Raw genomic sequence first — 47125 nt, 5'->3', positions numbered from 1 at the left:
GCCGGGGCCACCGTCTCCGAGACCCCCGGCAGCCACGCCGTCTACGTCTCCCGCCCGGCCGTCGTGGCCGCCGTCATCGCCCAGGCAGCCCAAGGGACCAACGGCCAGGCCTAGGGTCGCCGCTGCGTCTGCCGGCGCGGTGCTCCGCCGGTCTGCCAGGAGTCCGGTCGGCCGTCGGCGGAGTCCACCGCCCGGGTGTCGGTGGCAGTCTTGAGGCATGGCCTTTCGACCATGGCTGGACTTGCGGCGTCCCTGGCGGCCGGGTCACGCACCCGCGCTGGTCGTGCTCCCGCTCGGGCTGATCGTCACGGTCTGTGTGGTGGATGTGCTGGCCCCGCCGCACATCCACCTCGGTCCGCTGCTGGTGGCGGCGCCCGCGATCACGGTGGCGTTCGCCGGCGCCCGCGTGACGGCGCTGATGGGGGCTCTCGCGGTGGCGGCCCAGGTGCTGATCGGCGTGCTCCGAGGGGTCCTGCCCACCGCCAACATCCAGGCCCAGATCGCCGCCCTGATCGTCGTCTCCATCGTCTGCGTCACCGTCTGCGTGGTGCGGGACCGGCGTGAGCGGCAGTTGCACCGGGTGCGGTCGGTGGCGGAGGCAGCGCAGAGTGTGCTGTTGCGGCCGCTGCCCGCACACACCGGCGCGCTGCGGATCGCCGGCATGTACATCCCGGCCGAGGAGGAAGCCGACCTGGGCGGAGACCTGTACGCGGCCGCACGGACCGCCCACCACAGCACCCGGCTCCTCATCGGCGATGTGCGCGGCAACGGCCTGGCCGCGATCAACAACGCGGCCCTGCTGCTCGGCGCCTTCCGCGCAGCCGCCCATCGGCAGGCCACCCTCCCTCGCCTCGCCGTCCACCTGGACGCCGCGTTCCGCTGGGACACCAGCCAGTGGCGATCACAGGCGGAGCAGGACATCAACGAGGACTTCGCCACCGCCACGCTGCTGGACATCCCCGACCACGATCCGGTGGTCCACCTCATCACCTGCGGTCACCCACCGCCGCTTCTCCTGCAGGGCAGTCACCTCACCCCGCTCATGGCCGAGGCGAGCCACCTCCCGATCGGCTTCGGCGGAGTCTTCGGCATCGCCGCCTACGAGGTCCAGACGTTTCCGTTCGAGGTCGGCGACCTGCTGCTCCTCTACACGGACGGCGTCATCGAAGCACGCGATGCCGACGGAGTCTTCTACCCCTTCACCGAACGCGTGCCCGAGTGGACCAAGGACGACCCCGACGAACTCCTGCGCCGTCTCCAGGACGACCTGCTGGCCTACGTCGACGGCCACCTCGACGACGACGCGGCCGTCGTCGCGATCCGCCGTCTGACCGTCTGACCGTCTGATCCCGCGCGCCGAATTCGTCCTGGCCGGTTCCGGTCCGCTGCCTTGCGCCCCAGGTCCAGGGGCTGCCGGTGCCCTTGTCGCCACCTGGCAGACTGGTCGGATCCCGGCGAAGGAGTACACCGCATGTCGATGGTCGGCAACCTGCGCAAAGTCGCCCGTCTCGCGTGGCGGGGACGGCGCGTGGACCTCAGTCACCCGGCCCGCTCCCCGCTCGGCTCGACCGTCGTCAACTGCGTCATCTACCGCGACGGCGTCCGCCAGGAGGCCGCTCCCACCGTCGAGGAATCAGTGGCCCGGGTGCGCAAGCGCGGGCACGGCTTCGTCTGGCTCGGCCTGCACGAACCCACCGAGACGGAGTTCGCGCGGGTGGCCGAGCTGTTCGGCCTGCACCCGCTCGCCGTCGAGGACGCCGTCCACGCACACCAGCGTCCCAAAGCCGAGCAGTACGGCGAGGTCCTGTTCGCCGTCTTCAAGACCGTCACCTACGTCGAACACGCCGAACTGACCGCGACCAGCGAGGTCGTCGACACCGGCGAGATCATGGTCTTCACCGGCCCCGACTTCGCCGTCACCGTCCGCCACGGCCGCCACGGCTCCCTCGGCCCCCTGCGCGAGGACCTCGAAGCCCGCCCGGATCTGCTGGCCAAGGGCCCCTCCGCCGTTCTGCACGCCATCGCCGACCACGTCGTCGACGACTATGTGACCGTCGCCGACGCCGTGCAGAACGACATCGACCAGGTCGAGACCGACGTCTTTTCCCCGCACAGCCCCCGAAGCGCCGACGCCGGCCGCATCTACCAGCTCAAACGCGAGCTCCTCGAACTCAAGCGGGCCGTGGTCCCGCTCGCCCGCCCCGTCTACCGGCTCGCCACCGAACCCCGTGCCTGTGTCGACAAGGAGATACAGGCGTACTTCCGGGACGTCGCCGACCACCTCGCCCGAGTCACCGAGCAGATCACCGCCTTCGACGCCCTGCTCGACTCCATCCTCCAGGCCCACCTCGCGCAGGTCACCGTCGCCCAGAACGAGGACATGCGCAAGATCACCGCCTGGGCCGCGATCGTCGCCGTACCGACGATGGTGTGCGGCGTGTACGGCATGAACTTCGAGCACATGCCCGAACTGCGCTGGCGCTTCGGCTACCCCCTAGTCCTCGCTGTCATCGCGACCGCCTGCTTCGTCATCCACCGGGGGTTCAAGCGCAACGGGTGGCTCTGATCCGCCCCGGGCCCGACGCGCCAGATGCTCACGGCTCAAGGAGGCTCAGCCGCCCGTACGGGTGAGCGTCATATGCGTGACTCCGCTGGGTGAGGAGGCGGCCTCGAGCTCGTAGTCCTTCTCGATGCCCTCCAGGCCGTCCCAGAGGCGCACTCCTCGGCCGAGCAGGATCGGGGCCACCACGACGTGCATGCGGTCGACGAGCCTGTCGGCAAGGAAGTCGCGGATCACGGTGGGTCCGCCGCCGATGCGCACGTCCAGGTCGCCCGCGGCCTCGCGGGCCGCCGCGAGCGCCTCGGCCGCAGACGCGTCGAGGAAGTGGAAGGTCGTGCCGCCTTCCATCTCGATCGACGGGCGTGGGTGATGGGTGAGGACGAAGGTCGGTGTGTGGAACGGCGGGTCGGACCCCCACCACCCCTTCCACTCCGGGTCCTCGTGCCATCCGGGCGGGCCGAACTTCCCGGCGCCCATGATCTCGGCGCCGATCCCGGGCGTGAACTGCTGCGCGAAGGCGTCGTCGACACCGCCGGTCCCGCCGGGTCGGCCGGTCATCTCGTGCCAGAACCGGGTGGCGAACATCCACTCGTGCAGCCTTTCGCCGGCGTGGCCGAACGGCGCGTCACGGCTCAGGCCCTCACCGGTGCCGAAGCCGTCGAGCGAGACGGAGAAGTTGTGGACTCGGACGAGTGACATGGCGGGCGACTCCTTTCCTTCCGTCCGTCCAGTCTCGTCGGATCAGCCCGCTCATGGCACCCGGAGGCTCGGCGGCCGTCATCGCTGCGCTCTCATCCGCGCCGCCGGAGGTATGCCTCCAACTCGGCGGCTCCGGTCAGCATCGCCCGCCCGCGGGTGGACAGCCGGCCGTGCCAGTCGCGCAGGGCGGCCTCCAGCGGCTCCAGTCCGCCGGCCTCCCGCACCTGGGCGATCAGCGGGGCGATCTGCTCCAACAGCTGGCCGCCGCGCCGGAGTTGGTGGGTCAGCCGGGCGTCCCGTACGTCGGCGTCGTCGTAGACGCGATACCCGGTCTGCGGATCGCGGCGCGGGCGGACCAGCCCGGCGTGCTCCCACTTGCGCAGGGTCGCGGGCCGGATGCCGAGCTGCTCCGCCAGCGGCCCGATGAACGTGCCGCCGGGCACGCCGGGCACGGCTGGATCTGCCTTCGCACCGGGGCCGGACGCCGTGGTGGGCTCCAGGCCGCCGAGGGCGCGCTCCACCGCCTGGAGGGTCCGCCGGTCGTCGAGGAGTTGGGCGTGGCTCTCGTCGATGAGGCGGAACGCCTCCTCGGCCGCGCCTCGGTTCACCGCCCGCATGATCGACGTCGCCGTCCGGTGGCCGTGGCCGGGCAGCAGGGCGAGGAACGCCCGCAGGGCCTGCGCGTGCAGCGGGGTGTAGGTGCGGTAGCCGTGCGGTGTGCGATCGGCGGCCGGAAGGATGCCCGCCTCCTCGTAGTTCCTGATGGCCTGCGTGGACAGACCGTGCGCGCGCGCCAGATCGACCGGCCTGAGCCGCTCACCGGTTTGAAGGTTTCGTCCCATGACCCCGCCGATATCACGAAAAAGCTTCAACCGAAAGTTCAACGATACCGTTGAAGGCATGGCTACCGACCTCAAGGAAACCGCCCGGGCGATCGATGCCGCCGCCGTCATGCGGCTGCTCCCGGCCCGGCCACGGCTGCTGGCCCTGGGCGAGCCCACTCACGGCGAGGACTCCCTGCTCGACCTGCGCAACGGGCTCTTCCGGCAACTCGTCGAGGAGGAGGGCTACCGGACGATCACGATCGAGAGCGACTGCATGATGGGCCTGGTCGTGGACGACTACGTCACCACGGGCACGGGCACCCTCGACGAGGTCATGGAGCGCGGATTCAGCCACGGTTGGGGCACCTCCGCGGCCAACCGCGAACTCGTGCGCTGGATGCGCGCCCACAACGACGGCCGGCCCGCGTCCGAGCGGCTGCGCTTCGCCGGCTTCGACGGCCCGCTGGAGATCACCGGAGCAGCGAGTCCCCGGCAGGCCCTCACCGCACTCCACGGCTGCCTCGCGGCCCAGGTGGAACCGGACCTGCTGCCCTGCACCGCGGACACGCTCGACCGCCTGCTCGGCACCGACGACCGGTGGACCGATCCCGCCGCGATGACGGACCCGGCCCGGTCCGTGGGACAGTCGGCCGACGCCGGCCGACTGCGACTGCTCGCCGACGATCTGGTGGCGCTGCTCGACTCACAGACACCGCACCTGATCACGGCGATCTCGCAGGAGGACTGGCGCCGGGCGCGCCTGTACGGGCGCACCGCCACCGGCCTGCTGCGCTACCACCACTGGACGGCCGACACCTCACCGGCCCGTATGACCCGGCTGGTGGGCCTGCGGGACCAGATGATGGCCGACAACCTCCTCGCCCTCGCCGAACGGGCCCCGACACTCGTCCACGCCCACAACGCCCATCTCCAACGGGACCGGAGCAGCATGCGGATGGGCGGCCTGCCGCTGGAGTGGTGGAGCGCCGGCGCGCTCGTGAACGTCCGTCTGGGCGAGGAGTACGCCTTCCTGGCCACGGCCCTCGGCACCCTCCGGCACCAGGGAGTGGACACCCCGCCGCCGGACACCGTCGAAGGACTCCTCCACGCGCTCCCGCAGGACCGCTGCCTCGTCGACCCCGCCCGGCTGGCCACCGCCCTCGGGGACACCCGGCCCGCGCCCCGCGTGTCCCCGTACTACGGCTACGCCCCGCTCGACGCGGCCCATCTGGCCGGATACGACGGGATCGTGTTCGTCAGGGACGTCCCGAAGACGTGATCACCGCGTTCCGGCGCGCCCGGATACCCCAAGGCTCGCCCGTGTGGCGGGGATCACATCGGCGGGAAAACCTGCGGCTCGGCTCGGGCGTCTAGCCGGTGTGAGATCAGTCAGAGGAGCGCTGCACGAGTGGGACGAGGAACGCCTCGTCCGGCTCGTGGCGAAGGGCGACCGTGCCGCCTTCGAGGAGTTGTACCGGCGTACGGCGCCGTGGATGACGGTGCGGCTGCGCCGCCGGTGCGCGGACGAGCAGATCGTCGCGGAGGTCATGCAGGAGACCTACTTGGCGGTGTGGCGCGCGGCGGGTGCGTTCGCGGGAGCAGCGGTCGGCGGGACGGCCGTCGGCTGGCTGTGGACGATCGCGACGCGCCGCCTGGTCGACGCGTTCCGGCGCAGGGCGCACTACGCGGAACCGCCGCCGGCCGCCGCGGTGCCCGAAGCGGCGCCCGCCGCGGAGGAGGAGGCGCTCGCGGCGACCGTCGGCGGTCATGTCGGGGACGCGCTGCGGTGCCTCGCACCGGAGTTGAGACAGGTACTGCAGGCCATGGTGCTCGACGGGCTGTCCGTCCGGGAGACCGCGGTCCTGCTCGGGCTGCCCGAGGGCACGGTCAAGACCCGTGCCCGCCGGGCCCGGATCGCGATGCGGAGGGCGCTGGCGTGAGCGTGGAACATGCGTCGATGCGGATCATCGAGGGCTACGCGCGCGGCGGCGCGGACCTCGCCGCCGACGAGGTGTGGGCCGTGGAGTCCCATCTGGAGACGTGCCGGGTGTGCCGGGACCGGCTGTCCGCCGCTGTCGGCGCCGAGGCGCCCGCCGTGGCGTCCATGGTCGACACCGTGTGGTCCGGCCTCGAACCCCGGCTGGCGGTCACCGCCACGATGCCGCGCGGACGGCGCTGGTCGGCACGGCTGTCGAGGTGGATGACGCCCACGATGGTGCCCTGGCTGGCCATGGCCGTCGGCGTGACGCTGCTGGCCCTGCTGCTCGACCTGGCCGACGCAGGATCCGGTTCCGGTTCCGGTTCCGGTTCCGGCGAGGTGTCGCTGGTGCTGCTGTTCGCGCCGGTCCTGCCGGTGCTCGGCGTCGCGGCGTCCTGGTCGCGCGGTCTGGACCCGGCGTACGAACTGACGGCCTCGGTGCCCAGGGCCGGGCTCTATCTGGTGCTGCGGCGCACCGCGTCGGTGCTCGGCGTGGTCGTCCCCGCGCTGCTGGTCGGCGGATGGATGACGGGGGTGATGGTGGCTCAGTGGCTGCTGCCCTGTCTGGCCTTCACGGCGACGACGCTGGCACTCGGCGGAGTCGTCGGGGTGACCCGCGCCGCCGTCGCGCTGGCCGCCGTCTGGGCCGCCGTCGTCGTGGCGCCGACCCTGGCCACCAGCCGTACGACCTTCGCCCTGCAGACGGACGGTCTGCCCGCGTGGGGGCTGATCCTCGCACTCGGCATCGGCGTCGTGATCGCCCGCAGAGACGCGTACTCCGTACTGGGAGCCCATCGATGACCAAGAGAAAGGCAGGACACGACATGACGTCCGCCGTGAGCGCGGCCGACATCGCACCGACGGCCTACGCCTGGGAGATCCAGGCCACCGGGCTGAAGGTCAGGGTCGGCAGGAAACGGATGGCCGTCGACGGCCTCGACCTGTCGCTGGGCACCGGAGTCCACGGACTCCTCGGCCCCAACGGCGCGGGCAAGACCACCCTCATCCGGACCCTGGCCACCGTGCTGCGCCCCAGCGAGGGCACCCTGGAGATGCTCGGCGAGTCCGCGGGCGGCATGGGCGAGCACCGTGCGCTGCGCCGCCGGATCGGCTACCTGCCGCAGGAGTTCGGCTACTACAAGCGTTTCACCGTGCGCGAGTTCGTCGAGTACATGGCGTGGCTGAAGGAGGTGCCGAAGGCGGAGATCCCCGGGGCGGTGCAGCGCGCCGTGGAGCGGGTGGGTCTCGCGGACCGCGCCGACGACAGGATGAAGGCTCTCTCCGGCGGCATGGTGCGCCGGGTCGGCATCGCCCAGGCCATCGTCAACGACCCGACGATCCTGCTCCTGGACGAGCCGACGGCCGGTCTGGACCCGGCGCAGCGGCTGCGCTTCCGCGAGCTGCTGCAGGAGTTGGGCACGGACGCCTGCGTGCTCGTCTCGACCCATCTGGTGGAGGACGTCGCCGCCGCCTGCACGGACGTGGTGCTCTTCGCCGAGGGGCGACTGGTCTTCCAGGGCACCCCGGACGACCTGGCGGCGGCGGGCGGCCCCGAGCACCCGGGCGACAGCCCCCTGGAGCGCGGCTACTCGGCGCTGCTGCAGGGCCCCGACCGCGCCGGTCAGGGAAGGGGCGCCTGGTGAACATCCGCGTCCTGCGCATCGAGCTGAAGCGCTCCGTCGCCCCCTGGGCCGGCGCCGTGACCCTGGCGGCGCCGCTGGCGTTCCTGTACCTGCTGAACGGCGCGTGGTGGACGGGCACCACGGCATGGACGGCCCAGTGGACGTCCATGGCCCTGTGGACCCGCTCCCTGCTGTTCTACCTGTGGCCGATCGCCGTCGGACTCGGGGCGTTGCAGGGTCTGCGCGACCACCGCTCGAAGATGTCCGAGCTGCTGACGAGCACGCCGCGGCCCGCCCGGCACCGAGCGGCCGCGCTGGCGGGCACGACGGCGTTCACGCTGGCCTCGGCGTTCGCGCTCCTCGTCCTCGTGGGTGGGGTCCAGGTCTTCGCCAACACCGAGTACACGCACCTCGGTTGGCTGCCGATATCGCTGGTGGGGGCGCTCTCGCTCGTCGCGGGGGCCGTGCTGGGCATGGGGGCCGGGCGAGCTCTGCCGTCCGTGCTCACCCCGCCCGCGCTGGCCATGGGCGCCTTCGTGTTCACGGTCCTCATGCAGTTGTCGTTCGGCCGGACGGAGACGGTCACGGCGGCGGGGATCACGATCACGGAGCCGAACCGCATCTCGCTGCTGTCGCCGGCGGTGCAGGAGGTGCGCGACGTGCTCGTCACGCTCTCCGCCTCCGTCCACGTCGGTCAGACGATCTGGCTGCTCGGCATGGCCGCGACGGGCTTCGCGCTGCTGGTCGCCGCGACCCCGCGCACCCGGGTGATCTCCCTGACGCCCGTCATGGCGGGCGCGGTGATCGCCCTGCTCGTCCTCCCGTCGGACTCGCGCCGGATATATGTCGTCGACGAGGCCGCCGCGGAGCTGGTGTGCGACGGCCCGGTGTGCGTGACGAAGACGCAGCAGGGACGACTCGCCGACCTCGCGGGTCCCGGCAGAGAGGCGCTGCGCGCGCTGCGGGGCGCCCTGGGCGGCGGGGCGCCGGTCTCGGTCCGGGAGAACGCCGCCCTCCCGCCGGAAGGCGCCACCCCGCAGTGGTCCCGCACGACCTTGCTCATCGACTTCGACGACGACATCCTCGCCGCCGCGAAGGGCGAGGAACTGACCTGGGCGCTGATCGCCAAGGGCATGGTGCCAGGGTGCACCCCCACCGGCTGGACCAGCTTCGGGTCGGATCAGTACGCGCAGAGCGTCGCGCTGGGCTGGGTCCTCGGGGACCTCAAGCCGCTTCCCGGCACGTTGTCGGCGCGTTCGCGCGACGAGGTCGACGCCGAGGCCCGCCCGGTGTGGAAGAAGCTCGAGGCGCTGCCGCGGGCCGAACAGCTCTCGCGGATCGCCGCGATGCGCGCCGCCGCGTTCTCCTGCGAGGGCGATCCGTTCGAGGTGCTGTCCGCAGGTGCGTCCCGGTGAGCCGGAGGTGCGGCCAGGTGAGATGGCTGACGCTGTACGCACGCTCGCGTCAGGTACCCGCGTCGCTCGCCGCGGTGGTGATCAGCGCGGTGGCGGTGTGGGCACTCGCCGGGGGCGGGGGAGAGGGGCCCGGTGATCCGCGCCTGTCCGTGCTGGTCCTCGCCACCGGGGCGATGGCGGCCTCGATCGGGCTCAGTGGGCAGGACCTCGCGCTGGACCGCACGGCCGCGATCCGCTGGGCGCCCCGCAGGGCGGCGCATGTGCTGCTCGCGGGCGCGGTCGTCGGCACGGTGCTGCTGACGGTGCAGCGCATGGGCGGGGACGGCGGGAACATGGACACCGCCGCGTTCGTCGTCCGGGACAGCGCGGGCCTGATGGGACTGGTCGCCCTGGGCGCGGCGGTCTCGGGCGGCCAGTACGCATGGACGCTGCCGTACGCCTGGCTCTCGTTCTCGTTCTTCGCGCCGCCCCCGACGAGTGCGCCGACGCAGGTGGCGACCTGGATGCTGCTGCCGGCCGATGCGGCAGCGGGCACCTGGACGGCCCTGTTCCTCACGGTCGCCGGCACCGCGGCCTACGCCGTCGCGGGACCGAGACGGTAAGCGGCGGGACCCCACTGTGCCGACGGCCCGGCCACCACAGGGCACGCGAACGGCAGGTGCTGGACGGGAGGGGTCAGGCGGCGCGGGAGAGCGTCGCCTGACCGGCCGGGGCCGAGGCATGGGCCACGGTCGCTTGCACGGGTCCGGGCACGGGTCGGGGCACGGGACGAGGGGCGGGGACGCGGGCGGTGGTGGCGGCGGCCTGCGAGCGGTTGCGCGCGAAGACGACGAGCCGCAGCACCGCGAACCGTGCGACGCCGGCGAGTGCGGAGGCCGACAGGTAGACCACCTGCTCGAGCACCGCACCGGGCGCCGCCACGAGCTGCTGCAGGGTGAACATCGCCGCGCAGGTCACCGCGTACGCGGCCACGGCGGATCCCGCCGACTGCGTGTGCTGGTGCCAGGTCGCGTGCCCGCCCGCGCCGAAGGTGAAGCGGGCGTGCAGCTCGGTGGCGAGGAGCGTGGAGACCACGCTGATCAGAGCGTTGGCCAGGGCCCAGGGAAGCCAGGCGGCCAGGGCCGCCACGGCGAAGCCGGCGGCGAGCCCCACCCCGCCGCCGCAGACCACGAAGCGGGCGAAGGCGGTGAAGGCGCCGGGCGCCGCCTGCTGCCGACTCTGCGCCGTCTCCATGATCCGACCCCCTTGACCGCTCACCCCGCGAAACGCGCACCCTCTCGGCCCGGGAGGCCTTGGTCCGCTGTTTCCTGTGATGGAAACGCTACGTTGCATTCATAGAGCTGGCAACGAATTTATTGCACACGATCACGGTCATTGCAGGTGAGAGTCGAGAAATCGTTGCAATGTGTCGCGAGTAATGCAACAACTCTGCGTCTGGTCGTTGCGATGAGCTGAGGGTGAACGCTATGGCTGAAGCCTGAGGCGCCGTTCGACCGTCCCGTGCCTGCGGGTCAGGCGTTGTTTCCGCGTGTGCGTTGGTAGTGCAGCCGCGCCTTCATCCTGTTGCCGCATACGGCCATGGAGCACCAGCGGGCGCTGTTGGCTTTGCTGCGGTCGAGGACGTACAGGCGACAGTCGGGATTGGCGCACGGCCGCAGACGGCCGGGCATGGCCTCCTGTACGGCGTCGAAGAGCATGACCATCTCCACCGCCAGTCGCCGCTCCCGCGTAACTTCGATCTCCCACGAGATGCGCTCGGAGGAGATCTGCGGGCGGGCGGCGACCGCGTCGAGGAGCGGCGCGAGCGAGGCGGCGGACTCTTCGCCTCGTGCGACGGCTTGAAGGGCGGCGCGCGCCTGTTCACCACCGGAGTGCTGTTGAGCAGCTCCAGCGGAGCGTTTTCCGTGACCTGATTCCGCGGCTGGCGGACCGGTTCCGGCTCATCGCCCCCGACCTCCCGGGATTCGGCCGGTCCGACATGCCCGCCCGCGCCGACTTCGACTACACGTTCGACAACATCGCCGACGTGATCGACCGGTTCACCGAGGTCCTCGACCTCCGGCGGTTCGCGGTCTACGTCTTCGACTACGGCGCGCCGACCGGCTTCCGTCTGGCGGTCCGGCACCCGGAACGGATCGCGGCGATCGTCTCGCAGAACGGCAACGCCTACGAGGAAGGGCTCAGTGACGGCTGGACGCCCATCCGCGCGTACTGGGAGGACCGCTCGCCGGCCAACCGCGAGGCGCTGCGCACCTTCCTGGACCCGCAGACCACGGTGTGGCAGTACACGCACGGGACACCCGACCCCGAACTGGTGTCCCCCGACGGCTACAGCCTCGACAACTTCTATCTGGCCAGGCCGGGGTCGGACGAGGTGCAGCTCGACCTGTTCGGCGACTACCGGTCGAACGTCGCCCTGTATCCGAGGTTCCAGGAGTACTTCCGGACGTACGCTCCGCCGACGCTGGCGGTGTGGGGACGCAACGACCCGTTCTTCCTCCCGGCCGGCGCGGAGGCGTTCACGCGCGACAACCCCCGCGCCGAGGTCCGATTCCTCGACACCGGCCACTTCGCCCTGGAGACGCACGCCGACGAGATCGCCGCCGCCGTCCGCACCTTCCTGGCGAAGGCCGAATTCACGGCCTCGTGACGAACGTCCGGTCGAGGCCGGTGAGTCGCACCGACTTCGGCGATACGTGACGGCTCTCGCGGGCGTATCGAAAATCGCATACGCCGCCGCAACGGCCCGCCCTCTCCAATGGGGGCCATGAACCACAACGCATCCCTGTCGGGACCGCTCCGCCGCACGCGCGGGATCGTGTTCCTCGGCCTGGCGATCCTCGGCATGGCGAGCGCCGTGTTCGTCGTGCGGGGGCCGCTCATGATGTCCGCTCCGCGGTGCGTGGCCGGGCGGTGGCACGGCTGCCTCGACACGTTCAACGGTGTGGTGCTCATGACGTTGGTCGCACTGCCGTTGGCCGTGCTGACAGCGTGGGCTCTGGCGCACCGTCGGCGGGCCGCCGGTGTCGCATCGGCGTGGCCGATGTCGCTGGCCGAGGTGGGCATGGTCCACGGAACGGTGCCGTTCCTGTGGCTGACCCTGATGCCGGGCGCCGCGCCCGGCGTCGCCCCCGCCCGGGTGAGCCTCGTACCCCTGCGGGACCTGGTCACGATGGGGCCGCTCGGGATCGTCGGCAACCTGCTGGTCTTCGCGTCCCTGGGGTTCTTCGCCCCGATGCGGTTCGCGGCGCTGGCGTCGGCGCCGCGGATCCTGGCGCTCGGGGCGGGCTGCTCGGTCCTGGTCGAGACCGCACAGTACGTCCTGCAACTGGACCGGGTGTCCTCCGTGGACGACGTACTGGTCAACGCCGTCGGCGCCCTGCTGGCCGGACTGGCGTCGCGCCGCTGGTGGCGCACCGCGCATACGCCGGCGATATGGTCCGCTGCCTAGGCTTCGGACATGCGCGTACTGATCGTGGAGGACGAGCCCTACCTGGCCGAAGCGGTCCGTGACGGTCTGCGGCTGGAGGCGATCGCCGCCGACATCGCCGGCGACGGCGACTCCGCCCTGGAACTGCTCAGCGTCAACTCCTACGACTTCGCGGTCCTCGACCGCGACATCCCCGGCCCCTCCGGCGACGAGGTCGCCCGGCACATCGTCGCCTCCGGCAGCGGCATCCCGATCCTCATGCTCACCGCCGCCGACCGCATCGACGACAAGGCCTCCGGGTTCGAGCTCGGCGCCGACGACTACCTCACCAAACCGTTCGAGCTGCGGGAGCTCGTCCTGCGGCTGAGGGCGCTCGACCGCAGACGCGCGTACGCCCGGCCCCCGGTCCGTGAGATCGCGGGCCTGCGGCTCGACCCCTTCCGCCGGGAGGTCTTCCGCGCCGGACGCCATGTCGCCCTGACCCGTAAGCAGTTCGCCGTCCTGGAAGTCCTCGTCGCCGCCGAGGGCGGGGTCGTCAGCGCCGAAGAGCTGCTGGAACGGGCCTGGGACGAGAACGCCGACCCCCTCACCAACGCCGTCCGCATCACCGTCTCCGCGCTGCGCAAACGGCTCGGCGAACCATGGATCATCGCCACGGTGCCCGGCGTCGGCTACCGGATCGACACCACCCACTCCGGCGGCACGCATGAATAGACGCCTCATGAACAGACGCCTCATGGGCAGACGCGCAGGGCGCAGCGCCCGGCTCAAGCTCACCCTCAGCTATGCCGGATTCCTCTTCGTCGCCGGCACTCTCCTGCTGGCCGTCATGTGGGTGTTCGTGCTGCGCTGGCTGCCGACCGACGACCCCAGGGCCCTCCAGGAGCGGTACGGCGCCGTGATCATCGTCGGGCCCAACCGCTCCGACCTCCTGCGCGGCTTCGCCCCCGCTGCGGCCACGGCACTGGCCTTCCTCCTCGTGTTCGGCCTGCTGGGAGGATGGATCCTGGCCGGCCGGATGCTCGCCCCCCTCACCCGGATCGCGGACGCGGCACGGCGGGCCGGGAACGGATCGCTGTCCCATCGGATCCGTATGAAGGGCCGCCAGGACGAATTCCGGGAACTCTCCGACACGTTCGACTCGATGCTCGACCAACTCGAATCGCACGTCGCCGAGCAGCAGAGGTTCGCCGCGAACGCCTCCCACGAGCTGCGCACCCCGCTGGCGATCTCGCGCACGCTCCTCGACGTCGCCCGCAAGGACCCCACGCGGGACCGGGGCGAACTCATCGAACGCCTGCACGCTGTCAACACCCGGGCGATCGACCTCACCGAGGCCCTTCTGCTGCTCAGCCGCGGCGACCGCGCAGACTTCGCCCGCGAGAGCGTCGACCTCTCCCTCGTCGCCGAGGAAGCCGCCGAAACGCTGCTCCCCCTCGCCGAACAGCGCCGGATCACCCTCGACGTCACCGGCGGAGCGGCCCGGACCAGCGGCTCCGCGGAGTTGCTGCTGCGAGTGGTGACGAACCTCGTCCAGAACGCCATCGTCCACAACCTCCCCGCCGGCGGCACCGTGACCGTCCACACCGAGGCGCACGGCGACATGAGCGTGCTGCGGGTCGAGAACACGGGCCGTCGGCTCCCGCCGGAACTGGTACCGACCCTCACCGAACCCTTCCGGCGCGGCACCGAACGCGTACGCACCGACGAGCACGCCGGCGCCGGCCTCGGCCTGGCCATCGTGCACAGCGTCGTCCGCGCCCACGACGGGACCCTCGCCCTCGCCCCCCGCCCCGCCGGCGGCCTCCTCGTCACGGTCCGGCTGCCCAGCACGCCGTAGACGTCGTCGGAACGCGCGGCGGATGCGAGTGCAGTGGGCCGCCGACCGGCCGGCGCTACCTCGAGCGCACCGCGGCGGGCGGGGGATCCGCCTGGGCCGTGCGGTCGACGTCCGCGATCGTTTCGGCAGACACGTCTCGTTGCCGCAGGCCACCGACCAGACCTGCGATCACCACGGCGATGCCCAGCCATACCCACGGCCCCGGCACACCGACGCCCGAGACGGCACCGACGGCCGCCGCGGCCAGGGGCGCGATGCCGGTCAGCAGCCCCGCTCGCCCCGCCCCGACGGAGCGGACCGTCGAGTACCACAGGACGAAGGCGACCGCCGTCACCATCAGCGCCAGGTAGCCGACGGCCGCCCACTGGACCCCGGACAACTGCCGTACGGCCGAAGGCCCTTCCCGCGTGACGCCGAGCACGGCCAGCAGCAGACCGCCCAGCCATGTCGCGTGCACGGACACCCCCCACGGGGTGTGCCGGGGCAGCACCGGCACCGCGAGCAGCGTGAACGCGGCCTCGCAGGCCAGCGTGAGCGCCGCCCAGGCAACCCCCACGGCATCGGTACGACCGGTTCCCTCCACCAGCACCGCGCCCGTCATCACGACCGGCGCCGCCAGCAGGACCTGCCGGCTAGGCCTGCGTCCCTCCAGCAGCGGGCCCACCACCCCGAGAACCAGGGGCACACACGCCACCGCGACGGCGACCACCGCGGGCTCCGCATGCGCGACGCCCCGGACCACGGCCACGTTGAACAGCACCAGACCGGTGACCGCGAGCCCGGTCAGCCACAGCCACTCCCGTCCGCGCGGCCACACCAGGCGAGCACCGGCGAACCGGGCGACGACCAGGAGGATCACGGTCGCGGCCGCGTACCGGACGGCCTGGGCGGTGAGCAGCGGGGCGTCGACGAGCGAGTGCGAGACCGAGACGCTGCTGCCGACGAGCACCATCCCGACCATTCCCGGGATGAGCTGGGCGAACCGAGTGGAAGGTGTGTCCATGCCGTCCACCCTGCCGTCACAATGGACGCCATGGGCAGGTCCACAGAGCTATCGGTCAAGGGGTCCAAAAGGCCGGACGCGAAGGCGACCCCGGCGTCCGACCCGGCGTTCGACCCGGCCTCCGTCGCGGGGGTCGGCTCGGACTTCCTCCAGTTGGACATCGGCCAGGCACCGTCCGGCGGGCGTACCGCCTGGCTCGCCGACCGGCTGCGGTCGGCCATCGCCGACGGCCGGCTGCCCATCGGAACACGGCTGCCCGCCAGCCGGGTGCTCGCCGAAGAGCTGCAGGTCACCCGTGGTGTGGTCACCGAGGCCTACCGGCGGCTGGCCGAGTCCGGTCAGATCGCCGGTCGCGGCCGGCTCGGAACCGTGGTCGTGGCGGCTCCCGCCGCGCCCCGCGAACGCGCCCCGGGCGCGACGGAGACCGGGCCGGCGTTCTTCGGCTCGGACGACCGCGAAGGCGTGGTCGACGCGCTGCGCGCCCTGCCCTGCCGGATCGATCTCTCGCCGGGCGTCCCCGACCTCGCCGCCTTCCCCCGCACCGAGTGGCTGCGCGCCGAGCGTGCCGTCCTCGCCGGGGTCACCCCGGCCGACTTCGGCTACGGCGATCCTCGGGGCGCCCTCGCGCTCAGACGGGCCGTGGTCGGCTGGCTGGCGCGCAACCGCGGCATCCGCGCCGACCCGGACGAGGTGGTGGTCGTCGCGGGTGTGGCACAGGCCCTCGGTCTGCTCGGGCAGCTCCTGCGGGCGGACGGGATCAGCCGTATCGCCGTCGAGGACCCCGGATCCCTCGGAGCGCGCCAGCAGTTGGAGTACGGCGGCCATACGACCGTCCCCGTCCCCGTGGACGCCGGCGGCCTGGACATCGCGGCGTTGCGTGCCAGTGGCGCCCGTGCGGTGCTGCTGACTCCGGCCCATCAGTTCCCCACCGGTGTCGTCCTCGACGGGGAACGCCGTCGCCGACTGCTGAGCTGGGCGGCCGAGGGCGGGGTGGTCATCGAGGACGACTACGACGCGGAGCACCGCTACGACCGGCCGCCGGTTCCGGCGCTGCGCTCGCTGCTGCCCGAGGGCGTCTGCTACGCGGGCAGTGTGTCCAAACTGCTCGCTCCCGCGCTGCGGGTCGGCTGGCTCCTCGTACCACCGGGGCGACTGGACGCCGCCGTGACCGCCAAACGGTACGCCGACCTCGGGAACGGCATCCTCACCCAGCTGGTCCTCGCCCGGCTGATGGACTCCGGGGAACTGGAACGGCACCTGCGCCATGTCCGGCTGCGCCACCGCCGACGCCGGGACGCGATGCTGCGGGCCGTCGAGGCGCACCTGCCCGGCGCCCGCGTCCACGGGGCGGCCGCCGGCCTGCACCTGATGGTCACCTTCGACGACCCGCGCGGCGGCTTCCGCGACACCGACCTCGCCTCGGCCGCCCTCGCGCAGGGCGTCAAGGCGCACCCGCTGTCCTGGCACCGGATCAGCCCCGGCCCGCCAGGCCTGGTGCTCGGCTACGCCGCCGGCCCCGCCCACGAGATCGAGGAGGGCATCGCCCTCATCGGCGCCGCCCTGCGGAACCTCCCCCGCACCCGGCGTGCGGACCGATGAAAGGCAGAATTGCCCGCATGACTCTCCACTGCGCCGTGCTGGACGACTACCAGGGCGCCGCCCTCACCCTGGCGGACTGGAGCCGCCTCGCGGACCGGGTCGAGGTGCGCACCCTGCGCGAACACATCGCCGACCGGGACAAGCTCGTGGCCGAACTCGCCGACTGCGAGATCGTCGTGGCCATGCGCGAGCGCACCCCCTTCGACGCCGATCTTCTGCGCCGCCTGCCCCGGCTGCGCCTGCTGGTGACCACCGGCATGCGCAACGCCTCCATCGATCTCGCCGCGGCGGCCGCCCAGGGCGTGACCGTCTGCGGCACGGCGAGCAGTTCCACCCCGCCCGTAGAGCTGACCTGGGCGCTCCTCCTGGGTCTGGCCCGGCACGTCACAGCCGAGAACCGGGCGCTGCGCGCAGGCGGCCCCTGGCAGTCCACCGTCGGCCAGGACCTGCACGGCCGGACCCTGGGCCTGCTCGGACTCGGGAAGATCGGCACCCGGGTCGCCGGCGTCGCCACCGCCTTCGGCATGGAGGTCCTCGCCTGGAGCGAGCACCTCACCGCCGAGCGAGCGGCCGACGCAGGGGTCGAACCGGCCGCCGGCAAGGAGGACTTGCTGCGGCGCAGCGACTTCGTCTCCGTCCACCTGGTGCTGTCCGACCGCACCCGGGGCCTGCTGGGCGAACCGGAACTGCGCGCTATGCGTCGGCACGCCTACCTGGTCAACACCTCCCGCGCCGCCATCGTCGACCGAACGGCACTGCTGCGCGCTCTGCGCGAGGGCTGGATCGCCGGGGCGGGGCTCGACGTCTTCGACACCGAGCCGCTTCCCGCCGACGACCCCCTGCGCTCCCTGCCGAACGTGCTCGCGACCCCGCACCTCGGCTATGTCACCGAGCAGAACTACCGCACCTTCTACACGCAGACGGTGGAAGACATCACGGCCTTCCTCTCCGGCACTCCGGTCCGGCCGCTCACGGCCGGGTGAGCCGCCGTCGCTCGTCATTGACGGCGGGCTGTTCCAGCACCGAGGGATCGAGGAAGGCCGGGCCACAGGGGGTAGCGCTCTGGAGCATCTCGAAGAACCGGCTCTCGGCCGGCCGCAGGCCCGCCACCGCCTCGGTCAGGTCCCGCGCGTCGACGAACCGTGCCTCGCTCTTGTCGACGGACAGCACCGCCAGCCATCCGGTGGCGTCGGCGGGCCAGAGGTTGGCACCGGTCTCCGCCCAGAACAGCACGGTGTCCTCGGCGGACTCGGACTTGAACTCCCCGGCGGCGGCGAACATGAGCAAGGCGGTATGGACACTCCACTCGCGATAACCGAGGTGGAACAGATATGCCTCCAGCGCTCCGTCCCGGTACAGCACAACACAGTCCGGGGTTTTACCGTCGTAGGAATCCGCGATCCGTTCCACGAAGAACTCGCGGGGCGTCATTCCCGTGCCGAGGGGGTTCCACTCGGTGTCCGCGCGACGGCCGTCCCACAACCAACCGTCGAACATGTCGGCAGGGTTCACGATCCTGCTCAGGTCCGGTATCGGCGTGCTCAGCCAGGCCTCGAACCCTGCCCGTGACATGGGAATGCGGGTCGCCACCATAAAACTGTCCGACACGATTTTCCTCCCCTTCTCTTACTTTACTCGGAGACGCCATGGATATTAAATACTCGCCCATCGCGGAACTCAACCTGCTGAAGGACCTGCAGGACAGGATCGGCTACGAGAATTTCGCCGACGGATTCGGTCTCACGGGATACGGGGACCTCTCCGGTCTGGTGGCGGGCTGGTCGGACGACCCGGAATTCACCGACCGGCTGATTCCCTTCGCGCAGGCCACCGGCGGCGGCTCGTTCTACGCGCTCTGGAAGATCGACGACCGGACCGATCAGGGCACCCTGCCCGTGGTCGTCTTCGGCGACGAGGGCGGTCAGCATGTCGTGGCCCGCCATGTGCGGGAGCTGTTCCAGCTTCTCGGTTTCGACGCGGAGATCACCGTCGACTGGGAGCGGGCGTACTTCTACCGCGACGAAGACGAGCCCCACAGCGACGGTCACGACGCGTATGCGGCCTGGCTCGACCAGCACTTCGGGCTGCCCGTGGCGAAGGACCCCGACGCCGTCCTCGCGGTGGCGCAGGCGGAGTGGGGGCAACGGTTCGCGGACTGGGCCCGGCCTTTCCTTCCCTGACCGCGCCCCGGCTGGTTCACCCCGGACGGCGGGTTCGCCCCGCGACCGCTGGACCAACTGGTCGGCGAGGAGATGGGAGCCGCCTGGGCCGAGGAGTTCGCATGCCGGACCGGCGTCCTAGAGACCGAGGCGGGCCGACAGGTCCTCGGCCGTGGTGCCGTAGGTCTCCAGGATCTTCACCTCGCCGCCCGCGAGGTCGAAGATCCCGTGGTCGGTGTAGACCCGGCTCACGCAGGCCTGTCCGGTGAGCGGGTAGGTGCAGGCCGGCACCAGCTTGGGGGAGCCGTTCTTGGCGAAGAGCGTCATCATCACGTAGACGTCCTTGGCGCCGATGGCCAGGTCCATCGCGCCGCCCACGGCCGGGATGTCGTCGGGGCGGCCGGTGTGCCAGTTGGCCAGGTCCCCGTTGAAGGCGACCTGGTAGGCGCCGAGCACACACACGTCGAGATGGCCGCCGCGCATCATCGCGAAGGAGTCGGCGTGGTGGAAGTACGACGCGCCCGGCAGCTCGGTCACCGGCACCTTGCCGGCGTTGGTCAGGTCCGGATCGATCTCGTCGCCGACGGCGGCGCGGCCCATGTTGAGCATGCCGTTCTCGGTGTGCAGGACGATGCCGGAGCCCTCCGGCAGATGGTCGGCCACCTTGGTCGGATGGCCGATGCCCAGATTGACGTAGGAACCGGAAGGGATGTCGCGGGCGACGACGGCGGCGAGCTCGTCGGGGGTGAGTGCCATCAGCGGGCTCCTTCGGAGGTGTACCGGCGGGGCTGGACCGGCACGATCCGGTCGACGTAGATGCCCGGTGTCACGACGGCCTCGGGGTCGAGGGAGCCGACGGGCACGACCTCGGCGACCTGGACGATCGTCAGGGCGGCGGCCGTAGCCATGACCGGACCGAAGTTGCGCGCGGTCTTCCGGTAGACGAGGTTGCCCATCCCGTCGGCGCGGTGGGCGCCGATGAGGGCGACATCGCCCCTGATCGGGTACTCCAGCACGTGGTCGCGCCCGTCGATGGTGCGGACCTCCTTGCCCTCGGCCAGCGGCGTGCCCACGGCCGTCGGGCAGTAGAACGCGCCGATGCCCGCACCGGCCGCGCGCAACCGCTCGGCCAGATTGCCCTGCGGGACGACTTCGAGTTCGACCTTGCCGGCGCGGTACAGCTCGTCGAAGACGTACGAGTCGCTCTGCCGGGGGAAGGAGCAGACCACCTTCCGCACCCGCCCGGCCTTGAGCAGCGCCGCCAGGCCGACCTCCCCGTTGCCGGCGTTGTTGCTGACGACCGTCAGGTCCTTCGCGCCCTGCCGGATGAGCCCGTCGACGAGGTCGAAGGGCATGCCGGCCAGACCGAAGCCGCCCACCAGGACGGTGCTGCCGTCCTCGATCCCGGCCACCGCCTCGTCGACGGACTCGAGCACCTCGGCCCGGCTCATCGACCGGCCTCCACGTTCTCCAGCACGACCGCGAGCGCCTGCCCGACGCCGATGCAGATCGCCGCCACGCCGTACCGCTCGCCGCGTTCGGCCAGCACCTTCGCGAGCGTCCCGAGGAGGCGGGCGCCGGACGCGCCGAGGGGGTGGCCGATCGCGATGGCGCCGCCCTTCACGTTCACGATGTCGGGGTCGATGCCCCAGGCGTCCACACAGGCGAGGGACTGCACGGCGAACGCCTCGTTCAGCTCCACCGCGCCGACCTGGTCCCACCCGATGCCGGCTCGCGCGAGCGCACGCTCGGCGGCCTCGACCGGCGCGAATCCGAACGCCTGCGGCTCCAGCGCGGAGGCGCCCCGGCCCGCGATTCTGGCCAGCGGCGCCAGGCCGATGACGTCCGCCGCCGCCTCGGAGCCCAGCAGCACGGCGGATGCGCCGTCGTTGAGCGGCGAGGCGTTGCCCGCGGTGATCGTGCCGTCCTCGCGGAACGACGGCTTCAGCGCGGCCAGCTTCTCCGCGGTGGAGTCGGCCCGGATGCCCTCGTCGCGGGCGAGTTCGGCACCGTCGACCGGCACGACCAGGTCGTCGTAGAAGCCCTTGTCCCAGGCCGCAGCGGCCAGCCGGTGGGAGCGGACGGCGAACTCGTCCTGCCGCTCGCGCGCGATCCCGAACCGCTCCCGCAGCTGCTCGTTGCACTCGCCCAGCGAGACCGTCCACTCCGCCGGCATCCGGGGGTTCACCAGTCGCCAGCCCAGCGTGGTGGAGACCGCGGTGGCGTTGCCGGCGGGGAAGGCGCGGTCGGGCTTCGGGAGCACCCAAGGGGCCCGGGTCATCGACTCCACTCCACCGACCAGCACGACGTCGGCGTCTCCCACCTCGATGGTCCGCGACCCGATGATCGCGGCGTCGAGCGACGAGCCGCACAGCCGGTTGACCGTCGTGGCGGGCACGGAGACGGGCAGCCCGGCCAGCAGGGCGGCCATCCGGCCGACGTTCCGGTTGTCCTCACCCGCCTGGTTGGCGTTGCCCCACACGATCTCCCCGATCGCGGCGGGGTCGAGACCGGGCGTCTTCGCGAGCACGCCGTCGATCGCGGACGCGGCGAGATCGTCGGGGCGGACTCCGCTGAGGGCGCCGTTGAAACGCCCGAACGGCGTACGGGCCGCGGCGTAGACGAAAGCAGTCATGCCGCCCACGCTAAGCGTAGACCTTGATACGGTGAAGGACCGATATTCGACCCAATTGAGATGCAGGAAGTCTTAACAGTGAACCTGCGTCACCTCCGCTACTTCGTCGCCGTCGCCGAGGAGCGCCACTTCGGCCGCGCCGCCGACCGGCTCCACATGGCGCAGCCGCCGCTCTCCCAGGCGATCCGTCAACTCGAGGCCGAGCTCGGGGTCGAGCTGCTGCACCGCACCACCCGGCGGGTCGACCTCACCGAAGCCGGCCACGCCTACCTCGCCCGGGCGCGCGCGATCCTCGCCGACGTCGACGATGCCGCCCACGAGGCCCGCCGGGTCGCGGCCGGAGCGGTCGGCCACCTCGCGATCGGCTGCGTCGGCTCGGCGACCTACAGCCTGCTCCCGGCGCTGTCCCGCCGGCTCGCGACCGAGCTGCCCGGTGTGGACTTCGCCTTCCGCGGCGAGATGCTCGCGCCCGATCAGGTCGAGGCCCTGCGGTCGGGCGAGATCGACATCGCCCTGCTGCGGCCGCCGGTCGCCGACCCGTCGCTCGCGGTCACACCGCTGCGGCGCGACCGGCTGGTGGTCGCGCTGCCCGCCGACCATCCGCTGGCCCGGCGCAAGCATATCCGGGCGGCGGACCTGGGGCGCTGCGATCTCATCGTCCACTCCGCCGACCGACGCTCGGTGATGTACGGCGTGGTGCTCGGGCTGCTCCGGGACGCCGGCGTCGGTCCGCACATCCGGCACGAGGTGGGGGAGACCTCCACCCTGGTCACCCTGGTGGCCGGCGGACTCGGTGTCGCGGTCGTGCCCGAGCCGGTGACCGCGCTCGCGCTCGCGGGCGTCGTCTACCGACCGCTGGTCCGCCCGGCCGCCACCGTCGACCTCGCCGTCGCACACCGGTCCGACCGGACGGAGCCGCATCTGAGCCGGACGATCGAGGTCGTTCGCCGGATGTTCTGACGCGGACCGCCCGCACTGCGTCCTGATCGCGTTCTTCATCGCCTTCTTCGCGTGACCGGCCTCTACACCCTCCGACGCCACGGCCCTACCCTCGAAACCATGCACCCGGTCCAAGCAGCAGCGCCCCGCCCGGCGCACGTGTTCTCGACGGCGCAGGTGCCGTCGGCGGAGCGGCTGCGGGCCTGGGAGGAGCACAACGCCGCCGCGCTGATCGCTCTGCAGTGCCGTACGTCCGGCGGGGCGGACTTCCGGGCGCGAGAGGACAACCTTCAGCTCGGGCGGGTTCACCTGGCTCGGGTCCGCACCACGGCACATGTCGTCGAGCGCCCGGCCGATCTCATCGAACGGCAGCCCACGGGTTCCGTCGCGATCTACATCTCCCTGCGCGGGGACTCGCTGTTCCAACAGGCGGGCAGGCGGCAGCTCGTCCGCGCCGGTGACCTTCTGGTCTGCGACGCGGACGGGCACTTCGTCCGTGGATTCGGCCACGGTCTGGACGAACTGGCGGTGCGGGTGGACCGCCACGCGCTGCCGGACGCCGCCGGTGTCCCCAGGCCCGGAGAACCCGTCATCGTCCGGAGGAGCGAGCGGAATCCGTACGGTCGTGCGATCGCCCGCCTGGTCGGACGTGCCGTCGGCGTCGCGGACGCGACGCGCCCCGACGAGCAGACGATCGTGGACCTCGTGTCCGTGCTCGCGAGCAACGGCCTCACCCGTCCGCACATCGTCCACCGCGCGCTCGCCTGCGCCTGTATCGAGGAGCGACTGCGTGATCCACGCCTGTCGGCGCCCGAGGTCGCCGACGCGGTGGGCATCAGCGTCCGTCAGCTCACCCGCGTCTTCGCCGAGGCGGGAACGACGTTTCCGCGCTATGTGCTCGGACGGCGGCTCGAGCTCGCCCACGGCATGCTGAGTGGACCGGGCGCCGCGGTGTCGAGTACGGCCACGGTGGCGACCATGTGCGGATTCAACTCGGCCGCGCACTTCTCACAGACCTTCCACGCCCGGTTCGGCGTCACCGCAGGCGAGTTGCGCCGTACGGCCGCGAAGCGCGCCTGAGCGGACGCGCGGCGCGACCGAACGGCCGAGCCAGACGGCCGAGCCATACGGATTTCGGCCGTCCTCCCCACCATCCGGCCTGGTGGGCACAGGGCCGCGGGCACGCTGACTGCAGAACACCGCGAGAAGAAGGTGAGACACCCCATGCCCGACTTCAACGACGGTCAGCGAGTGACCGAACTTCCGGCATCGTCGCAGGTGGAGACGGACGTCCTGATCGTCGGTTCCGGTCCGGCCGGCGCCTCGGCGGCGCTGTTCCTGTCCGCCCTGGGCATCGACAACATCGTGATCACCAAGTACCGGTGGACCGCGAACACCCCACGGGCGCACATCACCAACCAGCGGGCGATGGAGATCTTCCGCGACATGGGGATCGAGGACCAGGTGCTTGCCGACGCCACCGCGCACGACCTCGTCGGTGACACCGTCTTCTGCACCTCCATCGCGGGCGAGGAGATCGGCCGCATCCACACCTGGGGCACCCGGCCCGACCGGGAGGCGGACTACCGGCTGGCCTCGCCCTGTCTCACCGTCGACATCCCGCAGACCTACCTGGAACCGATCCTCGTCAGGAACGCCACCGTGCGCGGGACCCAGACCCGCTTCTCCACCGAGTACGTCTCGCACACCCAGGACGACACGGGCGTCACGGTCCAGGTGCGCGACCGGCTCACCGGCCAGGAGTACGACATCCGGGCGAAGTACCTCATCGGCGCCGACGGCGCCCGCTCGCGGGTCGCCGAGGACATCGGTCTGCCCTACGAGGGCGCGATGGACATCGCCGGTTCGATGAACATCACCTTCAAGGCCGAGATCGAGTCCTACGTCGGGCACCGGCCCTCCGTCCTGTACTGGGTGATCCAGCCGGGCGCCAACGTCGGCGGCATCGGCGCCGGCCTGGTCCGGATGGTCCGCCCCTGGAACGAGTGGCTCATCGTGTGGGGCTACGACATCGGCTCCGAGCCTCCGGTGGTCGACGAGGCCGAGGCCGTCCGCATCGTGCGCCAGCTGCTGGGCATCCCGGATCTGGAAGTCGAGATCACCGGCACCAGCCTCTGGGGCAACAACGAGATGTACGCCACCCACCTGCAGAAGGGCCGCGTCTTCTGCGCGGGCGACGCCGTCCACCGCCACCCGCCGAGCAACGGCCTGGGGTCGAACACGAGCATCCAGGACTCCTACAACCTGGCCTGGAAGCTCGCGGCCGTGCTGCGCGGACAGGCCGATCCGTCGCTGCTGGAGACCTACTCGGCGGAGCGCGCGCCCGTCGCCGAACGGATCGTCACCCGGGCCAACAAGTCGAGCCGCGAGTTCGCCGACATCTTCCAGGCACTCGGCGTCCTCGACGCGAAGGACGAGGCCGAGATGCAGGCCCGGATCGAGGAACGGAAGGCCAACACCCCCGAGGGCGCGGCCAAGCGGGCGGCCCTCGTGGCGGCGATGGAGACCAAGAACTACGAGTTCAACGCCCACGGCGTCGAGCTGGGCCAGTTCTACGAGTCCACCGCCGTCGTCTCCGACGGCACCCGCCCCGCGCCGAGCCGGGACGAGGACCTCTACCACGTCATGTCGACCAGCCCCGGCGCGCACATCCCGCACGCCTGGGTCGGCGACAACGCCACCAAGCTCGCCCTGCTGGACCTGGCGCCCTACACCCGCTGGACGCTCATCACGGGCATCGCCGGCCAGGACTGGAGCGGCGCCGCCGAGAAGGTCGCGCAGGACCTCGGGATCCCGCTCGAAACCGTGGTGATCGGCCCGGGCCGCGAGGTGACGGACCTCTACTACGACTGGGCCAAGCTCCGGGAGGTCGAGGAGTCCGGCGCGATCCTGGTCCGGCCCGACAAACATGTCGCCTGGCGCTCCATGAGCCTCGCCGACGATCCCGAGGCAGCGCTTCGCGGCGCGCTCGCCCAGATCCTCGGGAAGGCGTGAACCATGCGGTTCTCCCACGAGACGCTGCCACAGCGCGTCGTCTTCGCCCCCGGTGAGGCGCCGACCGCGGTAGCGGCCGAAGCGGCCGCACTGAGGGCGACCAAGGTGATGCTCATCTCCGGGCCGTCGGAGTCCGCCCTCGCCGATCGCGTCGCCGCCGACCTGCCGGTCGTGGTGCGTCACGACGAGGTCGTCATGCATGTTCCGGTCGACGTGGCCGACCGCGCCAGGAAGGCCGCGACGGAGGGTGCCGTGGACGCGCTGGTGTGCGTCGGCGGCGGTTCGACGACCGGCCTGGCCAAGGCGGTGGCGCTGACGACCGGCCTGCCGATCGTCGCGGTCCCCACCACGTACGCCGGTTCGGAGGCGACGAACGTCTGGGGCCTGACCGAGGGCGAGGTGAAGACCACCGGCGTCGACCCACGCGTCCTGCCCCGCTCCGTCGTCTACGACGCCTCGCTGATGCTGAGCCTGCCGGTGGAGATGTCCGTGGCCAGCGGCCTCAACGCCCTGGCCCACTGCGTCGACTCCATGTGGGCCCCCCGCGCCGACCCGATCGACCGGGCACTGGCGGGGGAGGGCATCCGGGGCCTGGCCCTCGGCCTGCCCGCCGTGGCCGCCGACCCGACCGGGCTGGAAGGCCGCGAACAGACGCTCTACGGCGCCTACCTGGCCGCCGTCGCCTTCGCCTCGGCAGGCTCGGGGATGCACCACAAGATCTGTCATGTGCTCGGCGGGATGTTCAACCTCCCGCACGCCCAGACCCACGCGGTGGTGCTGCCGCACGTGCTGGCCTTCAACGCCCCGGCCGCGCCGGAGGCCGAGCGGCGCATCGCCCAGGGTTTCGGGAGCCCGACCGCGGTGGCGGGACTCGCGGCCCTGCGCGAGACGCTCGACGCTCCGCGCGCGCTGCGCGACTACGGCATGCCCGAGGACGGCATCGCCCGGGCGGTGGCGCCGATCCTCGACGCCGTGCCCGCCGACAACCCCACTGCGTTGACCGAGGAGAACCTCACCGCGCTGCTGCGCGCGGCCTGGGAAGGAAGTGACCCCGCATGACCCTCCAGTCCACCCGCGACGTCTCGCCGGAGCAGACGGCCCGCGAGGAGGAACTGATCGCGCGAGTACAGCGCTCCTTCGACTCCTGCCGGGACCCCCGTCTGAAGGAGCTGATGCGGGCGGTCGTCAAGCACCTCCACGCCTTCCTGCGCGACGTCCGCCTCACCGAGGAGGAGTGGAACAAGGGCATCGAGTTCCTCACCGCCGTCGGACACCTCACCGACGACAAGCGTCAGGAGTTCATCCTGCTCTCCGACACCCTCGGGGCGTCGATGCAGACCATCGCGATCAACAACGAGGCCTACGGCGACGCCACCGAGGCCACGGTCTTCGGCCCCTTCTTCGTCGAGGGATCGCCCAGGGTCGAGCCGGGCGGGGACATGTCCTTCGGGGCCGCCGGCGAGCCGTGCTGGGTCGAGGGAACCGTCCGTGACGCCGACGGCACGCCGATTCCCGGGGCGAAGATCGAGGTCTGGGAGGCGGACGAGGACGGCTTCTACGACGTGCAGTACGACGACGACCGGGTGGCGGCCCGGGCGCATCTGTTCACCGACGCCGACGGGAGCTACCGCTTCTGGGGCGTCACGCCGACGCCGTACCCGATCCCGCACGACGGCCCCGTGGGGAAGATGCTGGAAGCGACCGGCCGCTCACCGATGCGGGCCTCGCATCTCCACTTCCTGGTCGAGGCACCCGGGTGCCGGACGCTCGTGACCCACATCTTCGTCAGGGGCGACGAGCTGCTCGACTCCGACACGGTGTTCGGCGTCAAGGAGTCCCTGGTCAAGACCTTCGAGAGCCGACCGGCCGGCACGCCGACGCCGGACGGGCGCGTCATCGACGGCACCTGGACGCAGGTGCGGTTCGACATCGTCCTGGCACCCGCCGACAGCCGGGGGTGACGCGCGTCCGCGGCAGGATCCGGCCTGCCGCGGAAGGTCCCTGCAACGGGCGGGCCGGGGACACCCGGCACGCCCGGACGGGATGCCTTCAGGGAGCGCCGGTGTCGCCGAGCTCGTCGCGAAGCTCCGCGAACAGCCGGAAGAGGTCGCGCCGGGGCGCGACGTGCAGCTCGTCCGCCTGCCACACGGCGAAGGCGACCAGGGGATGCGCCCGCAGAGCATCGAGGTCGGCGGCGGCCGGATCGAGCAGCCCGAACCGGAGCCGGACGAAGCAGTGCGTCAGCCGGGTGACGTTCTCCCGGCCGCCGACGCCACGGAGAATCGCGCGCGCGTCCTGCTCGCCGCTAGGCGCCGGCATGGGCGCCCTCCGCCGTGTCGGACTGTCCTGTCAGGCGACTGACGTGCAGCGCGAGATAGAGGATCTCCTCCCGGCCGACCTCCCAGTCGAAGAGTTCCTCCATGCGGTGCGCCAGTCGCTCGGCGCAGGCGTACTCGAGCGGCCTGGCGTTCTTGACCGCCTCGCCGATCTGGTCGCCGACCTCGGGGGACTGCTTGCCGTCCCGGGCGCGCAGGAAGAGATAGCGCAGATGGGTGACGAAGCGCGCCGCCGCGAGGGAGCGCTGGTCGATCGTGACTCCGAAGGCCTCCCCGATCGTCTCCAGCGCGACCCTCAGCCACTGCGTCATCTGCACGGTCGCCGCGATGTCGCCGGATCCGATCTGGGCGTTGACGAAGTGCAGGGCGAGGGGCAGGGCCTCGGTCTCGTCCATCCGCACGCCGAGCCGACGCTCGATGATGTCCAGGGCCACCGTGCCCATCTCGGCCTCTGCCGGATAGAGGTTCTCGATCTCCCACTTCAGCGGGTACTCGATCGAGGCTCCGGCGCGGGCCCGGGCGAGCGCGAAGTGGACGTGGTCGGCCAGGGGCAGCAGAACGTGTTCGCTGATCTTCTCGCCGAGCCGGGCCCGTGCGGCGGCGACGACCTCTTCCATGACCGCGATCTCTTCGAGGGGGATCTCGGCGGCCAGGGCGGCGAGGCGCTCGGCGGGCATCGCCTGGGCCACGAACTGGCGCTCGACCAGGCCGACGTTCACGGCGTCGCCGGGCTTGACCTGGAAACCGAGCCCTCGTCCCAGGAACACGGTCTCGGCGCCGTGCTCATCGACGCCGAGCACGACGTTGTTGTTGAAGATCTTCTTGACGCGCATCGTTGCGTGAGTCCTTACTGGCCAGGCCCAGGAGCAGGATAGCCGCGCTCCTGGGCCTCGCCGGAAGCATGGCGGGGGCTACGCTCTTCCGTCGCCCCGCAGCAGGTTGCCGCCCTGACTGCGGATGACGTCGGCGTACCAGTCGAAGGACTTCTTCCGGTGGCGGGCCAGGGTGCCGTTGCCGTCGTCGTCACGGTCGACGTAGACGAACCCGTAGCGCTTGCTCATCTGGGCGGTGCTGGCGCTGACGAGGTCGATGCAGCCCCAGGTGGTGTAGCCGAGGACGTCGACGCCGTCGGCGATCGCCTCGCCGACCTGGACCAGGTGGTCGTTGAGGTAGGCGATGCGGTAGTCGTCGTCCACCGTGAGCCGGCCGTCCACCTCGATCAGTTCGTCCCTGGCCCCGAGGCCGTTCTCGACGATGAACAGAGGCTTCTGCCACCGGTCCCAGAACTGGTTCAGCACGATGCGCAGACCCGTCGGGTCGATCTGCCACCCCCACTCGCTGGCCTGGAGCGTCGGGTTCGGCACGCCGCCCATGATGTTGCCCTCGCCCGCCTTGCGCAGCTCGGGGTCGGCGGTCTCGCAGATGCTCATGTAGTAGCTGAAGGACACGAAGTCGACGGTGTGCGTGAGGAGTTCGCGGTCCTCGTCGGTGATGTCGAGCTCGATGCCGTTCTCGCGCAGGTGGCGCAGCGCGTATCCCGGGTAGGCGCCCCGCACGTGGACGTCGCCGAACATCAGGTTGGCGTGGTCGGAGTGCATCACGGCGAGGGCGTCGGAGGGGGCAGGGGTGAGCGGGTACAGGGGCATGGCGATCACCATGCAGCCCACCTTCGCGTCCGGCGCCGTCTCACGGGCGATCTTGGTGGCGAGCGCGCTGGCCACCAGTTCGTGGTGAACGGCCTGGAAGAGGTCCTGCCGGGACAGTTCCTCCTTCGGCGTCGCGATCGCGCCGCTCATAAAGGGCACGTGCAGCACCGAGTTGATCTCGTTGAAGGTCAGCCAGTACTTCACCCGACGGCCGTAGCGGTCGAACAGGACCCGGACGTACCGCTCGTAGAAGCCGATCAGCTCGCGGCTCGCCCAGCCGTTGTACTTCTCCGCCAGCGCCAGCGGGGTCTCGTAGTGGGAGATCGTGACGAGCGGTTCGATCCCGTGCTTCTCCAGCTCGTCGAGGACGCGGTCGTAGAAGGCGAGGCCTTCCTCGTTGGGCAGTTCGTCGTCGCCGTTCGGGAAGACACGGCTCCAGGCGATCGAGAAACGGAAGACCTTGAAGCCCATCTCGGCGAAGAGGGCGATGTCCTCGGCGTAGCGGTGGTAGAAGTCGATGCCCTCGAGCTTGAGGTTGTCGGGCGTGGGGCGCTCGGTGCGCGGGCCCGTGATGCCGCGGGGCAGGACGTCCTGGATGGAGAGTCCCTTGCCGCCCGTGTCGTGGGCGCCCTCGATCTGGTTGGCGGCCGTCGCGCCGCCCCACAGGAAGCTCGCCGGGAAGGGTCGGGGGGTGGTGGGGTCGGTCATAGGTCTCTCTCCTCAGCCGATCAGGTCGAGTGCGGCGTGCCGGGGCTGTACGTCACCGCTGGCGGTGGGCACGACCGCGGTGTGGCTGCCCGGGTCGGTCACGATCAGCACGGTGATGGGGTTGTAGCCCGCGTCCGCGACCACCTGGAGGTCGACGTCGGTCAGCAGATCGCCGGCGTTCACCCGCTGCCCCTGGGTGACGGCGGGGGTGAAGCCCCTGCCCTGCAGCTCGACGGTGTTCAGACCGATGTGCACGAGCACTTCCACGCCGGCGTCGCTGCGGATGCCGAAGGCGTGCGGCATCGCGCTGACGAGGGTGCCCGAGACGGGCGCGTACACCTTGCCCTCGCTGGGGACCACCGCCAGGCCGGAGCCCATCGTCCCGGAGGCGAACACCTGGTCGGGAACCTCGTCGAGGGGTACGACCTTCCCCGCGACCGGTACCTGGAGCGTCGCCACCACGTCCTCGGCCGCAGCCTTCTCGGCCGCCGCGTCCGGGGCGCCGGTGGCGGTACCGTCCGCCGTGGACAGGTCCTTGAAGCCGAGGACCATCGTCAGGGCGAAGGCGACGGCCATGGCGATCGCGCAGCCGATCAGCTGGAGGGCGAAGTTGCCGATGCCCAGGGCGGCGGTCAAGGTGATGGCGCCGGGCAGGACAAACCCCTCGACGGCCGAGCCGCCCGCCGCCGCGACGGCGCCGCCGACCGCGCCGCCGATGCAGGCGAAGAGGAACGGACGCTTGAGGCGCAGCGTGACACCGTAGATCGCCGGCTCGGTGATGCCCGCGAGGAAGGCGGAGACGGCGGCCGGGCCGGCCACGACCTTGAGGTCGCGGTCACGGGTCCTGAGGAACACCGCGAACGTCGCGGCCGCCTGGGCCAGCACCGGGGCGAACAGCGCCGCCGTCAGTTCCGAGTGGCCCGAGGTCGCCAGCTGTTGGGCCATGATCGGCACGAACGCCCAGTGGACACCGAAGAGGACGAAGACCTGCCAGAGCCCGCCGAGCACACCGCCGGCCGCCCAGGGAGCCAGCCCCCACAGCCGGTCGACGCCGGACGCGAGGCCGTCGCCGATCCAGGTCGAGGCCGGTCCGATGGCGAGGAACGTGACGGGCACGACGACCGCGATCGTGACCAGCGGAGTCACGAAGTTGCGCACCGCGTCCGGTGTCACCCGCTCCACCAGACGCTCCACGTGCGACTGGAAGTACACCGCCAGAATGGTCGGGATGACGGCGGAGAGGTAGCTGACCATCACGACCGGGATACCGAGGAAGGTGAGCTTCCCGCCCCCCTGGTCGAACGCCTGGAGCGTCAGACTCGTGCCGTCCGGGCCGGGCATGACGGCGATGGTGGCGGAGTAGACCAGGGAGCCGGCGACGGCGATCGCCGTGAACTGGTTCGCCTTGAACCGCTTGGCGGCGGTGACGGCCAACAGGATCGGCAGGAACTGGAACGTGGCGTCGGCCGCCGCGAACCAGATCGCGTACGTCGACGTGCCGCCGAAGTCCGGGCTGATCTTCACCGCGACCGCGAGGAACGCCTTGAGCAGGCCGACGCCCGCCAGGACCCACAGGAACGGCGTGAAGATGCTGGTGACGAGGTCGATCGTCCGCGCCAGCAGGCCACCGGCAGAGCTGGTGCCGCCCCCTTCCGCCCCCTGGGCGACGGCCTCCGCGTAGACCCGGTCGACCGTGTTGCCGATGACCACCTGGAACTGGCCGCCCGCCTCGACGACCGTGATGACACCGCGGGTGGACTCCACGGCGGCCTTGTCGGCCTTGGCCGGGTCGACGAGAACGAAACGCAGCCGGGTCGCGCAGTGGGTGAGGGACCTGATGTTGTCCTTGCCGCCGACGCCCTTCAGGACGTCCTCAGCGATCGATGCGTACTTGCTTGTAGTTGTCACGGCTCCTCCTCGAGCCCCGCTGTCCCGGACCTGCCTGCCCGGAATCGGGCAACAAAAAAACCCAAGCCGCGGCCCTTTTGCCATTCCGGAGAATGACGGGTCTCAGCTTGGGTTTTGCCTGTGGTCCAGTAACAATCCCAGCTTTGTTGCGACACCTGGAGGTGTCTTGGGGCGAGACAGTAGACGCCGGGTTTATCCGTGTCCAGACATCTTGCACGACGTTTTTCCCCGGACGAGGTCGTATACGGTGTGGCGGTGATCCCGTTGACGCGCGGACCGACTCGCGGCTACGGTGCGGGGCACGGATTGTGACCGGCGTGAGCCGGGCAAGACCTGGGACGAGTTGCCGAGAGGCAAGCGCTCCCGGGTCTTTTTTTGTGCGGGTACGCCGGTCAGAGGCGACCGAACGGCAACGAGGAGTGGCGAATGCGAACGCATGAAGTCCAGTGGGGGATCCTCGGCGCGGGCAACATCGCCCGCGTCTTCGCGAAGGACCTCGCCGCCGCCGGACTCCGCGTGTCGGCGGTCGCGGCACGCGACCCCGCCCGCGCGGCGAGGTTCGCGCGGGAGACCGGCATCCCGCGGTCCCACGGGTCCTACCGGGCCCTCGTCGAGGACCCGGACGTCGACGTCGTGTACGTGGCGACGCCCCAGCCCTTCCACGCCGAGCAGGCGCTGCTCGCGATCGAGGCGGGCAAGGCGGTGCTCGTCGAGAAGTCGTTCACCTCCGACGCCCCCTCGGCCCGCCGGCTCGTGGACGCGGCCCGCAGCCGGTCGGTGTTCCTGATGGAGGCGATGTGGACCCGGTTCCTGCCCACCTTCGCCGAGGTACGCGCCGAGCTGGCCCGCGGCTCGCTCGGCGAACTGAGAAGTGTCGTCACCCACCACTTCCAGAAGCTGGACGACTCACCGACCGGCCGGCACTACGACCCGGCGCTCGGCGGCGGCGCCGTCGCGGACCTGGGCGTGTACGGGGTCTCGTGCGCCTTCCATCTGCTGGGCGCACCGCACCGGATCACCGTCACGGGCTCCGCGACGCCGAGCGGCGTCGACACGAGCGCGTCCATCCTGATGAGGCACGACGCGGGAACGACGTCCACCACCGTCACCAGCATGGACACCCCCGGCCCCAACACCGCCGCCGTGATCGGCACGGAGGGCTGGATCGAGCTCGACCCCTACTGGTTCACCTCGACGGGCTTCACGCGGTACGACGCGGGCCGGCCCGGCAGCCCCGTACGCCGCTACGACCCGCCCGCCCTGCCCGGACGCGGCATGCACTTCCAGGCTCTCGAAGTCGAACGCTGCCTGCACGAGGGCGAGCTGGAGAGCCCGCTCATGCCGCTGGACGAAAGCGTCGCGGTGATGGACGCCCTGGACGAGATCCGCGGCCGGGTGGCCGCCCCCACCGCACCGGCGGACGCACCGTTGGCCGGGCTGCGATGAGACTGCATCTCGTACGGCACGCGCGCACCGAGTACAACGTCGCCGGCCGTCTCCAGGGCTGGTGCGACTCACCCCTGACACCCGACGGCCTCGGACAACTGCGGGCCACCGCGGACCACTTGGCAGGCGTCGAGCTGACGGCGGCCTGGGCCAGCCCCTCCGGACGGACGACGGCCACCGCGCGGGAGATCCTCCGGCACCACGACGGACTGCCGCTGCGCGCGGACGACGGACTGCGGGAGTACGCGTTCGGCGCGCTGGACGGACACCCCGAGAGCGAGCTGTTCGGCGAGGTGGACCCCCGTGAGTTCTTTGCGGATGTGATCGGTGGCAGACATCCCGGGCTGCCCGGTGGGGAACCGGCCGCGCAGTACGTCACCCGGGTCGCCGACGCCTTCGAACGGATCGCACGCGCCCATCCGGACGGCGAGGTCCTGGTCGTCAGTCACGGCATCACGCTGGTTACCTACCTGACACTCGTCGGGTTCACCCGAGTCGTGCCTCTCGGTAATTGCAGCGTGTCGACCGTAGAGATCACCGGGTCCCGTACCGAGGTCGTCGACGTGGGGTTCGAACCCCCCGTACCCGTCGACCGGACCACCGTTTGACCGTTTCCCCTTTACCCCCTCGGCGCCGTGAAATGCGCGGCGCTCGTGCTTTGCCGAAACGACAGCAAACGACAACCCCCCAAGGAGTGGGAAATGCCTGAGCGCCACGCCACCGTTCTGTGCTCACAGGGCCTGCACGCCCGGCCCGCGGCCGCCTTCGCCCGTGCGGCGGCGGAGACCAGCCATCGCATCACCATCCGCAGGACGGACGGGAACCCGGTCTCGGGGAGCAGCACGCTCATGCTGATGAGCCTGGGCCTCAAAGAGGGCGAGAAGGTCGTCCTCGCCTCCGACGACGAGACGGCCGGGCCTGCACTCGACCACCTCGCGGCCCTGCTCGCCACCGAACTCGACGGACAGTGATGGCCACCGCGAACCGGACCCGGATCGAGCCCCGGATCCAGCCCGGGACGGTGTCCGGACTCGGAGTCGGACGCTCGGCCGCCGTCGCACCGCTCGTCCTCGTCCGGTCCGTGCCCGCCATCTCTCCGGACGCACAACGGCTGCGTGATCCGTCGGACGCCCCCGAGGCGCTCGCCCTGGCCCGGCGGGCGCTGGTCGAGGTGGCCGTCGAACTCGCCGAGCGGGCCGCCGCCGCACCGGGCGCACTCGCAGACGTGCTCCGGTCCACGTCCGACATGGCGGCGGATCCCGAACTGGCCGACCGGGTGCGCGCCCTGATCGAGGACGGGAAGGGCCCGGCCGTCGCCGTGGACGAAGCCGTCGCCGAGATCATCGCCCTGCTCACCGCGGCCGGGGGCCTGTTCGCCGAGCGTTCGACGGACCTGAGGAGCGTGCGCGATCACACGGTCGCCCGGATCCTCGGACTTCCCGCTCCCGGACTGCCCGAACTGCGGGAGCCGTCCGTCGTCTGCGCCGTCGACCTCTCTCCCGCCGACACCGCCTCGCTCGACCTGGCCAAGGTGGCCGCCCTGGTCACGGAGTCGGGCGGGCCCACCGGGCACACGGCCATCATCGCCCGGCAGCTCGGCATCCCGTGCGTCGTGCGGGCGTCCGGTGCGACGCGCATCCCTGAGGGAACGGTGGTCGCCGTCGACGCCGCGAACGGCACCGTGACGGCCGACCCCGACAAGGCCCTGGTCGACTCCCTCAACGCCCGGGCGGAGACCGAGCGGGCGCTCGCCGAGGACACCGCTCCCGGCGCGACCGCCGACGGCCACCCGGTCGCACTGCTCGCCAACGTCGGCACCGTCCACGACATCGAGCAGCTCGGCCCTTCGGCGGCCGAAGGAGTGGGGCTCTTCCGCACCGAGGTGCTCTTCCTCGACGCGGTCCAGGCGCCGTCGCGTGAGCGGCAGACCCCGGTGTACGCGCGCGCCCTCGCCGCGACGAAGGGCGCCAGGACAGTGGTCCGCACCCTCGACGCCGGCTCCGACAAACCTCTCGCGTTCGCCACCCAGACAGACCAGGAGGACGAGGAGAACCCGGCGCTCGGAGTACGCGGCTACCGGCTCGTCCGTACGCTGCCCGAACTCCTCGAAGAGCAACTCGCGGCCCTGGGCGAGGCCACGCGCGCGCTGCCGCCGGGGGATCGCCCCAGCGTCTGGGCGATGGCTCCGATGATCTCCACCCCCGACGAGGCCCGCACCTTCGCCCGCCTCGCCCGCGCCCACGGCGTCCAGACCGTCGGAGCGATGATCGAGGTACCGGCCGCCGCGCTCCGGGCCTCCTCGATCCTCGCCGAGGTGGACTTCGTCTCCATCGGCACCAACGACCTCGCCCAGTACACGATGGCGACCGACCGCCTCAGCGGCGAACTCGCGGACCTGCTGGACCCCTGGCAGCCCGCCGTGCTGGACCTCGTCGCGGCGACCGCCCGCGCCGGGACGGCCGCGGGCAAGCCGGTCGGGGTGTGCGGGGAATCGGCAGCCGACCCCCTGATGGCCCTGGCGCTCACGGGAATGGGCGTGAGCAGCCTCTCGATGTCCGCACCGGCGCTGCCCGCGGTACGTCACGCCCTGCGCCACCACACCTTCGCCCGGTGCCGAGAGATCGCCGAGGCGGCCCTGTCCGCACCGACCGCCGCGGAGGCCCGCCGCGCCGCCCTCGCCCTCGTCGACGCGGAGGTGGCGGCACGGCTCGGGCTCGGGCTCGGCGGCTGAATCCTGGTCACCTCCAGCTGGGCATCGGTCCGCCGGTCAGGAGACCCGTACCGGCAGACTCCGGAAGCCGCGGGTGATGTTGTTGAGGGCGCGGACCGGCTCCCCGGTCAGCTCGATCCGCTGCACGCGGGCGGCCAACGCCTTGAGGACGGCGTGGACCTCGAGGCGGGCCAGGCCCTGACCGGCGCAGCCGTGGTTGCCGTAGCCGAAGCCGAGGTGGTCGACGGGGTTGCGGGTGACGTCGAAACGGTCGGGCTCGGGGAAGTGGCGATCGTCGCGGTTGGCGGCGCCGTAACTGTGCAGGACTCGGGCGCCCGACGGGATCACGACCCCCTCGCCCAGGTCGACCTCACGGGTGGTGACCCGGGAGAAGACCTGGATGGGGCTCTCCACACGGACGATCTCGTTGAACGCGGAGGGCACCAGCGACGGGTCCGCGCGCAGCAGGTCCCACTGCTCGGGGTGGCGGGCGAACAGCCACATGCCGCTGGAGATCGCCGAGATGGTGGTGTCGAAGGCGGCCACCACATAGCCGGCGAGCAGACCGATCGCGCCCTCGACGGGGATCCGGCCCGCCTTGTGGGCCTCGATCATGGTCCAGCCGAAGCCGCCCGGCACGAGGTTCTCCTTCGTCACGACCTCGGCGAGAAAGCCCATCAGCGCCTCGACCTTCGGCACGGCGGCCGCCGTACGCGGGCAGACCGGCCCGGCGGAGTCGAACCATCCGGCGGCCATGTCGAGCAACTGGTCGCGCCCCTCCTGCGGCCGCCTGCCGGCCGGTCCGCTCGGCGCGCGGATCGGCGGTGTGGGCCTGGGCCACGGCGAGCTGGAAGAGGGAGATCAGGGCGCCCGGCCCGTCGCCGACCTCGTGGTGCGCGGCCACCGCCTGCTCGTACCAGGACACGGCCTCGTCCAACCGGCCCCGGAACAGTGCCGACGTTCCCCGGAAGCCCTGGACGTACGCGGACACCACGGGATCGTCGAGCCGACGGCCCAGCTCTCCGGCCTCCGCCAGCGCCCGGTCCGCCGCCGGATGGTCGCCCTGGAGCAGCGCGGCCCAGGCGGCCACCCACAGCGCCTTGGCCCGGGCGGGAGTGGGCTCCGGGGCGGCCGCCAAGGCCCGCTCCAGCCACCGTCGGCCCTCGCCGAGGAAGCCGTCGGCGCACCAGTGGAAGCGCAGTGCGGCGGCCGGCGCCAGCGCTGACTGTGGGTCGCTGTGCTCCAGCGCAATGCGCAGATTGCCGTGCTCGGCACGCAGCCGGGCCAGGCCCTCCTCCTGGCCGGGGCCGCACCAGTCGTCCGCGATCCGCTCGGCGAGGCCGCGGTAGAAGTCGCGGTGCAGCACGCGGACGCGTTCCCCCTCACCGGACTCGGCGAGCTTCTCCGCGCCGTACTGGCGGATGGTCTCCAGCAGCCAGTAGCGCGGCCGGCCCTCGCGTTCGGTGATGAGGACGACGGACTGGGCGACCAGACGATCGAGGAGATCGAGGACGTCTGCGCGGGGGATCCCGTCCACGCCGGCCTCGGCGACCCCTGCGCAGACGCCCTCGGCCGCCTCCAGGCCGAAGCCGCCGGCGAACACCGACAGCCGGTTCCACAGCAGCCGCTCGGCGGGCGTGCACAGCTCATGGCTCCAGTCGATGAGTGCCCGCAGGGTCCGTTGCCGGGGGCGGGCGGCGCGGCTGCCGCCGGTGAGCAGGGCGAAGCGGTCCTCCAGACGGTCCGTCACCTGTTCGACGGTGAGCGTGCGCAGCCGGGAGGCGGCCAGCTCGATCGCCAGCGGCAGCCCGTCGAGTCGGGTGCACAGGCGGGCGACGGCGTCCCGGTTGGCGTCGGTGACGTCGAACTCCGGACGGTGCGCGGCGGCCCGGTCGCGCAGCAGTTCGACGGCCTCCTCCGGTGAGTGTGAGCAGGCGGACTTCGGCGAGGCGGCGGCGGATCTCCGCGATGTCCCGCCGCCGGCCGACGAACGTCGTGCAGGCCGTCGGGAGGTTCCCCGCTCGGGCGGCTGAGGTGGTCACGCGTCAACGCTAAGGAAACCTGTCGGTCGAGGGCAAGCTTTCGGGGCGTGGGTCCCCCGGAGTCCACCGAGACCGTCGATGTCGAGATCACCTGCACAGCCATCGTGTAGTGCGTAGGCACCAGGACACGTGAGCGGCTGGTCCGGGTGCACCAGGAGAAGTCGGCGGCGGCGGACGATGCCCGGCAGGACGCCGGAGGGAAGGGTTGGTGGCGCGTGAATCCCGCGCATTCCCCTTGCCTAGCGGTGTCTGGAGTGATCGACAGGTGGCGATATTTCCTTACCGGATCGGACGGTGGGCCTTCCGGCGGCGGCGGCTCGTGAGCGGTCTGTGGCTGGGTGCCCTGGTGCTGGCCGGGGTGGCCGCGGCCTTGGCGCCGGCCGGGCAGGAAGAGGACCTCTCCATGCCCGGCACCGAGTCGCAGAAGGCCTTCGACCTGCTCGACGAACGCTTCCCCCAGAGCAACTCCCAAGGGGCCGAGGCCCGTTTGGTGTTCCGGGCGCCGGACGGGCAACGGGTGACGGCCGGCGGGAACAGGGCGGCCGTCGAGGACACGCTCGGCTCGCTGGACGAGGGCGATCAGATCGCGTCGATCACCGACCCCTATGCGACCGGCGCCGTCAGCGAGGACGGCGCCATCGCCTACTCCACGATCACCTACACCGCGGACGCCGTCGATCTGACCGGGCCGACGAAGAGCGCCCTCGAGGCCGCCGCGAGCCGGGCCCGGGGCGCGGGGCTGACCGTGGAGATCGGCGGCTCGGCGCTGGACTCGGAGGAGTCGCCGGGCGGCACGACGGAGATCATCGGCGTGTCGGTCGCGGCGGTGGTGCTGGTCCTCGCCCTCGGGTCGCTGGTCGCGGCCGGACTGTCGCTGCTGACCGCCTTCGTGGGCGTGGCCATCGCCTTCGGCCTGGTCTCCGCGCTGGCCGTGCCGCTGGGCCTGACGTCCACCGTCGCCATCCTGGCGCTGATGCTGGGACTGGCGGTCGGCATCGACTACGCACTCTTCATCACCTCCCGTTTCCGCGACGAACGCGCCCGGGGCAGCGAGCCGGAGGAGGCAGCGGGCCGGGCGGTGGGCACGGCCGGCTCCGCCGTCGTCTTCGCCGGCGCGACCGTCTTCATCGCCCTGGTCGGGCTGGGGGTCGTCGGCATTCCCGAACTCACCAAGATGGGCTTGGGAGGCGCGGGCGCCGTGGCCCTCGCCGTGCTCGTCGCACTGACCCTGGTCCCCGCGCTGTTCGGCTTCTTCGGCCGGCGGTTACTGTCCCGCGCTGCCCGCAAGGCCACCCGGGCGGGAGGCGAGCGTGCGCACCCGGTGCCCGCCGCGGCCGGCCGGCCCGGGCTGGGCACCCGCTGGGCACGGTTCGTGCTGCGTCGGCCGGTGGCCGTGCTGATGGTCGCCGGACTCGGTCTCGGCGCCGTCGCCCTACCGGCGCTGAGCCTCGAACTCGGGCTGCCCGGAGACGAGTCCAAGTCCGTGGAGACCACCGAGCGCCGCGCCTACGACCTGCTGTCAGAAGGCTTCGGCCCCGGCTTCAACGGCCCGCTGACCGTGGTCGTCGACATGTCGGAGTCGGCGGACACCCGGGCCACCACGGACCTGGTCGTCAAGACCGTGCGGGGAGTGGAGGGGGTCGCGTCGGTCGGTGATCCGGTGCTCAGCCGGACCAAGGACACGGCCGTCTTCACCGCTGTCCCGCAGACCGCGCCGAACAGCGGCGAGACCAAGGACCTGGTGCACGCGATCCGCGCCGCGGTCTCCGACGTCGAGGCCGACACCGGCGCCGGCATCCTGGTGACCGGCACCACGGCGCTGAACATCGACATCTCCGAAGCCATGTCCGACGCCCTCATCCCCTATCTGATCGTGGTCATCGGCCTGGCGGTGCTCCTGCTGACGGTGGTCTTCCGCTCGGTCCTGGTCCCGGTCAAGGCCGCGCTCGGCTTCCTGCTGTCGGTGGGCGCCGCGTTCGGTGTCCTCGTCGCCGTCTTCCAGTGGGGCTGGGCGGCGGACCTGATCGGCATCGAGCAGACCGGACCGGTCATGTCGCTCATGCCGATTCTCATCATCGGAATAGTGTTCGGCCTCGCCATGGACTACGAGGTCTTCCTCCTCAGCCGGATGCGGGAGACCTACGTCCACGGCGCGTCCCCCGGCGAGGCGATCGTCAACGGCTTCCGGTACAGCGGACGCGTGGTGGCCGCGGCGGCGATCATCATGATCAGCGTGTTCGCCGGATTCATCGGGATGAGCAACCCGACCATCCAGACGATGGGCGTCGGCCTGGCCGCCGCCGTAGCCTTCGACGCCTTCGTGGTCCGGATGGCGATCGTGCCCGCGGTCCTGGCACTGCTCGGCCACCGGGCCTGGTGGCTGCCCCGTATCCTGAACCGCGTGCTGCCGAATGTGGACATCGAGGGTGAGGCACTGGGCGGGCAAGTCCCTTCCTCCGCAGCCGAGTCGGACGCTGCGGTGCGACGGCTTCCCGTCGGCCGGGACTGAGCCGGCCATGACGAGAAGGGGCGGCGGTGGCCCGATACCACGCGGCACGTGGTGGCGGGAGGGCGCGATCACGGCGACGGCGTTCGTGCTCTGTCTGCTCGGCGGCATGCTGCAGGTCGACGGCAGCACGCCGGCACCGCCGCCTGTCGCCGCCTACTTCATCGCCGTGGTGTCCGGTGCCGTGCTGCCGTTGCGGCACCGGGCGCCCCTGATCGCCATGGCGGCCACGACCGCGGGCGGCGCACTGGTGCCGCCCCTGGGCCTCCTGCTGAGCCCGCTCACCGTGGCCCCCGCCGTGATCACCGCCTACTCCTACTCGCTCACCGCGCGCACCGAACGGCGCGCGGCGGGCGCGGTGTCGCTCACCTCCGCGACGCTGCTGGTCGCCTCCATCCCCCTGTCCGGGGACCTCTCGTGGCAGGACGCGAGCAGGATGGGAGTGGTGGCGGCGTTCCCGCTGATGGCCGGCGTACTCGGTCGCTCGACGCAGAACCGACGGGCCTACCTGGCGGCCGTGGAGGAGCGGGCCCTGCGGGCCGAGAAGAGCCGGGACAGCGAGGCGCGCCGGAGAGTGGCCGAGGAACGGGTGCGCATCGCCCGGGAACTGCACGACCTCGTGGCCCATCAGATCACCCTGGCCAACGCACAGGCCACCGTCGCCGCCCACCTCTTCGACGTCCGCCCGGAGCAGACCCGCAAGAGCCTGAAGGAACTCGTCGAGACCACCGGCCACGCGCTCGACGAACTGCGGGCCACGGTCGGTCTGCTGCGTCAGTCCGGGGACGCGGCCGCGCCCGCCGAACCGGCGCCAGGGCTGTCCCGGCTTCCCACGCTCCTCGAGTCCTTCAGCCGCGCGGGTCTGGAGGTGTCGGTGCATCAGGAGGGCGCGGCCAGACCGCTGTCGCCGGGAGTGGACCTCACCGCCTACCGCATCGTCCAGGAGGCCCTGACCAACGTGACCAAGCACGCCGGCACCGGTAGCGCCCGGGTACGCCTCGCCTGGAACCGCGATCGCGTGACCATCACCGTCGCCGACGACGGAGGGGGCGGCGCCCGTACGGCTCGGGCCGCGTCCACGGCGGCGGACCGTCCGCCCGGTTACGGTCTGATCGGGATGCGTGAACGTGCCACCGCGGTCGGGGGACAACTCTCCGCGGGCAGGCGCCCGGAGGGCGGCTTCCTCGTCTCCACCCAGCTGCCCCTCCCGCCCGCCAAGGACACGCCATGACGCTCCGGGTGCTGCTCGCCGACGATCAGGCCCTGCTGCGCGGCGCCTTCCGGCTGCTCCTCGACTCCGCCGACGACATCACCGTGGTCGGCGAGGCCGCCGACGGCCGGGAGGCGGTGAGACTCACCCGGGAACTGCGCCCGGACGTCGTCATCATGGACATCCGCATGCCCGAAGCGGACGGTCTCACCGCCACGTCGCAGATCTGCGCGGACCCGGAGCTGCGCGCCAGCCGCATCCTGATCCTCACCACGTACGAGACCGACGAATACGTCGCTCAGGCGCTGCGCGCGGGGGCCGGCGGCTTCATCGGCAAAGGCATCGGGGCCGAGGCCCTGCTGGACGCCGTGCGTACGATCGCCGACGGCGACACCCTGCTGTCTCCTGCCGCGACCCGCTCCCTGGTCGCCCGTTTCCTGGCCACACCGGACGACGCCCCGTCCCACCACTCCGAACAACTCGCCCTGCTCACCCCGCGCGAACGCGAGATGGTGGCTCTGGTCGCGACCGGCCTGTCCAACCAGGAGATCGCCGAGCGGATGTTCCTCAGCCCCTTCACCGTCCGCGCTCACGTACAGCGCGCCATGACGAAGCTGGAGGCCCGCGACCGGGCGCAACTCGTCGTCATCGCCTACCGGACGGGCCTGGCCCACACCGCCCCCGACGGCGGCGCCGACCGCCTGCCGTAGTCAGGCACCGGGGCCCTTCGACGGCTCCACGCGGCCGGCCGCGCGCACCCCCATTGCCGCCCGACTGCCGCCCGACTGCCGTCCGGCTGCGGGGCTGCTGCGGGGCGGCGGTGTGTCGGTGGCTGTCGGCCGGATGTCGGCGGTTCGTCGGCGGGGGCTGGCACCTTTCCAGGAACGGCCGGCCGGAGCTCACCGGGCCGGCCCCATCCCGAGGAGCCATCATGCACACCCCCGTCACGATCGTCGGCGCCGGACTCGGCGGCCTCACCCTGGCCCGCGTCCTGCACGTCCACGGCATCCAGGCCACCGTCCACGAGGCGGAGCCCTCGCCGACGGCGCGCACGCAGGGCGGGATGCTCGACATCCACGACTACAACGGCCAACCGGCCGTGCAGGCGGCCGGTCTGACGGACGAGTTCCGCGGCATCATCCTGGAGGGCCGCCAGGCGATGCGGGTCCTCGACCGGGACGGGACCGTCCTGCTCGACCAGCCCGACGACGGCACCGGCGGACGCCCCGAGGTACAGCGCGGCGAACTACGGCAGATGCTGCTCGACTCGCTCCCGGCCGGCACCGTCCGGTGGGGCAGCAAAGTCAGCGGTGTTCGCGCCCTGGGCGAGGGCCGCCACGAGGTGACCTTCGCCGACGGCGGCACCGTCGTCACGAGCCTGCTGGTCGGCGCGGACGGCGCGTGGTCACGGGTCCGCCCGCTGCTCTCCGACGCCGTGCCCGAGTACACCGGCACGGCCTTCGTCGAGACCTACCTGTTCGACGCCGACACCCGGCACCCCGCTGCCGCGAAGGCGGTCGGCGGCGGGTCGATGTTCGCACTCGAGCCCGGCAAGAGGCAGATCAGCGCCCACCGGGAGAGCGGCGGGACTCTCCACACCTACGCGATGCTGTCCAAGCCGCAGGACTGGTTCGCCGGCATCGACTTCACCGACCCCACCGCGGCGGCCATCCGGATCGCGCAGGAGTTCGACGGCTGGGCCCCGGAACTCACCGCCCTGATCACCGACAGCGACACCGCACCGCTGCTGCGCCCCCACCACACGCTGCCGGTCGGCCACCGGTGGGACCGGGTGCCGGGGGCGACCCTGATCGGCGACGCCGCCCACCTCATACCCCCGAACGGCGAAGGCGCCAACCTGGCCATGCTGGACGGCGCCGAACTCGGCGAGGCCCTCGCCGCGCACCCCGACGACATCGAGGCCGCCCTCACCGCATACGAGCGAGCGATGTTCCCCCGCAGCGCCGCGGTCGCCGAAGCCGAGGCCGAAACCCCCGACAACCCCGCACTCGAAGACGTGATCGACTTCTTCCGGACGCAGAGCTGAGCACGCGGACCCCGTCTGCTTGTAGTCCGTCGCTTGTAGTCCGTCGCTTGTAGTCCGGTGATGAACGCGGGCCCGAGGTCACTCAACAACTTCACATCGGCAGCGGAAAGGAGGACCGCACCCTGCTGAGCTGCCATGCTCACAAGCCCCGACGGAGGTGGCTGTGACCTCGATTGCGGAAACCCTGGGATCGACCGCGCCCGCTGCGCGTACCACGGCGGAACGACTCGCCGACCTTGCCGCCCGGCACCGGCGGGCCCTGGCGGGCGGCTCCGCGGCGGCCGTCGCCCGGCAGGCCGCCCGTGGCCGGCTCACCGCCCGCGAGCGCGTCGACCGGTTACTGGACGCGGGGTCCTTCGTCGAGACCGGCGCCTTGGTGTGCGCCCGCGGCGGCACCGGCGCCGGCGCCCAACCGTACGGCGACGGCGTGGTCACCGGCTCCGGCACGGTGAACGGGCGTCAGGTGTGCGTGTTCGCGCAGGACGCCACCGTCCACGGCGGCAGCATGGGCGAGGCGTTCGGCGAGAAGGTCGTCAGGACGATGGACCTGGCCCTGAGCATCGGGTGCCCGATCATCGGCCTCAACGACTCCGGCGGGGCCCGTATCCAGGAGGGCGTGGCCTCCCTCGCCCTCTACGCCGAGCTGGCCCGGCGCAACGTCCAGGCGTCGGGCGTCATCCCGCAGATCTCCGTGATCATGGGGCCGTGCGCGGGCGGGGCCGCCTATTCGCCGGCCATCACCGACTTCACCGTCATGGTCGACGGCACCTCGCACATGTTCGTCACCGGCCCGGACGTCATCGAGGCGGTGACCGGGGAACGGACGACGGCCGAGGAACTCGGCGGCGCCCGCGCCAGCAACTCCGGGAACGGCAACGCCCATTTCCTCGCCGAGGACGAGGACGACGCCCTCGACCTCGTCCGGGTCCTGCTCGCCTACCTCCCGGCGAACAACCGCGAGAGCCCGCCCGAATACGCCTTCGAGCCATCGGCTCTCGACGCCACCCCCGAGGACCTGCGCCTGGACGGCATCGTCCCCGACCGGCCCGAGGCCGCGTACGACATGCGCGAGATCCTGCGCACGGTCGTCGACGACGGCGAACTGCTCCAGGTGCACGAGTTGTTCGCGCCCAACATCCTGTGCGCCCTGGCCCGGGTCGAGGGCCGTTCCGTCGGCGTCGTCGCCAACCAGCCGCTGCACAGCGCGGGTGTGCTCGACATCGACGCCTCCGAGAAGGCCGCGCGCTTCGTACGGTTCTGCGACGCGTTCGGCATCCCGCTGCTGACCTTCGCGGACGTCCCCGGCTATCTCTCCGGCACCCACCAGGAACAGGCCGGGATCATCCGGCGCGGTGCCAAACTGCTGTACGCCTACGCGGAGGCCACCGTGCCCAGGGTCACCGTCGTGGTCCGCAAGGCCTACGGCGGGGGATACGCCGTCATGGGCTCCAAGCACCTGGGCGCCGACGTCAACCTCGCCTGGCCCACCGCCAGGATCGCCGTCATGGGCGCGGAGGGCGCGGTCAGCGTGCTGCACCGCCGTGAACTCGCCGCGGCGGCGGCAGTCGGCGAGCAGACCGCGGCGGAGCTGAGGGCGAAGCTCGTGGGGGAGTACGAGACGGCCTGCGCCACCCCCTACGCGGCTGCCGCGCGCGGCTACGTCGACGCGGTCATCGCACCGAGCACCACCCGCGCGCACCTCACCCGGGCCCTGCGCACGCTGCGCAGCAAGCGTGCCGCCGTCCCCGACCGGCGGCACGGCAACATCCCGCTGTGAGCGCGGCGCGGCCGTAACAACACCCCCCCCGGACGGGGACACGACCAGTGACGTGAGGAGTTCCCCCATGCCCGCGCGCGCCCTTCCGCACGCCCCCGGCGCATCCCCCGCAGCACCGGAAGACCTGCCCACCCTTCCGACCCTCCCCGCCCATCTCTCCCACTGGGCCCGCCACACCCCCGGCCGCCGCGCGTTCACCTTCGCCGACCACCACACTCCCGGCCTGCGCGGCAGCCTCCGGACGCTCACCTGGCACCGCCTCGACCTACGCACCCGCGCGGTCGCCGCCCGGCTGGCCGAGACCGTGGCGCCCGGCGAACGCGTCGCGCTCCTGTGCCCCCAGGGCGCCGACTACGTCATCGGCTTCCTCGCCGCGCTGAGGGCCGGCGCGGTCGCCGTCCCGCTGTTCACGCCCGATCTGCCGGGACACGCCGACCGCCTGGCCGGAGTCCTGGCCGACGCGCGGCCCTGCGCCGTCCTCACCACCAGCGGTGCGGCCGACACCGTACGCGCCTTCCTCGACGCCCACGGCCTGCGGCCCCGCATCGTCGTCACCGACCTCGTCCCCGACGACCGGGCAGGCGGCCCGCTGCCACCCGCCCCGGACGAACAGGCGACCGCCTACCTCCAGTACACGTCCGGCTCCACCCGGTTCCCCGCCGGCGTCGAGATCTCGCACGCGAACGTCGTGGTCAACGCCCGCCAGGCGCTCACCGCGTACGGCGCCGGCACCCGCCCCGTCACCATGGTCGGCTGGCTGCCGCTCTACCACGACATGGGACTGGTGCTCAGCGTCGCCGCCCCCGTCGTACGCGGACTGCTGTCCGTCCTGATGGACCCCGTCGCCTTCCTGCAACGGCCCGCCCGCTGGCTGCAGCTGCTCTCCGACCACCCGAACGCCCTCACCGCGGCGCCGAACTTCGCCTACGACTACTGCGCGGCCGTCGTCACCGACCAGGACAAGGCAGGCCTGCGGCTGGACCGGGTCGCCGCGCTCGCCAACGGCAGCGAACCCGTACGGCCCGAAACCGCCGACCGCTTCCACGCGGCCTTCGCCGGACAGGGCCTTGC

At 71.7% G+C, this 47125-nt stretch carries 46 protein-coding genes; 32 read left to right on the top strand and 14 right to left on the bottom strand.

Annotation, left to right across the window (positions count from 1 at the left end; genetic code table 11):
• Positions 1 to 217: 217 nt before the first annotated feature.
• Positions 218 to 1339: a PP2C family protein-serine/threonine phosphatase gene (locus ACWD4O_RS44860; protein ID WP_451288838.1), complete on the top strand. Its 1122-nt coding sequence runs from the start codon at positions 218 to 220 to the stop codon at positions 1337 to 1339.
• A 132-nt stretch (positions 1340 to 1471) separates the two neighbouring features.
• Complete coding sequence (locus ACWD4O_RS44855) at positions 1472 to 2566, top strand: magnesium and cobalt transport protein CorA (RefSeq protein WP_451288837.1); 1095 nt, start codon at positions 1472 to 1474, stop codon at positions 2564 to 2566.
• A gap of 45 nt (positions 2567 to 2611) precedes the next feature.
• On the opposite strand, the gene ACWD4O_RS44850 is transcribed toward ACWD4O_RS44855, so the two are convergent.
• Together ACWD4O_RS44850 and ACWD4O_RS44845 are read right to left on the bottom strand one after the other, a co-directional pair.
• Positions 2612 to 3259 carry a dihydrofolate reductase family protein gene (locus ACWD4O_RS44850; protein ID WP_451288835.1) on the bottom strand — a complete coding sequence of 216 codons (648 nt, stop codon included), beginning with the start codon at positions 3257 to 3259 and terminating at the stop codon, positions 2612 to 2614.
• Positions 3260 to 3351: 92 nt separating this feature from the next.
• Positions 3352 to 4101 (bottom strand): TioE family transcriptional regulator, encoded by a 750-nt coding sequence (locus ACWD4O_RS44845; RefSeq protein WP_451288834.1) that lies wholly within the window; start codon positions 4099 to 4101, stop codon positions 3352 to 3354.
• A gap of 58 nt (positions 4102 to 4159) precedes the next feature.
• Between ACWD4O_RS44845 and ACWD4O_RS44840 the strand changes: the two genes are divergently transcribed.
• The 6 genes from ACWD4O_RS44840 to ACWD4O_RS44815 all read left to right on the top strand — a co-directional run bounded on the left by ACWD4O_RS44840 (position 4160) and on the right by ACWD4O_RS44815 (position 9700).
• Positions 4160 to 5362 carry an erythromycin esterase family protein gene (locus ACWD4O_RS44840; RefSeq protein WP_451288833.1) on the top strand — a complete coding sequence of 401 codons (1203 nt, stop codon included), beginning with the start codon at positions 4160 to 4162 and terminating at the stop codon, positions 5360 to 5362.
• 100 nt (positions 5363 to 5462) lie between these two features.
• Positions 5463 to 6023 (top strand): RNA polymerase sigma factor, encoded by a 561-nt coding sequence (locus ACWD4O_RS44835; RefSeq protein ID WP_451288832.1) that lies wholly within the window; start codon positions 5463 to 5465, stop codon positions 6021 to 6023.
• Positions 6020 to 6862 (top strand): zf-HC2 domain-containing protein, encoded by an 843-nt coding sequence (locus ACWD4O_RS44830; protein ID WP_451288831.1) that lies wholly within the window; start codon positions 6020 to 6022, stop codon positions 6860 to 6862. The genes ACWD4O_RS44835 and ACWD4O_RS44830 overlap by 4 nt, the downstream gene beginning before the upstream one ends.
• Positions 6859 to 7704, top strand: coding sequence for an ABC transporter ATP-binding protein (locus ACWD4O_RS44825; protein WP_451288830.1), 846 nt, complete (start codon positions 6859 to 6861; stop codon positions 7702 to 7704). The genes ACWD4O_RS44830 and ACWD4O_RS44825 overlap by 4 nt, the downstream gene beginning before the upstream one ends.
• Entirely contained in the window at positions 7701 to 9098 is a 1398-nt protein-coding gene (locus tag ACWD4O_RS44820) for a hypothetical protein (RefSeq protein ID WP_451288829.1), read from the top strand. The genes ACWD4O_RS44825 and ACWD4O_RS44820 overlap by 4 nt, the downstream gene beginning before the upstream one ends.
• Positions 9099 to 9115: 17 nt before the next feature.
• Positions 9116 to 9700 (top strand): hypothetical protein, encoded by a 585-nt coding sequence (locus ACWD4O_RS44815; protein ID WP_451288828.1) that lies wholly within the window; start codon positions 9116 to 9118, stop codon positions 9698 to 9700.
• Positions 9701 to 9773: 73 nt separating this feature from the next.
• Here the strand turns inward: ACWD4O_RS44815 and ACWD4O_RS44810 are convergent, their stop codons facing one another.
• The gene (locus ACWD4O_RS44810; RefSeq protein ID WP_451288827.1) at positions 9774 to 10331 is read right to left on the bottom strand and encodes a hypothetical protein; all 558 of its coding nucleotides are present in this window, start codon (positions 10329 to 10331) and stop codon (positions 9774 to 9776) included.
• A gap of 278 nt (positions 10332 to 10609) precedes the next feature.
• Positions 10610 to 10795 carry a CGNR zinc finger domain-containing protein gene (locus ACWD4O_RS44805; protein ID WP_451288826.1) on the bottom strand — a complete coding sequence of 62 codons (186 nt, stop codon included), beginning with the start codon at positions 10793 to 10795 and terminating at the stop codon, positions 10610 to 10612.
• Between the two features lie 131 nt (positions 10796 to 10926).
• Here ACWD4O_RS44805 and ACWD4O_RS44800 point away from each other — a divergent pair, with 131 nt between their 5' ends.
• The 4 genes from ACWD4O_RS44800 to ACWD4O_RS44785 all read left to right on the top strand — a co-directional run bounded on the left by ACWD4O_RS44800 (position 10927) and on the right by ACWD4O_RS44785 (position 14368).
• The gene (locus tag ACWD4O_RS44800; RefSeq protein ID WP_451288825.1) at positions 10927 to 11748 is read left to right on the top strand and encodes an alpha/beta fold hydrolase; all 822 of its coding nucleotides are present in this window, start codon (positions 10927 to 10929) and stop codon (positions 11746 to 11748) included.
• A gap of 117 nt (positions 11749 to 11865) precedes the next feature.
• Entirely contained in the window at positions 11866 to 12549 is a 684-nt protein-coding gene (locus ACWD4O_RS44795; RefSeq protein ID WP_451288823.1) for a VanZ family protein, read from the top strand.
• 9 nt (positions 12550 to 12558) lie between these two features.
• The gene (locus tag ACWD4O_RS44790; RefSeq protein WP_451288822.1) at positions 12559 to 13242 is read left to right on the top strand and encodes a response regulator transcription factor; all 684 of its coding nucleotides are present in this window, start codon (positions 12559 to 12561) and stop codon (positions 13240 to 13242) included.
• A 22-nt stretch (positions 13243 to 13264) separates the two neighbouring features.
• Positions 13265 to 14368 carry a sensor histidine kinase gene (locus ACWD4O_RS44785; RefSeq protein WP_451288821.1) on the top strand — a complete coding sequence of 368 codons (1104 nt, stop codon included), beginning with the start codon at positions 13265 to 13267 and terminating at the stop codon, positions 14366 to 14368.
• Positions 14369 to 14423: 55 nt separating this feature from the next.
• Here ACWD4O_RS44785 and ACWD4O_RS44780 read toward each other — a convergent pair whose 3' ends face one another.
• Positions 14424 to 15371, bottom strand: coding sequence for a DMT family transporter (locus tag ACWD4O_RS44780; protein ID WP_451288820.1), 948 nt, complete (start codon positions 15369 to 15371; stop codon positions 14424 to 14426).
• Positions 15372 to 15392: 21 nt separating this feature from the next.
• On the opposite strand from ACWD4O_RS44780, the gene pdxR reads away from it, so the two are divergent.
• On the top strand, positions 15393 to 16970 hold the full coding sequence (pdxR, locus tag ACWD4O_RS44775) for a MocR-like pyridoxine biosynthesis transcription factor PdxR (protein WP_451288819.1): 1578 nt from the start codon (positions 15393 to 15395) through the stop codon (positions 16968 to 16970).
• 17 nt (positions 16971 to 16987) lie between these two features.
• Positions 16988 to 17953, top strand: coding sequence for a D-2-hydroxyacid dehydrogenase family protein (locus ACWD4O_RS44770; RefSeq protein WP_451288818.1), 966 nt, complete (start codon positions 16988 to 16990; stop codon positions 17951 to 17953).
• Here the strand turns inward: ACWD4O_RS44770 and ACWD4O_RS44765 are convergent.
• Positions 17940 to 18467, bottom strand: coding sequence for a hypothetical protein (locus ACWD4O_RS44765; RefSeq protein ID WP_451288817.1), 528 nt, complete (start codon positions 18465 to 18467; stop codon positions 17940 to 17942). The genes ACWD4O_RS44770 and ACWD4O_RS44765 overlap by 14 nt on opposite strands.
• 149 nt (positions 18468 to 18616) lie before the next feature.
• On the opposite strand from ACWD4O_RS44765, the gene ACWD4O_RS44760 reads away from it, so the two are divergent.
• Positions 18617 to 19150, top strand: a complete 534-nt coding sequence (locus ACWD4O_RS44760; protein ID WP_451288816.1) for a hypothetical protein — start codon at positions 18617 to 18619, stop codon at positions 19148 to 19150.
• 117 nt (positions 19151 to 19267) lie between these two features.
• On the opposite strand, the gene ACWD4O_RS44755 is transcribed toward ACWD4O_RS44760, so the two are convergent.
• From ACWD4O_RS44755 to ACWD4O_RS44745, 3 genes are read right to left on the bottom strand one after another with little or no spacing between them, the layout of a single operon-like run.
• The gene (locus tag ACWD4O_RS44755) at positions 19268 to 19885 is read right to left on the bottom strand and encodes a 3-oxoacid CoA-transferase subunit B (protein ID WP_451288815.1); all 618 of its coding nucleotides are present in this window, start codon (positions 19883 to 19885) and stop codon (positions 19268 to 19270) included.
• Positions 19885 to 20580: a 3-oxoacid CoA-transferase subunit A gene (locus ACWD4O_RS44750; protein ID WP_451288814.1), complete on the bottom strand. Its 696-nt coding sequence runs from the start codon at positions 20578 to 20580 to the stop codon at positions 19885 to 19887. The genes ACWD4O_RS44755 and ACWD4O_RS44750 overlap by 1 nt, the downstream gene beginning before the upstream one ends.
• On the bottom strand, positions 20577 to 21764 hold the full coding sequence (locus ACWD4O_RS44745; RefSeq protein ID WP_451288813.1) for a thiolase family protein: 1188 nt from the start codon (positions 21762 to 21764) through the stop codon (positions 20577 to 20579). Before ACWD4O_RS44745 ends, ACWD4O_RS44750 begins: the two co-directional genes overlap by 4 nt.
• Positions 21765 to 21842: 78 nt before the next feature.
• Between ACWD4O_RS44745 and ACWD4O_RS44740 the strand changes: the two genes are divergently transcribed.
• From ACWD4O_RS44740 to ACWD4O_RS44720, 5 genes are all read left to right on the top strand, one after another.
• Positions 21843 to 22724 carry a LysR substrate-binding domain-containing protein gene (locus tag ACWD4O_RS44740; protein ID WP_451288812.1) on the top strand — a complete coding sequence of 294 codons (882 nt, stop codon included), beginning with the start codon at positions 21843 to 21845 and terminating at the stop codon, positions 22722 to 22724.
• Positions 22725 to 22823: 99 nt separating this feature from the next.
• On the top strand, positions 22824 to 23783 hold the full coding sequence (locus ACWD4O_RS44735) for a helix-turn-helix domain-containing protein (protein WP_451288811.1): 960 nt from the start codon (positions 22824 to 22826) through the stop codon (positions 23781 to 23783).
• Positions 23784 to 23927: 144 nt separating this feature from the next.
• Positions 23928 to 25718, top strand: coding sequence for an FAD-dependent oxidoreductase (locus ACWD4O_RS44730; RefSeq protein WP_451288810.1), 1791 nt, complete (start codon positions 23928 to 23930; stop codon positions 25716 to 25718).
• A gap of 3 nt (positions 25719 to 25721) precedes the next feature.
• Positions 25722 to 26777 carry a maleylacetate reductase gene (locus ACWD4O_RS44725; protein ID WP_451288809.1) on the top strand — a complete coding sequence of 352 codons (1056 nt, stop codon included), beginning with the start codon at positions 25722 to 25724 and terminating at the stop codon, positions 26775 to 26777.
• Positions 26774 to 27679 (top strand): intradiol ring-cleavage dioxygenase, encoded by a 906-nt coding sequence (locus ACWD4O_RS44720; RefSeq protein ID WP_451288808.1) that lies wholly within the window; start codon positions 26774 to 26776, stop codon positions 27677 to 27679. Before ACWD4O_RS44725 ends, ACWD4O_RS44720 begins: the two co-directional genes overlap by 4 nt.
• Positions 27680 to 27767: 88 nt before the next feature.
• Here ACWD4O_RS44720 and ACWD4O_RS44715 read toward each other — a convergent pair whose 3' ends face one another.
• The 4 genes from ACWD4O_RS44715 to ACWD4O_RS44700 all read right to left on the bottom strand — a co-directional run bounded on the left by ACWD4O_RS44715 (position 27768) and on the right by ACWD4O_RS44700 (position 32316).
• Complete coding sequence (locus tag ACWD4O_RS44715) at positions 27768 to 28037, bottom strand: PTS transporter subunit EIIB (RefSeq protein WP_451288807.1); 270 nt, start codon at positions 28035 to 28037, stop codon at positions 27768 to 27770.
• The gene (locus tag ACWD4O_RS44710) at positions 28024 to 28887 is read right to left on the bottom strand and encodes a PRD domain-containing protein (RefSeq protein WP_451288806.1); all 864 of its coding nucleotides are present in this window, start codon (positions 28885 to 28887) and stop codon (positions 28024 to 28026) included. The genes ACWD4O_RS44715 and ACWD4O_RS44710 overlap by 14 nt, the downstream gene beginning before the upstream one ends.
• Before the next feature lie 78 nt (positions 28888 to 28965).
• Positions 28966 to 30408, bottom strand: coding sequence for a glycoside hydrolase family 1 protein (locus ACWD4O_RS44705; RefSeq protein WP_451288805.1), 1443 nt, complete (start codon positions 30406 to 30408; stop codon positions 28966 to 28968).
• Positions 30409 to 30420: 12 nt separating this feature from the next.
• Positions 30421 to 32316, bottom strand: a complete 1896-nt coding sequence (locus tag ACWD4O_RS44700; protein WP_451288803.1) for a beta-glucoside-specific PTS transporter subunit IIABC — start codon at positions 32314 to 32316, stop codon at positions 30421 to 30423.
• Between the two features lie 426 nt (positions 32317 to 32742).
• On the opposite strand from ACWD4O_RS44700, the gene ACWD4O_RS44695 reads away from it, so the two are divergent.
• The 4 genes from ACWD4O_RS44695 (at position 32743) to ACWD4O_RS44680 (ending at position 36493) form a co-directional block, all read left to right on the top strand.
• On the top strand, positions 32743 to 33762 hold the full coding sequence (locus ACWD4O_RS44695) for a Gfo/Idh/MocA family protein (protein WP_451288802.1): 1020 nt from the start codon (positions 32743 to 32745) through the stop codon (positions 33760 to 33762).
• Positions 33759 to 34370, top strand: a complete 612-nt coding sequence (locus tag ACWD4O_RS44690) for a histidine phosphatase family protein (RefSeq protein ID WP_451288801.1) — start codon at positions 33759 to 33761, stop codon at positions 34368 to 34370. Before ACWD4O_RS44695 ends, ACWD4O_RS44690 begins: the two co-directional genes overlap by 4 nt.
• A 93-nt stretch (positions 34371 to 34463) precedes the next feature.
• On the top strand, positions 34464 to 34733 hold the full coding sequence (locus tag ACWD4O_RS44685; RefSeq protein WP_358801931.1) for an HPr family phosphocarrier protein: 270 nt from the start codon (positions 34464 to 34466) through the stop codon (positions 34731 to 34733).
• On the top strand, positions 34733 to 36493 hold the full coding sequence (locus tag ACWD4O_RS44680) for a phosphoenolpyruvate--protein phosphotransferase (RefSeq protein WP_451288800.1): 1761 nt from the start codon (positions 34733 to 34735) through the stop codon (positions 36491 to 36493). Before ACWD4O_RS44685 ends, ACWD4O_RS44680 begins: the two co-directional genes overlap by 1 nt.
• Positions 36494 to 36529: 36 nt before the next feature.
• Here the strand turns inward: ACWD4O_RS44680 and ACWD4O_RS44675 are convergent, their stop codons facing one another.
• Positions 36530 to 37228: a cytochrome P450 gene (locus tag ACWD4O_RS44675; RefSeq protein ID WP_451288799.1), complete on the bottom strand. Its 699-nt coding sequence runs from the start codon at positions 37226 to 37228 to the stop codon at positions 36530 to 36532.
• Between ACWD4O_RS44675 and ACWD4O_RS44670 the strand changes: the two genes are divergently transcribed.
• The 8 genes from ACWD4O_RS44670 to ACWD4O_RS44635 all read left to right on the top strand — a co-directional run.
• On the top strand, positions 37227 to 37697 hold the full coding sequence (locus tag ACWD4O_RS44670; RefSeq protein ID WP_451288797.1) for a hypothetical protein: 471 nt from the start codon (positions 37227 to 37229) through the stop codon (positions 37695 to 37697). The two genes, ACWD4O_RS44675 and ACWD4O_RS44670, sit on opposite strands and share 2 nt — an antisense overlap.
• A gap of 12 nt (positions 37698 to 37709) precedes the next feature.
• Complete coding sequence (locus ACWD4O_RS44665; protein WP_451288796.1) at positions 37710 to 38396, top strand: hypothetical protein; 687 nt, start codon at positions 37710 to 37712, stop codon at positions 38394 to 38396.
• A gap of 383 nt (positions 38397 to 38779) precedes the next feature.
• Entirely contained in the window at positions 38780 to 41023 is a 2244-nt protein-coding gene (locus ACWD4O_RS44660) for an MMPL family transporter (RefSeq protein WP_451288795.1), read from the top strand.
• 7 nt (positions 41024 to 41030) lie between these two features.
• Positions 41031 to 42251, top strand: a complete 1221-nt coding sequence (locus ACWD4O_RS44655; RefSeq protein WP_451288794.1) for a sensor histidine kinase — start codon at positions 41031 to 41033, stop codon at positions 42249 to 42251.
• Entirely contained in the window at positions 42248 to 42940 is a 693-nt protein-coding gene (locus ACWD4O_RS44650) for a response regulator (protein ID WP_451288793.1), read from the top strand. The genes ACWD4O_RS44655 and ACWD4O_RS44650 overlap by 4 nt, the downstream gene beginning before the upstream one ends.
• A gap of 221 nt (positions 42941 to 43161) precedes the next feature.
• Positions 43162 to 44277 carry an FAD-dependent oxidoreductase gene (locus ACWD4O_RS44645; protein WP_451288792.1) on the top strand — a complete coding sequence of 372 codons (1116 nt, stop codon included), beginning with the start codon at positions 43162 to 43164 and terminating at the stop codon, positions 44275 to 44277.
• Positions 44278 to 44440: 163 nt separating this feature from the next.
• Positions 44441 to 46054 (top strand): acyl-CoA carboxylase subunit beta, encoded by a 1614-nt coding sequence (locus tag ACWD4O_RS44640; protein ID WP_451288791.1) that lies wholly within the window; start codon positions 44441 to 44443, stop codon positions 46052 to 46054.
• Positions 46055 to 46121: 67 nt separating this feature from the next.
• Positions 46122 to 47125: AMP-binding protein (locus tag ACWD4O_RS44635; RefSeq protein ID WP_451288790.1), on the top strand; the 1004-nt coding region annotated here is incomplete at its 3' end.

This window comes from Streptomyces sp. NPDC002623 (genome assembly GCF_053592635.1).
This window is presented reverse-complemented; position numbering and strand designations above follow the sequence as displayed.

Coding starts and splice junctions, on each gene's coding strand:
- ACWD4O_RS44860 (WP_451288838.1), top strand. CDS start 218: ATGGCCTTTCGACCATGGCTGGACTTGCGGCGTCCCTGGCGGCCGGGT.
- ACWD4O_RS44855 (WP_451288837.1), top strand. CDS start 1,472: ATGTCGATGGTCGGCAACCTGCGCAAAGTCGCCCGTCTCGCGTGGCGG.
- ACWD4O_RS44850 (WP_451288835.1), bottom strand. CDS start 3,259: ATGTCACTCGTCCGAGTCCACAACTTCTCCGTCTCGCTCGACGGCTTC.
- ACWD4O_RS44845 (WP_451288834.1), bottom strand. CDS start 4,101: ATGGGACGAAACCTTCAAACCGGTGAGCGGCTCAGGCCGGTCGATCTG.
- ACWD4O_RS44840 (WP_451288833.1), top strand. CDS start 4,160: ATGGCTACCGACCTCAAGGAAACCGCCCGGGCGATCGATGCCGCCGCC.
- ACWD4O_RS44825 (WP_451288830.1), top strand. CDS start 6,859: ATGACCAAGAGAAAGGCAGGACACGACATGACGTCCGCCGTGAGCGCG.
- ACWD4O_RS44810 (WP_451288827.1), bottom strand. CDS start 10,331: ATGGAGACGGCGCAGAGTCGGCAGCAGGCGGCGCCCGGCGCCTTCACC.
- ACWD4O_RS44805 (WP_451288826.1), bottom strand. CDS start 10,795: ATGCTCTTCGACGCCGTACAGGAGGCCATGCCCGGCCGTCTGCGGCCG.
- ACWD4O_RS44795 (WP_451288823.1), top strand. CDS start 11,866: ATGAACCACAACGCATCCCTGTCGGGACCGCTCCGCCGCACGCGCGGG.
- ACWD4O_RS44790 (WP_451288822.1), top strand. CDS start 12,559: ATGCGCGTACTGATCGTGGAGGACGAGCCCTACCTGGCCGAAGCGGTC.
- ACWD4O_RS44785 (WP_451288821.1), top strand. CDS start 13,265: ATGGGCAGACGCGCAGGGCGCAGCGCCCGGCTCAAGCTCACCCTCAGC.
- ACWD4O_RS44780 (WP_451288820.1), bottom strand. CDS start 15,371: ATGGACACACCTTCCACTCGGTTCGCCCAGCTCATCCCGGGAATGGTC.
- pdxR (WP_451288819.1), top strand. CDS start 15,393: ATGGACGCCATGGGCAGGTCCACAGAGCTATCGGTCAAGGGGTCCAAA.
- ACWD4O_RS44770 (WP_451288818.1), top strand. CDS start 16,988: ATGACTCTCCACTGCGCCGTGCTGGACGACTACCAGGGCGCCGCCCTC.
- ACWD4O_RS44765 (WP_451288817.1), bottom strand. CDS start 18,467: ATGTTCGACGGTTGGTTGTGGGACGGCCGTCGCGCGGACACCGAGTGG.
- ACWD4O_RS44760 (WP_451288816.1), top strand. CDS start 18,617: ATGGATATTAAATACTCGCCCATCGCGGAACTCAACCTGCTGAAGGAC.
- ACWD4O_RS44755 (WP_451288815.1), bottom strand. CDS start 19,885: ATGGCACTCACCCCCGACGAGCTCGCCGCCGTCGTCGCCCGCGACATC.
- ACWD4O_RS44750 (WP_451288814.1), bottom strand. CDS start 20,580: ATGAGCCGGGCCGAGGTGCTCGAGTCCGTCGACGAGGCGGTGGCCGGG.
- ACWD4O_RS44745 (WP_451288813.1), bottom strand. CDS start 21,764: ATGACTGCTTTCGTCTACGCCGCGGCCCGTACGCCGTTCGGGCGTTTC.
- ACWD4O_RS44735 (WP_451288811.1), top strand. CDS start 22,824: ATGCACCCGGTCCAAGCAGCAGCGCCCCGCCCGGCGCACGTGTTCTCG.
- ACWD4O_RS44730 (WP_451288810.1), top strand. CDS start 23,928: ATGCCCGACTTCAACGACGGTCAGCGAGTGACCGAACTTCCGGCATCG.
- ACWD4O_RS44725 (WP_451288809.1), top strand. CDS start 25,722: ATGCGGTTCTCCCACGAGACGCTGCCACAGCGCGTCGTCTTCGCCCCC.
- ACWD4O_RS44720 (WP_451288808.1), top strand. CDS start 26,774: ATGACCCTCCAGTCCACCCGCGACGTCTCGCCGGAGCAGACGGCCCGC.
- ACWD4O_RS44715 (WP_451288807.1), bottom strand. CDS start 28,037: ATGCCGGCGCCTAGCGGCGAGCAGGACGCGCGCGCGATTCTCCGTGGC.
- ACWD4O_RS44710 (WP_451288806.1), bottom strand. CDS start 28,887: ATGCGCGTCAAGAAGATCTTCAACAACAACGTCGTGCTCGGCGTCGAT.
- ACWD4O_RS44705 (WP_451288805.1), bottom strand. CDS start 30,408: ATGACCGACCCCACCACCCCCCGACCCTTCCCGGCGAGCTTCCTGTGG.
- ACWD4O_RS44695 (WP_451288802.1), top strand. CDS start 32,743: ATGCGAACGCATGAAGTCCAGTGGGGGATCCTCGGCGCGGGCAACATC.
- ACWD4O_RS44690 (WP_451288801.1), top strand. CDS start 33,759: ATGAGACTGCATCTCGTACGGCACGCGCGCACCGAGTACAACGTCGCC.
- ACWD4O_RS44685 (WP_358801931.1), top strand. CDS start 34,464: ATGCCTGAGCGCCACGCCACCGTTCTGTGCTCACAGGGCCTGCACGCC.
- ACWD4O_RS44680 (WP_451288800.1), top strand. CDS start 34,733: ATGGCCACCGCGAACCGGACCCGGATCGAGCCCCGGATCCAGCCCGGG.
- ACWD4O_RS44670 (WP_451288797.1), top strand. CDS start 37,227: ATGTCGAGCAACTGGTCGCGCCCCTCCTGCGGCCGCCTGCCGGCCGGT.
- ACWD4O_RS44675 (WP_451288799.1), bottom strand. CDS start 37,228: ATGGCCGCCGGATGGTTCGACTCCGCCGGGCCGGTCTGCCCGCGTACG.
- ACWD4O_RS44655 (WP_451288794.1), top strand. CDS start 41,031: ATGACGAGAAGGGGCGGCGGTGGCCCGATACCACGCGGCACGTGGTGG.
- ACWD4O_RS44650 (WP_451288793.1), top strand. CDS start 42,248: ATGACGCTCCGGGTGCTGCTCGCCGACGATCAGGCCCTGCTGCGCGGC.
- ACWD4O_RS44645 (WP_451288792.1), top strand. CDS start 43,162: ATGCACACCCCCGTCACGATCGTCGGCGCCGGACTCGGCGGCCTCACC.